Source organism: Rubrobacter tropicus, from assembly GCF_011492945.1.
GTDB classification, from domain to species: domain Bacteria; phylum Actinomycetota; class Rubrobacteria; order Rubrobacterales; family Rubrobacteraceae; genus Rubrobacter_D; species Rubrobacter_D tropicus.
Genome location: NZ_CP045120.1, coordinates 57,672 through 112,686, shown reverse-complemented (window position 1 = coordinate 112,686; position 55,015 = coordinate 57,672). Strand labels below are relative to the sequence as shown.

General features: G+C 71.2%; 61 protein-coding genes and 1 pseudogene (2 of these 62 only partly in view). 9 read left to right on the top strand and 53 right to left on the bottom strand.

All coding sequences use genetic code 11. The features are described 5' to 3' along the window. The 3 genes from GBA63_RS22585 to GBA63_RS22575 form a co-directional block, all read right to left on the bottom strand. Window positions 1-927 carry the start of an MMPL family transporter gene (locus GBA63_RS22585; protein ID WP_166180724.1) on the bottom strand. 1,464 nt of this gene lie to the left of the window's left edge, so the window shows 927 of its 2,391 coding nt (coding positions 1-927); its start codon is at window positions 925-927; the stop codon falls past the left edge of the window. 42 nt (window positions 928-969) lie between these two features. After that, the gene (locus GBA63_RS22580; RefSeq protein WP_166180722.1) at window positions 970-1,806 is read right to left on the bottom strand and encodes a helix-turn-helix domain-containing protein; all 837 of its coding nucleotides are present in this window, start codon (window positions 1,804-1,806) and stop codon (window positions 970-972) included. A gap of 71 nt (window positions 1,807-1,877) precedes the next feature. Beyond that, entirely contained in the window at window positions 1,878-3,425 is a 1,548-nt protein-coding gene (locus GBA63_RS22575; protein ID WP_166180720.1) for an ArnT family glycosyltransferase, read from the bottom strand. A gap of 164 nt (window positions 3,426-3,589) precedes the next feature. On the opposite strand from GBA63_RS22575, the gene GBA63_RS22570 reads away from it, so the two are divergent. Continuing rightward, window positions 3,590-3,871, top strand: coding sequence for a hypothetical protein (locus GBA63_RS22570; RefSeq protein ID WP_166180718.1), 282 nt, complete (start codon window positions 3,590-3,592; stop codon window positions 3,869-3,871). A gap of 114 nt (window positions 3,872-3,985) precedes the next feature. Here GBA63_RS22570 and GBA63_RS22565 read toward each other — a convergent pair whose 3' ends face one another. From GBA63_RS22565 to GBA63_RS22530, 8 genes are all read right to left on the bottom strand, one after another. Beyond that, a complete protein-coding gene (locus GBA63_RS22565; protein ID WP_166180716.1) occupies window positions 3,986-4,531 on the bottom strand; it encodes a hypothetical protein in 546 nt (181 codons plus the stop codon). Window positions 4,532-4,536: 5 nt separating this feature from the next. Next, window positions 4,537-5,295 (bottom strand): ZIP family metal transporter, encoded by a 759-nt coding sequence (locus tag GBA63_RS22560; protein WP_166180714.1) that lies wholly within the window; start codon window positions 5,293-5,295, stop codon window positions 4,537-4,539. Then, window positions 5,292-5,822, bottom strand: a complete 531-nt coding sequence (lspA, locus tag GBA63_RS22555) for a signal peptidase II (RefSeq protein ID WP_166180712.1) — start codon at window positions 5,820-5,822, stop codon at window positions 5,292-5,294. The genes GBA63_RS22560 and lspA overlap by 4 nt, the downstream gene beginning before the upstream one ends. Window positions 5,823-5,889: 67 nt before the next feature. After that, window positions 5,890-7,281, bottom strand: coding sequence for a phenylacetate--CoA ligase family protein (locus GBA63_RS22550; protein WP_166180710.1), 1,392 nt, complete (start codon window positions 7,279-7,281; stop codon window positions 5,890-5,892). Next, complete coding sequence (locus GBA63_RS22545) at window positions 7,278-7,889, bottom strand: protein-S-isoprenylcysteine O-methyltransferase (protein ID WP_166180709.1); 612 nt, start codon at window positions 7,887-7,889, stop codon at window positions 7,278-7,280. Before GBA63_RS22545 ends, GBA63_RS22550 begins: the two co-directional genes overlap by 4 nt. Window positions 7,890-8,247: 358 nt before the next feature. Continuing rightward, window positions 8,248-9,015 (bottom strand): class I SAM-dependent methyltransferase, encoded by a 768-nt coding sequence (locus GBA63_RS22540; RefSeq protein ID WP_166180707.1) that lies wholly within the window; start codon window positions 9,013-9,015, stop codon window positions 8,248-8,250. A gap of 46 nt (window positions 9,016-9,061) precedes the next feature. Beyond that, window positions 9,062-11,071 carry a heavy metal translocating P-type ATPase gene (locus tag GBA63_RS22535; protein ID WP_323127055.1) on the bottom strand — a complete coding sequence of 670 codons (2,010 nt, stop codon included), beginning with the start codon at window positions 11,069-11,071 and terminating at the stop codon, window positions 9,062-9,064. A 29-nt stretch (window positions 11,072-11,100) separates the two neighbouring features. Then, window positions 11,101-11,526: an ArsR/SmtB family transcription factor gene (locus GBA63_RS22530; protein ID WP_228282718.1), complete on the bottom strand. Its 426-nt coding sequence runs from the start codon at window positions 11,524-11,526 to the stop codon at window positions 11,101-11,103. Window positions 11,527-11,919: 393 nt separating this feature from the next. On the opposite strand from GBA63_RS22530, the gene GBA63_RS22525 reads away from it, so the two are divergent. From GBA63_RS22525 to GBA63_RS22510, 4 genes are all read left to right on the top strand, one after another. Next, on the top strand, window positions 11,920-12,279 hold the full coding sequence (locus GBA63_RS22525; RefSeq protein ID WP_166180705.1) for an ArsR/SmtB family transcription factor: 360 nt from the start codon (window positions 11,920-11,922) through the stop codon (window positions 12,277-12,279). A 138-nt stretch (window positions 12,280-12,417) separates the two neighbouring features. Beyond that, window positions 12,418-12,888, top strand: coding sequence for a fused DSP-PTPase phosphatase/NAD kinase-like protein (locus GBA63_RS22520; RefSeq protein ID WP_166180703.1), 471 nt, complete (start codon window positions 12,418-12,420; stop codon window positions 12,886-12,888). A gap of 31 nt (window positions 12,889-12,919) precedes the next feature. Then, window positions 12,920-13,711, top strand: coding sequence for a sulfite exporter TauE/SafE family protein (locus GBA63_RS22515; protein ID WP_166180701.1), 792 nt, complete (start codon window positions 12,920-12,922; stop codon window positions 13,709-13,711). Window positions 13,712-13,752: 41 nt separating this feature from the next. Continuing rightward, the gene (locus GBA63_RS22510; protein ID WP_166180699.1) at window positions 13,753-14,511 is read left to right on the top strand and encodes an MBL fold metallo-hydrolase; all 759 of its coding nucleotides are present in this window, start codon (window positions 13,753-13,755) and stop codon (window positions 14,509-14,511) included. A gap of 318 nt (window positions 14,512-14,829) precedes the next feature. Here the strand turns inward: GBA63_RS22510 and GBA63_RS22505 are convergent, their stop codons facing one another. The 13 genes from GBA63_RS22505 to GBA63_RS22445 all read right to left on the bottom strand — a co-directional run bounded on the left by GBA63_RS22505 (window position 14,830) and on the right by GBA63_RS22445 (window position 27,679). Continuing rightward, on the bottom strand, window positions 14,830-17,844 hold the full coding sequence (locus tag GBA63_RS22505) for a Tn3 family transposase (protein ID WP_166180697.1): 3,015 nt from the start codon (window positions 17,842-17,844) through the stop codon (window positions 14,830-14,832). A gap of 5 nt (window positions 17,845-17,849) precedes the next feature. Further along, entirely contained in the window at window positions 17,850-18,509 is a 660-nt protein-coding gene (locus tag GBA63_RS22500) for an MIP family channel protein (protein WP_228282716.1), read from the bottom strand. Between the two features lie 25 nt (window positions 18,510-18,534). Beyond that, window positions 18,535-19,107, bottom strand: coding sequence for an arsenate reductase ArsC (locus GBA63_RS22495; protein ID WP_166180695.1), 573 nt, complete (start codon window positions 19,105-19,107; stop codon window positions 18,535-18,537). 4 nt (window positions 19,108-19,111) lie between these two features. Beyond that, window positions 19,112-19,555, bottom strand: coding sequence for an arsenate reductase ArsC (locus GBA63_RS22490; protein ID WP_228282714.1), 444 nt, complete (start codon window positions 19,553-19,555; stop codon window positions 19,112-19,114). Beyond that, a complete protein-coding gene (locus GBA63_RS22485; RefSeq protein ID WP_166180693.1) occupies window positions 19,555-20,349 on the bottom strand; it encodes a metallophosphoesterase family protein in 795 nt (264 codons plus the stop codon). Before GBA63_RS22485 ends, GBA63_RS22490 begins: the two co-directional genes overlap by 1 nt. A gap of 78 nt (window positions 20,350-20,427) precedes the next feature. Continuing rightward, on the bottom strand, window positions 20,428-20,868 hold the full coding sequence (locus tag GBA63_RS22480; protein ID WP_166180691.1) for an ArsR/SmtB family transcription factor: 441 nt from the start codon (window positions 20,866-20,868) through the stop codon (window positions 20,428-20,430). A gap of 3 nt (window positions 20,869-20,871) precedes the next feature. Beyond that, entirely contained in the window at window positions 20,872-21,738 is an 867-nt protein-coding gene (gene arsM / locus GBA63_RS22475; RefSeq protein WP_207957274.1) for an arsenite methyltransferase, read from the bottom strand. Between the two features lie 120 nt (window positions 21,739-21,858). After that, a complete protein-coding gene (locus GBA63_RS22470) occupies window positions 21,859-22,980 on the bottom strand; it encodes a permease (protein ID WP_166180689.1) in 1,122 nt (373 codons plus the stop codon). Between the two features lie 54 nt (window positions 22,981-23,034). Beyond that, window positions 23,035-23,514: a hypothetical protein gene (locus GBA63_RS22465; protein WP_166180687.1), complete on the bottom strand. Its 480-nt coding sequence runs from the start codon at window positions 23,512-23,514 to the stop codon at window positions 23,035-23,037. A gap of 95 nt (window positions 23,515-23,609) precedes the next feature. Further along, window positions 23,610-23,921: an ArsR/SmtB family transcription factor gene (locus GBA63_RS22460; protein ID WP_166180685.1), complete on the bottom strand. Its 312-nt coding sequence runs from the start codon at window positions 23,919-23,921 to the stop codon at window positions 23,610-23,612. A 154-nt stretch (window positions 23,922-24,075) separates the two neighbouring features. After that, window positions 24,076-24,630, bottom strand: coding sequence for a hypothetical protein (locus GBA63_RS22455; RefSeq protein WP_207957273.1), 555 nt, complete (start codon window positions 24,628-24,630; stop codon window positions 24,076-24,078). Window positions 24,631-24,679: 49 nt separating this feature from the next. Then, entirely contained in the window at window positions 24,680-26,920 is a 2,241-nt protein-coding gene (locus tag GBA63_RS22450) for a PEP/pyruvate-binding domain-containing protein (protein WP_166180683.1), read from the bottom strand. Window positions 26,921-27,016: 96 nt separating this feature from the next. Next, a complete protein-coding gene (locus GBA63_RS22445) occupies window positions 27,017-27,679 on the bottom strand; it encodes a TetR/AcrR family transcriptional regulator (protein ID WP_166180681.1) in 663 nt (220 codons plus the stop codon). A gap of 217 nt (window positions 27,680-27,896) precedes the next feature. On the opposite strand from GBA63_RS22445, the gene GBA63_RS22440 reads away from it, so the two are divergent. The 3 genes from GBA63_RS22440 to GBA63_RS22430 are packed head-to-tail and all read left to right on the top strand — an operon-like array spanning window position 27,897 to window position 29,204. Continuing rightward, window positions 27,897-28,217 (top strand): nucleotidyltransferase family protein, encoded by a 321-nt coding sequence (locus GBA63_RS22440; protein ID WP_166180679.1) that lies wholly within the window; start codon window positions 27,897-27,899, stop codon window positions 28,215-28,217. Then, window positions 28,207-28,560, top strand: a complete 354-nt coding sequence (locus tag GBA63_RS22435) for a HepT-like ribonuclease domain-containing protein (RefSeq protein ID WP_166180677.1) — start codon at window positions 28,207-28,209, stop codon at window positions 28,558-28,560. Before GBA63_RS22440 ends, GBA63_RS22435 begins: the two co-directional genes overlap by 11 nt. Beyond that, window positions 28,557-29,204: a recombinase family protein gene (locus GBA63_RS22430; protein WP_166180675.1), complete on the top strand. Its 648-nt coding sequence runs from the start codon at window positions 28,557-28,559 to the stop codon at window positions 29,202-29,204. Before GBA63_RS22435 ends, GBA63_RS22430 begins: the two co-directional genes overlap by 4 nt. A 780-nt stretch (window positions 29,205-29,984) precedes the next feature. Here GBA63_RS22430 and GBA63_RS22425 read toward each other — a convergent pair. The 14 genes from GBA63_RS22425 to GBA63_RS22355 all read right to left on the bottom strand — a co-directional run bounded on the left by GBA63_RS22425 (window position 29,985) and on the right by GBA63_RS22355 (window position 44,940). Continuing rightward, window positions 29,985-30,683, bottom strand: a complete 699-nt coding sequence (locus tag GBA63_RS22425) for a DUF4396 domain-containing protein (protein ID WP_228282712.1) — start codon at window positions 30,681-30,683, stop codon at window positions 29,985-29,987. Window positions 30,684-31,144: 461 nt separating this feature from the next. Beyond that, window positions 31,145-31,624, bottom strand: a complete 480-nt coding sequence (locus tag GBA63_RS22420; RefSeq protein ID WP_166180673.1) for a rhodanese-like domain-containing protein — start codon at window positions 31,622-31,624, stop codon at window positions 31,145-31,147. Between the two features lie 102 nt (window positions 31,625-31,726). Beyond that, complete coding sequence (locus tag GBA63_RS22415; protein WP_166180921.1) at window positions 31,727-33,118, bottom strand: NADH-quinone oxidoreductase subunit N; 1,392 nt, start codon at window positions 33,116-33,118, stop codon at window positions 31,727-31,729. Between the two features lie 77 nt (window positions 33,119-33,195). Then, window positions 33,196-34,671: a complex I subunit 4 family protein gene (locus tag GBA63_RS22410; protein WP_166180671.1), complete on the bottom strand. Its 1,476-nt coding sequence runs from the start codon at window positions 34,669-34,671 to the stop codon at window positions 33,196-33,198. Between the two features lie 14 nt (window positions 34,672-34,685). Next, a complete protein-coding gene (locus GBA63_RS22405) occupies window positions 34,686-36,608 on the bottom strand; it encodes an NADH-quinone oxidoreductase subunit 5 family protein (protein ID WP_166180669.1) in 1,923 nt (640 codons plus the stop codon). Next, window positions 36,605-36,913 carry an NADH-quinone oxidoreductase subunit NuoK gene (gene nuoK / locus GBA63_RS22400; RefSeq protein WP_166180667.1) on the bottom strand — a complete coding sequence of 103 codons (309 nt, stop codon included), beginning with the start codon at window positions 36,911-36,913 and terminating at the stop codon, window positions 36,605-36,607. Before nuoK ends, GBA63_RS22405 begins: the two co-directional genes overlap by 4 nt. Continuing rightward, on the bottom strand, window positions 36,910-37,419 hold the full coding sequence (locus GBA63_RS22395; RefSeq protein ID WP_323127054.1) for an NADH-quinone oxidoreductase subunit J family protein: 510 nt from the start codon (window positions 37,417-37,419) through the stop codon (window positions 36,910-36,912). The genes nuoK and GBA63_RS22395 overlap by 4 nt, the downstream gene beginning before the upstream one ends. Continuing rightward, on the bottom strand, window positions 37,419-38,315 hold the full coding sequence (locus GBA63_RS22390; RefSeq protein ID WP_166180663.1) for a complex I subunit 1/NuoH family protein: 897 nt from the start codon (window positions 38,313-38,315) through the stop codon (window positions 37,419-37,421). Before GBA63_RS22390 ends, GBA63_RS22395 begins: the two co-directional genes overlap by 1 nt. After that, window positions 38,312-40,474 carry a heavy metal-binding domain-containing protein gene (locus tag GBA63_RS23855; protein ID WP_228282710.1) on the bottom strand — a complete coding sequence of 721 codons (2,163 nt, stop codon included), beginning with the start codon at window positions 40,472-40,474 and terminating at the stop codon, window positions 38,312-38,314. The genes GBA63_RS22390 and GBA63_RS23855 overlap by 4 nt, the downstream gene beginning before the upstream one ends. Then, window positions 40,471-40,833: an NADH-quinone oxidoreductase subunit A gene (locus GBA63_RS22375; protein WP_166180917.1), complete on the bottom strand. Its 363-nt coding sequence runs from the start codon at window positions 40,831-40,833 to the stop codon at window positions 40,471-40,473. Before GBA63_RS22375 ends, GBA63_RS23855 begins: the two co-directional genes overlap by 4 nt. 73 nt (window positions 40,834-40,906) lie before the next feature. Further along, window positions 40,907-41,116: a heavy-metal-associated domain-containing protein gene (locus GBA63_RS22370; RefSeq protein ID WP_166180661.1), complete on the bottom strand. Its 210-nt coding sequence runs from the start codon at window positions 41,114-41,116 to the stop codon at window positions 40,907-40,909. A 37-nt stretch (window positions 41,117-41,153) separates the two neighbouring features. Continuing rightward, window positions 41,154-41,453, bottom strand: coding sequence for a metal-sensitive transcriptional regulator (locus GBA63_RS22365; protein ID WP_228282708.1), 300 nt, complete (start codon window positions 41,451-41,453; stop codon window positions 41,154-41,156). Window positions 41,454-41,556: 103 nt separating this feature from the next. After that, window positions 41,557-44,115 (bottom strand): heavy metal translocating P-type ATPase, encoded by a 2,559-nt coding sequence (locus GBA63_RS22360; RefSeq protein WP_166180657.1) that lies wholly within the window; start codon window positions 44,113-44,115, stop codon window positions 41,557-41,559. Window positions 44,116-44,202: 87 nt separating this feature from the next. Beyond that, window positions 44,203-44,940, bottom strand: coding sequence for a DUF305 domain-containing protein (locus GBA63_RS22355; RefSeq protein ID WP_166180655.1), 738 nt, complete (start codon window positions 44,938-44,940; stop codon window positions 44,203-44,205). Window positions 44,941-45,202: 262 nt separating this feature from the next. On the opposite strand from GBA63_RS22355, the gene GBA63_RS22350 reads away from it, so the two are divergent. Then, window positions 45,203-45,556 carry a hypothetical protein gene (locus GBA63_RS22350; protein ID WP_166180653.1) on the top strand — a complete coding sequence of 118 codons (354 nt, stop codon included), beginning with the start codon at window positions 45,203-45,205 and terminating at the stop codon, window positions 45,554-45,556. On the opposite strand, the gene GBA63_RS22345 is transcribed toward GBA63_RS22350, so the two are convergent. The 15 genes and pseudogenes from GBA63_RS22345 to GBA63_RS22280 all read right to left on the bottom strand — a co-directional run. Continuing rightward, window positions 45,553-46,329: a TVP38/TMEM64 family protein gene (locus GBA63_RS22345; RefSeq protein ID WP_166180651.1), complete on the bottom strand. Its 777-nt coding sequence runs from the start codon at window positions 46,327-46,329 to the stop codon at window positions 45,553-45,555. The two genes, GBA63_RS22350 and GBA63_RS22345, sit on opposite strands and share 4 nt — an antisense overlap. A gap of 117 nt (window positions 46,330-46,446) precedes the next feature. Continuing rightward, entirely contained in the window at window positions 46,447-47,049 is a 603-nt protein-coding gene (locus GBA63_RS22340) for a class I SAM-dependent methyltransferase (RefSeq protein ID WP_228282707.1), read from the bottom strand. Window positions 47,050-47,054: 5 nt separating this feature from the next. After that, window positions 47,055-47,222 carry a hypothetical protein gene (locus GBA63_RS22335; protein ID WP_166180649.1) on the bottom strand — a complete coding sequence of 56 codons (168 nt, stop codon included), beginning with the start codon at window positions 47,220-47,222 and terminating at the stop codon, window positions 47,055-47,057. Window positions 47,223-47,520: 298 nt separating this feature from the next. Further along, window positions 47,521-47,898, bottom strand: coding sequence for a hypothetical protein (locus GBA63_RS22330; RefSeq protein ID WP_166180647.1), 378 nt, complete (start codon window positions 47,896-47,898; stop codon window positions 47,521-47,523). A gap of 100 nt (window positions 47,899-47,998) precedes the next feature. Then, window positions 47,999-48,418 carry a hypothetical protein gene (locus GBA63_RS22325; protein ID WP_166180645.1) on the bottom strand — a complete coding sequence of 140 codons (420 nt, stop codon included), beginning with the start codon at window positions 48,416-48,418 and terminating at the stop codon, window positions 47,999-48,001. A 9-nt stretch (window positions 48,419-48,427) separates the two neighbouring features. Beyond that, a complete protein-coding gene (locus GBA63_RS22320) occupies window positions 48,428-49,246 on the bottom strand; it encodes a class E sortase (RefSeq protein ID WP_166180643.1) in 819 nt (272 codons plus the stop codon). Window positions 49,247-49,269: 23 nt separating this feature from the next. Beyond that, complete coding sequence (locus tag GBA63_RS24570; protein ID WP_407690864.1) at window positions 49,270-50,325, bottom strand: VanW family protein; 1,056 nt, start codon at window positions 50,323-50,325, stop codon at window positions 49,270-49,272. A 120-nt stretch (window positions 50,326-50,445) separates the two neighbouring features. Next, window positions 50,446-50,607: pseudogene (locus tag GBA63_RS24565) on the bottom strand (peptidoglycan binding domain-containing protein); the annotation flags it as partial. Between the two features lie 10 nt (window positions 50,608-50,617). Next, entirely contained in the window at window positions 50,618-51,028 is a 411-nt protein-coding gene (locus tag GBA63_RS22310) for a hypothetical protein (RefSeq protein WP_166180639.1), read from the bottom strand. 31 nt (window positions 51,029-51,059) lie between these two features. Then, a complete protein-coding gene (locus GBA63_RS22305; protein ID WP_166180637.1) occupies window positions 51,060-51,689 on the bottom strand; it encodes a class E sortase in 630 nt (209 codons plus the stop codon). A gap of 93 nt (window positions 51,690-51,782) precedes the next feature. Next, window positions 51,783-52,787, bottom strand: coding sequence for a VanW family protein (locus GBA63_RS22300; RefSeq protein ID WP_228282705.1), 1,005 nt, complete (start codon window positions 52,785-52,787; stop codon window positions 51,783-51,785). An 85-nt stretch (window positions 52,788-52,872) separates the two neighbouring features. Then, entirely contained in the window at window positions 52,873-53,724 is an 852-nt protein-coding gene (gene lgt, locus GBA63_RS22295) for a prolipoprotein diacylglyceryl transferase (protein ID WP_166180635.1), read from the bottom strand. Further along, window positions 53,721-54,005, bottom strand: a complete 285-nt coding sequence (locus GBA63_RS22290; protein WP_166180633.1) for a glutaredoxin family protein — start codon at window positions 54,003-54,005, stop codon at window positions 53,721-53,723. The genes lgt and GBA63_RS22290 overlap by 4 nt, the downstream gene beginning before the upstream one ends. Next, window positions 54,005-54,712, bottom strand: a complete 708-nt coding sequence (locus tag GBA63_RS22285; protein WP_166180631.1) for a peroxiredoxin family protein — start codon at window positions 54,710-54,712, stop codon at window positions 54,005-54,007. Before GBA63_RS22285 ends, GBA63_RS22290 begins: the two co-directional genes overlap by 1 nt. Beyond that, window positions 54,693-55,015 carry the final stretch of a cytochrome c biogenesis CcdA family protein gene (locus tag GBA63_RS22280; RefSeq protein WP_166180629.1) on the bottom strand. 640 nt of this gene lie beyond the right edge of the window, so 323 of the gene's 963 nt are visible here — the last part of the coding sequence; its start codon lies beyond the right edge, outside the window; it ends in the stop codon at window positions 54,693-54,695. Before GBA63_RS22280 ends, GBA63_RS22285 begins: the two co-directional genes overlap by 20 nt.

The following is a 55,015-nucleotide window of genomic DNA, read 5'->3' as shown; positions in this document are numbered from 1 at the left end:
CGGCGGGACGAGCAGCGCCGCCATGGAGACGGCGACAGTGCCCCCGGAGAACGCGACCGTGCGCCCCGCGGTGGCGGCGGTTTTCTCGGCCGCCTCGCGTGATGGTAGGCCCCGGCCCAGCTCCTCCCGGAAGCGGTTGACCATCAGGAGCGCGTAGTCGATGCCGACCGCGAGCCCCAGGATGGTGACGACGCTCTGGGCGAAGATGCTCACGGTGAGGTGGTCGGTCGCGAGAAACAGGGCGCCAAGCGCGAGCACGATCGCGACCACCGCCACGACCAGGGGCAAGAACGCGGCCACGAGCGCCCCGAAGGCCACGACGAGCACGGTGAGGGTGATCGGCAGCGCCGTCGTCTCCGCCCTCGCCACGTCCCTGTCGGAGAGCTCGGTGGCGTCGAGGTAGACGGCGGCGTCGCCCGTGACGAGGAAGTCCATCGAGGGGGGTTTCTCGACGCCCTCGAGCGCCTCGCGGACCTCGCCGACGACCTCCTGCGCGCGGGCGGCGTCGGCGCCCTCGATCCCCACGAGGACCGCCTCCGCCCGGCCGTTGAGCCCCGCGAGCCTCTCCGCGCCGTCGCGGTGGGTGGTGACGCTCCCCACGCCGGGCACGTCGGCGACCGCCCCGACGGCGCGGTCCACGGCCCGCTCGTAGGCCGGCTCGCCCGCGCGCGGGCCCCCGTCCCCGGAGCGCACCGCGAGGACGAGCTGCTCGGGGTCCCTGCCCGGGAACTCGCCCTCGAGGATGCCGGAGACCGCCGCGGGCTCGGAGCCGGCCGGGACCTCGACCGCGGCGCTCAGGCGCCCGCCGACCCCCTCGGCCGCCGGCGCCGCCGCGAGCGCTGCGAGCGCCCAGAACGCGAGCACGAGCCAGGGGTGACCGGCCGAGATCCTGCCCAACGCCCCGAACAACCCTCTCTTGCCGAACATCCCTGCCCCTTTCGGAGACGAGCTTTCCCTTGCCCGCCTACCCTACCGGGCGGGGCACGGCACGACTTGAACGAGGCGGCTGTTTTTGAAGACCTCGGAGGGCGCGAGGCCAAAGGTGGCGCGAAACTCCCGGCTCAGGTGCGCCGAGTCCGCGAAACCCGCCCCGTGGGCCGCCTCCGAGAGTGGGGCGCCCTTCGCCGCCCCGTCGATGGCGGCGAGCAGCCGCTCCCAGAGCAGGTAGCGCCCTATCGACATGCCCGTCTGATCCCGGAAGAGGTGCCTGAAGCGGCCCTCGGAGAGGTAGACCCGGGCGGCGAGCCGCCCGATGGGGCGCTCCGCGCGCAGGAGGTCCCCTTCGTGCATGCGCGCGATGGCATCCCGGATGCGCCCGTCCGGAGGATCCGGCCTGCGCCCGGGGGCCCCGCCGGTAGCGAAGCTGGCGCGCACCACGGACCAGAAGAGGCCCTCCGCCCCCGCGCAGTCGAGCGGCCCCGCGCCGGCCGACCTCAGCCCGGGCAGCAACGCCCGGAGTTGCTCCTCGCCCACGGGCCGAAGCGGGGCGCCGCCCGCAGGAAAGGTGCCGGCGGCGAGGTGCTCGGGGTCAGCCCAGACAAAGACCCCCGGCGCCCCCCGGGCGTCGATCTGGTGGGCCGCGCCGGGCGCGGCGACGAAGCCGGCCCACGCCTCGTAGGGCTCGTCCTCGCCCGGGCGGACCCCGAACTGTGATCCGAGGCTGACGCCCGCCTGCGCCGCGTGGTGGCGGTGGGGCGCGGAAGCGACGGGGACGCCCCCGACGTAGAGGGCCCGCCCGTGCCAGACGAAGAGCGCGGCGCGTCCGTCAGCGGCCGAGGTCGGGCGGGCTTCCGGGACGGGGCGCATCGCGTACCTCCTCGCCTAGAGTGTCCCCGGGCCCACGCGGGGCGCGGCCGGCGCATCGGGTCCCCGCCGGCTCATAGCGGCCCGCGTGGGGCGAACACGATCACGCTCGCGTTCTCGTAGGCCGTCCGGTACAGGTCCTCCCTCCTCTCGAAGGCCCGCCACGGCATGCCGGGGTAGAGCTTGTGGAAGACGACGTAGCGGACGTCGTTCTCCCGGATGATGCGCCGGGTGCGCCCGCCGTCGGGGTGGTGGAGCGCCCACTGCGCGTCCAGCAGGGGGCCGGCCCCGAAGGGCGGCAGGTCCCTGGCGCGCTCGATGCGGCCGATGTCGTAGGACTGCATACCGGTGTAGCCGCCCATGGCGAGCATGCCGCGGCTCGGGACGTACCCAAGATACGGTGTAGCGAGGATGCTGCCGCCGGTGTTGTGGTCCTCGAGCCACCTCCCCGCGGCGGCGACCTCGGGCGGGGCGGGCCTGTCCTTGGGCCTTGCGCTCGGTCCTGCGGCCTCCTCGAGGCTCCGCGCCGCCTGGGTGCCCACGAGGGCCGCCGCGAGGACCGCCGCCGCCACGGAGACCGCGAGGACCGACCTCCCGCCCGCCCGCGAAGCCCACGTGGCCCGCAGGAGGGCGACGAGGGCCAGGGCGGCGAGCAGCGACAGCGGCACGCCCAGGTCGCGCTCGAAGCGGTCGGGGAAGCCGGAGTAGGGGGTGAGGCTGCCGACGAACAGGAGCGCGGTCCACGCGAGGAGGGTGAGGCGCGCCAGGGTGTCGGGCGTGCCCCGCCGGCGGTCGGACCTGAAGTCCGCGAGCAATATCGCCGCGCCGAGCAGCCCGAGCCAGAGGACGGGGTGGGAGAGCGTCGCCAGGAAATGGGCGGGGCCGTTCGCCGGTTTCGTGCCCATGGCCATGGCCACCGCCTCGCCCCCCCTGCCCGTCGTCTCCGACCCGCCGAGCATCCCGGCGACGAGGCCCGGCAGGTCGTAGGTGTCCCAGGCGTAGAAGACCGAGAGGAGAAAGAGGAGCGCCAGCGAGGCCAGTAGCGAGACGCCCCGCCGGCGGTCTCTGGCGAGCAGGTAGGGCACGAAGAACACGGAGACCAGCGCGAGTATGACGGCGAGGGCGTAGCTCGCTATCTGGTGGTAGAGGACCGCGGACGAGCCGACGAGCGCCAGCAGCAGCCCCGCCCGGGCCGAGGGCGTGGCGTAGACCCCGACGAGGGCGGCCAGCGCCAGGACGATCAGGAAGTACTCCCCCACGAAGTTCGGGTACCTCGCCTCCGCGAAGTGCATGTAGGTGCCGCCGAGGAGCAGCCCGGAGAAGAGGGCGGCGGCCACCCCGCACTCCCACCCCCACAGGCGCCTGGCCAACGCGTAGCACGCCAGCGCGGACAGGAGCGGCAGCGCGGGGGCGAGGAACGGGAAGAGCGCCAACGGCTCGAGCCCGCTCAGGCGCGAGATCGGGGCGGCGAGCAGGTGGAAGCCCGGCGGGTAGAGCATGAACGACTCGGTGCTCCCCCCGCTCATCATCATGCCCGCCATCACGTCGTGCTCGTAGCGGTCCACGCCCCTCGGGAAAGGCCAGCCGTTCACCACGGGCCCCAGGTAGCCGCGCGCGAGCACCAGCAGGAGCACCGCCCCGAGGAGCGCGCGGCGCGCCGCCGGCGAGGCCCCGGCGGGACCCCGGCCCCGGGTCCTCGGCCGCCCTCCCCGGCGGGCGGGATCTCCGGCGCACCGACAACCAGTGGAGGGCCCCGGCCGCGAGCACGAGGGCGGCCACCGGGACCATGACCCACAAGCCGGGGGCAGCGCCGAGCAGCATCGCGAGCGCGAGCGCCAGGCCCGCGGCGAGCGGCAGGAGCGCGGGGGGTTCCGGCAGGCTCGGGGGTGAGACCACGGGCGCGCCCGTCCCCTTGGCGGCCCCAAGCGCCAGGCGGGCGGCCAGTCCCCCCGCGAACACCGCGAGCGCCGAGGCGGCGGCCACGAGCGTCGTCACCCCCCCGCCCAGCAGGCCGATGAGCACGAGCGCCACGGTCGGCACGAGGGCCAGGGAGAGCGCGACGGCGTAGGCCAACTGCTCGGCGCGGTCGTCGGAGGCCACGAGGAGCCTGGCCCAGAACCAGCCAGGCAAGACCCCCACCAACGCCGCCGCGAAGGCGGCCCGTATCAGGTCCAGCGGCACGTCACGCCCCCCCTTCGGGCGTCCCCGCGTCGGTTGTCCCCGCGCCGGGCGTCGGGCCCGGGCCGGTGTCTCGGCCACCGCCCCCGGCGCCGCCCGCCCCCGCTTTGCCCGCGGGACGCCCGCCCTTGTTTCGACCCGCACGCCCCATCCCCATCCCAAGCCCCCTCGTGAGTTGTTCGGTCTCGTCCGCGACGCGGAGCAGGTCTTCGAGCCCGACCTCGTCGAGCTCCTGGCACCGGCCGCCGACGCGGACCCTCGCCGCCGGCTTCTCGTAGGGGCGGAACTCTACGAAGGCGGGCCGGCCGGCGAGTTCGCCGACCTCGGGCCGGGAGCAGATCACCAGCGCGGGGTCCGAGCACGTCACCTCCCGGCCCAGCGCCTCGGGCTCGACGGTGCGGATCCGCAGGCGCGGGCGTAGGCCTTGGACGGCCCGGGCGATGGCCCCCCCGTAGGCGCGCGGTTCTAGGGACACCAGGACGAGCGGTCGTGCCGCCTCCCTCGTCCCGACGCCGCCAGCGCCGAACTCCTCGCGTTCCGACCGTCCCACGGCGCCTACCCCAGCTCCAGGTAGGCCGACAGCAGCGTGAACAGCGCGAAGCCGCCGACGAAGGCCAGCGAGGAGAGCGGGTGCTCCGGGACCTCCTCGACGGCCTCCGGCACGAGCTCCTCGACCACGAGCGTGCTGAGGACCCCGGCGGTGAAGGTGAGCAGGAGGAGCTTGTGGAGCTCGGGGGCGTCACGCATCACCCAGTAGCCGAGCGTCGCGCCCAGGAAGATCGGCACGGCGAAGGCCGCCGAGAGCAAGAGCCGCCGGCGCCGCGGGACGCCCGCCCTCCTGAAGTTGGCGACGGTGGCGAAGCCCTCCGGGACGTCGGAGGGCACCTGGCCCAGGGCCAGGAGGAGGCCCAGGCCCACCGCGACCGTCGAGCCGGTGCCGACCATGATCCCGTCGCTGAAGAGGTCCACCGAGACGCCGAAGAAGATCACCCACGGCCCCGCCCCGCCGGCTTCGCCGGCCTCGCCTCCCGCGCCGCCGAAGCGGTCATGCAGGCGCTGTATGGCCCAGTCCACGGCCGCGTAGAAGGCGCCGCCCAGCACGAAGGCCCCGACGATGGCCCACGCCGGTTCGGCCTCCAGGGCCCTGGGGATCAGCTCGACGGCCACCACGGCGACCACCACCCCGGCCGCCGAGTAGAGGGCGAGGTTGAGCGCGAGCCGCGAGAGGGGCACGAACTCGGCGAGCAGGCCCCCCGCGAAGTTGCCGAGGGCCGGCAGCGCGGCGAAGGCCAGCACCACGAGGTACTCGCTCAAGCTCTGTCCTCCCCGACCCGCCGAGCGGCGGCCGTGCCCCGCCCGCCGCTCGGCTCCTTCTCCCCCTCCGGCCCGTCGTCGCGGAGGAACGCCCACGCGACGAGAACGGCCCCGACCGTTATGGCAACGTCGGGCAGGTTGAAGGTGGGCCAGCGCCAGCTCCCTAGGCCGACGTCGAGGTAGTCGGTGACGCCGCGGTCTCCGAGGCGGTCGAGCAGGTTGGCGAGGCCGCCGCCGAGGATCAAACCCAGCGCCGCCCCGCCCACGCGGCTGCCGCGCAGTGGGCGGGCGAGGCATAGCGCGAAGAGCACGAGCGCCAGGGCGGCAAGCCACGGCACCAGCGGAGAACCCCCGAGGAGTCCGAAGGCCACGCCGGCGTTCTCGCCCAGGGTCAGGCGGAAGAGGTCCCCGAACAGGTGGACCGGCTCGCCGTGATCCAGGGCCTGCTCCGCCCACACGCGTGCGACCCACGTGATGAGGAGGGTCGCGACGGTGACCGCCAGGGGCAGGCGGAGGTCTCCCGTCATGTCGCGGGCAAGGTCATCGGCGGGCCATGGAGCGACACGAGCGTCCCGTCCGTGCGGCCCGGGCGGATCATCGGCCCAGCGGGATGATCGTTCGGTACTTGCCGCCCGGGGACTGCTCCGGCGGCTCCGCGGCGCGTTCGACCGCGACGTGCCCGAGCCCGTGGGAGGCGAGCAGGCGGGTGATCTCGTCTTGCACCGCCCGCCACACGCTCTCTGGATCGGCTCCCGCCGCGGGACGTAGGCGCACGCGCAGGGTCGCGGGAGCGGTCTGCGCGACCTGGAACAGCTCGATCCCGGGGGTGCGGTCGACCAGGGTCCCGAACGCCAGCGGCGCAACGGCGACCCGCCCGGCATCCCGCCCGGTGTGGTCGGCGGGGAAGGTGAGCACGTCCGCGGCGCGTCCCTGTACCCGGATGGCGGGCAACGGAGCGCCGCAGGGGCAGGGGTCGGGCCGCCGTACGATGCTGTCCCCGAGGTCGTAGCGCAGGATCGGCTGGACGCGGTTGGCGAGGTTGCTCACGAGGACCGTGTGCGAGGGCTCGCCCGGGGGCACGGGCCGGTGGTCCGCGTCGACCGGCTCGAGCACGACCCAGTCGGCGTTGACGTGGTACCAGCCGTGCGCGCAGCCGTAGCTCAGGAAGGGGACCTCGGTGGCCGCGTAGGAATCGCCGACCCTGGCGTCGAACGCCTTCGCTATCCGGTCGCGCTCGCCCGCCGGCAGCCCCTCGGCCGCCAGCGCCAGAAGTACCGGGTCGATGCGCAGGCGGCCGGTCTCCTGCTCGGCGGCCAGGAGCGCGGCCGTGCTCGCGTAGGGGGCGACGACGGCCGGGCGGAACCGGTTGAGCCCGGCGACCAGCTCCGGCATGGGCGTCTGGACCGGGAAGGTCCGGATCAACCTCGCCCGCAGCGACGGCAAGCTGCCCTTGCGCAGGCGCGCCGCGGCGACGGCCGAGGCGAAGTGGCCGCCGGTCGCCATAACCATCGCCATACGCCCGCCGCGCGCCACGATCCGGAGGACGTCGCCGGGGCCCAACCAGGCGCCCACCATGCGCGTGGCGAGGGCGTTCGTCACGGCGAGGTTCCGGTCGTCGAGCAGAAAGATCCCGCGCGTCCCGGTCGTGCCCGAGGTGGTGGCGACCGTGTATTTACCCAGGAACCGTTCGCCGACCAGGTCGGGGTCGGCGACGAACGCGCGCGCCTCCTCTACGTTCACCCTACGGTCGGTGGACCAGTCGTCGAAGCGCGCCATCAGCGCCTTCTTGGAGGTGATGGGCAAGAGTGCGGGGTCCTCCACCCGCCCCGGCAGGCCCCGGTAGAGCTCGCGGTAGTAAGGCGAATTGGCCCGCGCGTGGGCCACCATCTCGGCGAGCCTGGTGCGCCGCCGTTCCTCGATGGCGGTCGGTCCCTGCTTCTTTGCCCTGCGCGCGTCGAGCAGCAGATGCAGCGGGTTCTCGCTCACGATGGTTCCGTGTCCTCATAACCGGACTTCACGCGCGGGATGATCCTCCCCGTTCGGTTCATGTAGGCCCGGTACTCCTCTCCGAACCGATCGAGCATCATCCGCTCCTCGCGCGGCACGCGCGAGAGGTAGAGCGGGGCGAACGACGCCAGGCCGGACAACCCCGCTATCCAGTTCTGCAATAACAGGGCCTGGGCGATGCCCCAGAGCCACCCGAACGCGTACATCGGGTGCCTCACGTACCCGTAGATGCCGCTCGTGATGAGCGGGTGTCCCTCCCTCAGTTGGAGGGAGTCCGACCAGTACGGTCCCAGGGCCGCGTGGGCACGCCAGAACAGCCAGAGCGCGAACGCGAAGATGCCCGCCCCCGTCCAACCCGCCCGGGAGCGCAGCCTGTAATCGGCGAAGTCCAGCAGCGGCGTGAAGACGTAGACGGCCGGCAGCACCCCCATGCCGGCCGCGAGCAGCGCGAGCAGGGATCTCTCACGGGCCGTCTTGCGATCGACGACGATCCGCACGGTCCTCGCCCTCCGCCAATACGGAAGGCGGGTAAGTGTCATGGAGAACACGCCTATACCGTAGACGATCTTGAACGTGCTCCGTTCCATTACGATCCTCCCTTCGCGATCGCCGTCAGCTGCTGGACTTCGCCGATCCCTCCGCGCGAAAGCGCCCGGTACGGATCGAGCCGCGGGGGCTGCGTGCCCGTCCGATGGCACCGGTCGTTGGGCAGGCGGTTTCGGGCCGGTCGAAGCGCGCCGATGGCCCCTTCTTGGAGGTGATGGGCAAGAGCGCGGGGTCCTCGACCCGCCCCGGCGGGCCCCGGTAGAGCTCGCGGCAGTACGGCGGGAGTTCGCGGGCGTTGGCCGCCGTCTCGGCGAGGCGCTCGCGCCGGCGCCGTTCGATCGCGGCCGGGCCTCGCCTCTTGGCCGCGCGCGTCGAGCAGCAGCCGCGGGACGCTCTCGCTCACGGTTTTCCTTCGTCCCCCGGGTCGTCCCCCGGGACCGAAAAGCGGGCGAGGTAGCCGAGCCCCCAGCCGCGCCGCCCCTCGAACGCGAGTCCGGCCGCCTCCGCCCTCTCCTTGAGCCTCCCGAACGGGACCACGTGCGGGTCCGGGAGCGCCTCCCCGACCACGAGCGACCCGCCAGGCTTGAGGACGCGCCGCAGCTCGCGCAAAGCGCCGTCCTGGTCCGGCACCTCGCCCAGGACGAAGTTCAGGTAGGCGGCGTCGAAGGAGCCGTCCGGGTAGGGGAGCGCCCCCGCGTCGCCGAGGGTCGGGACGACGTTCGAGAGTCCCTCCTCGCGCGCCCGGCGCGCCGTGTGGTCGAGCATCTCCTGCTGGACGTCCAGCACGTCGAGGGTCCCGCCCGGCCCGATCAGGCGGGCCACGGGCAGGGAGTAGTAGCCCGTTCCCGGCCCCACCTCGAGTACCCTGTCCCCGGGCTCGGGCGCGAGGACCTCGCGCAGGCCGCGCCGGGTGACGAAGGGGTGCAGCACGTCGAGCGAGTAGCGCTGCCCGTAGGGACAAGCCGAGGGGTTCTTGCGCAACCACAGGGCGTAGCCTAGGGCCGCCGCCGCGGCGGCGAGAGAAGCGCCGAGCAGCGCGCGGAAGGCGCGCCGCCTGATGGTCGTCTTTATCGTCCCCGTAACCCCTGCGGGCCGCCCCGAGCGCCTCCCGCCCCTGTTAGGCGGCCACGGCGGATGATGCTCGCGGGTTCCGCCCAACGCGGTCATTTGGCCCATGGCTTTTCGTGGCGCGCCGCGCATCCCGCCGCCCCCTTCAGGCGACCCTGCGGGCGGCGCGCAGGCCGTTGGCGACGGCCAAAAGCTCCGAGGCCTCGTGGGCGAAGACGGCGAAGGCGATACCGATGAGGCCGAGCACCGCGCCGGGGATCAGGACGGCCAGGATCAGGATCGAGAACACGATGTTCTGCACGCTGATCCCGCGGCTCCTCCTGGCGAGCTTGAGCGCGTAGGCGGCCTTGCCGGGCTCGTCGCCCATCAGGGCCACGTCCGCCGCCTCTATGGCCGCGTCGGTGCCGGCCGTCCCCATCGCCATCCCGACCGTCGCGGTGGCGAGGGCCGGGGAGTCGTTTATGCCGTCCCCGACCATCGCCGCGGGGCCGTACTCGCGCTCCAGCTCCTTGACGGCCTCGACCTTGTCCTCGGGCTTGAGGTCGGCCCTCACGTCCTCGATGCCGAGCTCACCCGCGATCGCCTTGGCGGTCCGCTCGTTGTCCCCGGTGAGCATCACCACCCCGTGTCCCATGCGGTGCAACTCGTCTACGGCCCGCCTGGCCTCCTCCCTCGGCTCGTCGCGCAGCGCCAGCAGGCCCTCGGCGCCCCCCTCGCCCCCGACCAGAACGACCGTCTTGCCCTCGGCCTGCAGGCGCCGGACCTCCTCGTCGCCCAGGGCGCCGTTCGGGGACGCGCCCAAGGAAACCCCAAGGTCCCGGAAGAGCGCGGGGCTGCCCACGTGCACGGTCCGCCCGTCGACCTCGGCCCTCGCCCCCGCCCCGGCGAGGGCCTCGAAGCCGCGCGCCTCGGCGGTCTCGACGCCTTCCTCCCGCGCCCTGTCCACGATGGCGCGGGCGAGCGGGTGCTCGCTGAGGCGCTCGACGCTCGCGGCGGCGCGCAGGACGGCCCCCCGGCCCCCGCCGTCGCGCGAAACGACGTCCGTCACCACGGGCCTGCCCCGCGTGAGGGTGCCGGTCTTATCGAAGGCGACGACCTCGACCTTCGCCAGGTTCTCCAGGTGGATGCCGCCCTTTATGAGAACGCCCTCGCGCCCGGCGCGGCCTATAGCCGCGGCGATCGCGACGGGGGTGCTCATGACTAGGGCGCACGGGGCGGCGGCCACGAGCAGGACCACGGCGCGGTAGGCCCAGGTGTCGAAGGGGCCGCCGAGGAGCGGCGGGACGACGAGGAGCGCCAGCGCCCCCACCAAGACCGAGGGGCTGTAGCGGTTGCCGAAGCGGTCGATCCAGCGCTGCGCCCTCGACTTGACGCCCTGGGCCTCCTCGACGAGGTGGATGATCTTCTGCAGCGAGTTCGACTCGAAGGGCGTCGTCGCCCGCACCTCGAGGGAGCCCGTGGCGTTTATCGTCCCGGCGAAGACCTTCCCCCCCTCGCCCTTCTCCACCGGCACGCTCTCCCCCGTCACCGCCGACTCGTCGAGGCTGCTCGCCCCCCGGACGATCTCGCCGTCCGTCGGTACGCGCTCGCCGGGCCTGACGAGGAAGAGGTCACCGACCTCGAGTTCCCGCGCGGGCACCGTCTCCTCCCGCCCGCCGCCGAGGAGGCGGGTGGCGGTCTCCGGGGCGAGGTCCAGGAGCGAGCGGATCGCGGTGCGCGTCCTCGCGTAGGTGTACTCCTCGGTCGCCTCGGCGGCGGCGAAGAGGAAGGCCAAAAAGGCGGCCTCGAACCACTCGCCGAGGATCGCGGCGCCCACGGTCGCGAACGCCATGAGCGCCTCGATGCCGACCTCGCGCTCCTCGACGAACTCCTCGAGGCCCTCCTTCGCCCAGTGGTACGCCCCGACCGCGATGGCGAGGACGAAGACGCCTATCGGTACGTAGCCGGGCGCGTCCGTGAAGCGCTCGACGAGCCACCCTACGAGCAACAGCGCGCCCGAGATCAGGGCGTTGCGCATCGGCGGGAAGCGGTACCAGGGTCCGTCGAAGCTTTCTACCTCGTCGTCGTCGTCATCGTCGTCGTCGAGCTTTTCGACGTCCTCCTCGGCCTCTTCGGGTTCCAGTCCGCGCGGCTCTTCTCTTTCTTCCTTCTTCACGGTCTACGCGTTCCTTCCGTCTCCTGCGGTCAACCGGCGACGGGGACGGCCTCGCGCCCCCCGCGGACCCTGCCCACGCCCTCTTCAACCAGACCGCGGACGTGCTCGTCGGCGAGGCGGTAGTAGGCGAGGCGTCCCTCCTTGCGGTAGCCCACGACGCCCCGGTCCCTGAGCCTCTTGAGCTGGTGGCTGGCCGCGCTTATCGAGAGCCCCGCGACCGCCGCCACGTCGCACACGCACAGCTCCTCGAGCGAGAGGGCGTAGACGATGCGCGCCCGGGTCGGGTCGGAGAGGACGCTGAAGACCGCGGCTACGCGCTGCATCGTCCCCGTATCGGGCAGCGCGTCCAACACGCGCCCCACCGCGTCCGGGTGGATCAGGTCCACCTCGCAGACGCCCGCGCCCGCGACCCGGCTCGGAACCTTCTCCACCTTCATGTCGCTGTCCTCGATCACGCGTTTTCTCCTACTTTTCTATTATTGAACGAACATAGAAATGTACTGTACGACGGATGCTACACCGTCGTCGGCGGCGCGTCAACGGCTACTCCGGCGGGGTCTGGGACCACTGTTGGACGGCCCTTTCGTGGCGAAGGAGGAATAGGGCCGAGAGGGCGTCAGCCCGACGGTTCTGGCGGTCCCATCCGGTCGGGCCACCTCGCCACGCCAGCCGCGACGCGCCGCCGACGGCGCCGAACCGGCGCTACGGGGGAGCGCGGTTCGGGGCCTCCGTCCGTCAGCGTAAGATCTTCCCGAGACCGGCCGGTGACACGATATCGCCCGCGTATGACTATTGTATTGCTATACTTTCATACGGTATTGAGACTCTGCGAGGAGTGTAACGGCGAGATGGGCAATCGAGACGAGATCAGGCAGTTACCAGAGGGGGCCCTCGGGTTGGTGGCCGAGATGTTCAAGGCCCTGTCGGAACCGATGAGGTTGCGGCTGGTGCAGGCCCTCATGGAAGGCGAGAAGACGGTCTCGGAACTTGTCGAGGAAACCGGGGGGTTGCAGGCCAACGTCTCGAAGCACCTCGGCGTGCTGCTGGACGCCGGGGTGGTCGGCCGGCGCAAGCAGGGCCTGCACTCCTACTACCGGATCACCGACGAGACCGTCTACGAGCTGTGCGACCTGGTGTGCGGCTCCGTCCGTGAACGCCTGTCCGCCGACCTAAAAGGCTTCTCCACCACCGGTACCCCGCGCGCCTGAGCCTCAAAGACCGGACGGCCGCGGGCCCGCCGGCCCGCGCCCGCCCCTCGACCGGCAATTTTCCCGCCCCCGACCTTGACAGGCTTCATCGTTACAATACTATATAGTGATGTAGTGTTGTTTAGCAGGGAGGCGAGTGTGGTTTCAGTTATGCGGGTGAACGACGATGTGGCCGTGGGCGGTGCCCCGGGCCGGGAGGACGTCGGGCGGCTGGCGGGCGAGGGTTACCGGACGGTTGTGGACCTGAGGACGCCGCGGGAAGGGACCCCGGAGGGCGTGTTGGGCGTCGAGGAGGAGGGGACGGCCGTCGAGGAGTCCGGCATGCTGCACGAGAACGTGCCTGTGGACATGGCCGCGGCCGACGGGGCGCTGATCGGGCGCGTCGGGGAGCGTATCCGCGCGGCGGAGAAGCCCGTGCTGGTGCATTGCGCCTCGGGCAGGCGCGCCGGGGCGATGGTCCTGGCGAACCTGGCCGTGGAGCGCGGCATGACCGCCGAGCAGTGCTTCGAGCGGGCGAACGAGATGGGCTTCGACTGCGATAGCGAGCCGGAGATCAAGAGGCTGGTGGCGGGCTACGTCGAGCGCAACAGCCCGGCGTACCGACGGTAGGAGCGGTCCGGCGGGGTTAGGGTCCGGAGGGATGACCGAGGTGGGTTTGCTCGACCTCGTCCTCGGTGCCCTCATGGGCCTGGCATTGGGGACCCTCGGGGGAGGAGGTTCGGTGCTGACGGTGCCGATCCTGGTCTACGTCGCGGGGTTCGGGGCCAGGGAGGCCGTCGCCTACAGTCTCGCCGTCGTGGGGGTAACGAGCCTTTTCGGCTCCGTGGGCCACTGGCGCGCGGGCAACGTCAACTGGCGCGTGGCGCTCGTGTTCGGCCCGTTCGCCGTGACCGGCACCTACGCCGGGGCGCGCCTGTCGGTTTTTTTCGGAGAGACCGCCCAGCTCGCCCTCTTCGCGGCGGTGATGCTCGTCGCCGCCCTCTTCATGCTGCGCGGGGGGAGGGCTGCGGAAGAGGCCGGCCTCGAGGGGGATGGTGGGGGGCCAAGGCTCGGCGCGAGGCCGACGGCCTGGATAGCCGCCGAGGGGGTCGCGGTCGGGGTCGTCACGGGGCTCGTCGGGGTGGGAGGAGGATTCCTGATAATCCCCGCCCTCGTGCTCCTGGCCGGGGTGCCGATGAAGCAGGCCGTGGGGACCTCGCTGCTCATCATAACCGCGAAGTCTGCGGCCGGGTTTGCGGGATACGCGGGACAGGTGGAGGTGCCGTGGGCCTACCTCTCCTCCTTCACCGCCGCGGCCCTGGCGGGCATCGTGGCGGGTACCCGGGTCGTGCGGTTCGTCCCCCAAGACAGGCTGAAGAGGTACTTCGCGGTTTTCCTGATCGCGATGGGCCTGTTCGTTCTCGGCGAGAACGTCTTGACCGCGTTGAAGTAGACCGACGCGCTGCGTCGCAAACGAGAGAGGAGAGCAATGCAATGACCGAAAAAACCGCACATGAGGAGAGAAGGACCGCCGATGAAGGCGCCGTTGCGGACGCCAGGAACGAGCACGCCGGCTACGTTTTCGAGCAGTTCCGCGTGCCCCGGGGCTGCCTGGGCTACCTGGTAGCCGACCCGGAGACGGGGCTCGCCGCGCTCGTGGACCCCGAGATCGAGATGGTCGAGCCCATGCTCGACGCGGTCTTCCGCCACGGCATGAAGCCCGCCTACGTCATTGACACCCACACCCACGCCGACCACCTCTCGGGCGCGGCGGAGCTTAAGAAGAGGACGGTGGCGAAGGTGGTGATGCACGAGAAGGCCCCGGCCGGCGGCGTGGACGTCCGTCTTGAGGACGGCGACCGGCTGCACCTGGGCGGGCTGCCCATAAAGTTTTTGCACACACCGGGGCACGCCAAGGATCTCGTGTCGGTGCTGCTGCCAGGCAGGATCCTCACGGCGGACGGGCTACTGATCGGTTCCTGCGGGCGCACGGACCTGCCGAACGGCAACTCCACCAGGCAGTACCACACCCTGTACCACACCTACAGGAGCCTCCCTGATGGGCTGGAGGTCTGGCCCGGCCACGACTACGAGGGCCGCGCCCACTCCACGTTGGGCGAGGAGAAGAAGGGCAATCCCAAGATGAACTTCGCCACCGAAGAGGAGTTCGTCCGCTTCATGGACCTTGAGAACCCCGGGAAGCTCGAGCCCGTCCACCAGCTCGCCGACGCCCTGAAGGCCAACATGAAGTGACCGCGGCCGGCGGCGGGAAGCGCGTGGCGGACGGGGCCGGCCATCGCAGCTGCCGTCCGCGGCTTCGCCCGGTCCCCGACCACGGAGGGGAGGCGCGCCGGCAACCCGGATGGCGGACGGGCGTGGCGGTCGTTAACGGACGATCCTCCTCAAATCATGCGCTTACCCCTTGGTGGCTGTACCCCCGGCACACCGCTACGGGTGTGAGACCCCGCCCGGCCTCACCGGTACAGGGATAGCAGCGGAACCGAAACGGCGGACCTTCTTTTTTCTTAACATGGAAACGGCGATCTCCCGCCCGGCGCCCGCGATCCCCGGTCAGAACGTCCCCGGCAGGCGGGGCTCGGCTTCTTCCGGTTCCCCGCCCGGGACCTCAGCGGGGTCTCCGCCGAGGTCGAAGCGGTATCTTCCGTAGGGGTTTATGCGCGCGTAGCGCCTCGGCGAGAGGTGGGCCAGATCCTCGTCGTTGACCGGGTACCCTTCCGCCCTGATCGCGTCCAGGGCTTCCTGGTAGTGGACGGTGTTCCAGAGTATGACGGCGTCCACGAGCAGGGAGAGGCACAGGGCCTGGTCGGTCTGCTCTTCGGGCTGGTGCTTGCGTATGTTGCCGTCGTTGGCGAAGAACAGGAAGTCCTTCAAGGCGCCCAGCTCCTCGCCCTTGTTGAGCTGGCGGCCTACGCGGCGCCTCAGGTCGAGGTCCTCGGCGTAGCGCAGGATGAACAGCGTCTTCTGGAGGCGGCCGTACTCCTGGATGGCCCTGGCCAGGCCGCTCTTGCGGGGTTTGGCCTGCAGGCGGCTTACGAGCAGTGAGGCAGGCGTCCACCCGAGCTTCAGGGACCCGACCACGCGCAGGATGTCGTCCCAGCGGCGGAGGATGAGCTTCTCGTTTATCTTGCCCCGCAGCAGGTCTTTGGCGAAGGCCTCCGTGCGCGGCCCGTCCCCGCTTCCCACGCCCTCCATCCGGTAGAGCATCTGGTCGGAGAGGTCGCGGATGCGCGGCGAGAAGCGCAAGCCCAAAGCCGCGAAGAGCGCGAAGACGATTTCGGTGAAGCCGTGGGTGTCCACCGTGTGCTCCGATATGGGCAGGTCGGTCTCGTTGCCGAGGATCCCGTCGAGGACGTGGGTGGCGTCCCGGACCGTGGAGGGGCCCACCTTCGTCCCGTACTGCGAATACTGCTCGCTGGTCCAGGAGTAGTGGGTGACGCCCCTCCCGCGGCCGAAGTAGCGCGGGATGGCCCTGGCGTTGCGGGCCTCGACGTCCACCGCGAGGCGCTGGCCGTCGGAGGAGGAGAGTGTCCCGTCGCCCCAGCTTCCGCTCAGGGGGAGGGCGTGGTGGAAGTTGACGATGGCCGCCACGGCGTCCTTGAGGGTGTCTTCCCTGAGGTACCAGGTCGAGGCCCAGGCGAGCTTGCGGTAGGAGAGGTCCGAGAGCTCGGCCATCCTCACGGGCCCTATGTTGGTCGCCTGCGCGAGGATCGAGGCGTAGAGGTGGACGCGCAGGTCCGCAGACCTGGGCTCGGAGCCGCCGGCGTGGGTGAAGAAGCGGGAAAAACCGCACCACCGGTCCACATCGACCAGGAGGTCGGTCAGCTCGACCTTCGGGAGCCTGCCCGCGATCTCGCGCCCGAGGTCCTCGACGCTCTCGGGGATGACCTCCGCGGGATCCCTATCGAAGAGGATCCTGCCCGCCTGCACCTTCACCGTCGCGCCGCGGGAGGCGGCCAGGCGGAGGCGGCCCACGACCGCACCCAGCTCCTCCCGGCAGACGTCGAGGTGCGCGGCGCCGTCGGGGGAGGTGCCCGTCTGGAGGCTCACCTCGCCGCGCAGGTCCGGCCAGCGATTCTTCGGCGCGAGGAAGCCCTGGGGGTCGGCGTGGCGCCTCGCGCCCTCGACCCACACGTCGCCCGAGCGGAGGGCGCCGCGGAGCTGCCAGAGCAGGCACAGCTCCCAGTGGCGGCGGTCTATCTTTCCATCCTCGCCCACGACGTGCGGGCCCCACCTGGCCGGAACGAAGCCCAAGGGTGCGCCGTCGGGCACCGACCTCCTGCCCCCGTCGTCGAGTTCGCGCAGTCGTTCGATGGCCGCCGAGAGCGGGTCGTCCGGGCGGCCCGAGCGGAACGAGAACGCGGAGAGGAACGCCGGGGCGAAGCGGCGGACGTAGGGGTAGCGGGCGGCGAAGAAGTCCAGGTGGTTGTCGTCGGGCGGACGCATCAGCCTCTCGGCCTCCTCGACCAGGTCCAGCAGGTCTTCGGGCGCCCCCACCTTCTCGTGCACGGCGGACCTGACCGCCGAGTCTTCTACCGTGGGGTCGAGCAGGACCAGGGCGAGTTCGCGGAAGAGCGCCACCTTCTCGTTGGTGGCGCGGGCGGAGCCCTTACGGAACTCGTCGAGCTCCCGTCTGGCCCTCGCGTCGGCGTGGCCCAGGCAGGCGTCGAAGAGGTCCACGGTCTCGTCCGTGATCCCCGCGTGGGCCTCCGAGAGGAACGCCGCCAGCATCGGGTGGCGGCGCTCGGGGGCCAGGCGCCCCAGGGCCTGGTTGGTGTGGCGGCGCCCCAGTCCCGCGAGGAACCGCAGGCGGTTCGGGTTCACACCGGAGACGTCGAAGCCGTCGGCCCCGAGGTCCCGCAGGAACGCGAGCTTCTCGAGCTGTCCGGCGATCGCCCTCGGGGTGTTGGAGGTGGCGCCCTCCTTGAGCCAGGCGTGCCTGGTTCGGGCCGGGGAGAGCGACGGGTCGACCTCCAGCAAGCCGTCTAGCCGGGTCCTGAGGCCTTCCGTCAGCACCGGGGAGAGGGCGCGGTGGATCAGCTCGTCGGTGCGCCCCCTGGCCGCCGCGACCATCATCTCCAGCCGGCTCACGCCGGGCCTCGCCACCTTTTCCGCCTTGAGCTTCTCGGCGGCCAGCCGCACCAGCAGGGCGGGATCGTCGTGCTCGAGCGCCCTCCGGACGAGCCACCCGAACAGCTCGCGCAGGTCCGCGGGGGTCGGACGGCGGTAGCCGAGGTGGGCGTGGATCCTCCTCAGGTGCCCCGCCCTCGTATGTCCCCCCTCGGGGTAGCCGGCGAGCGCCCCCGGCGCGAGGCCGAGCTGTTGGGAGACGTACCACGCGACGTCCTCGGGCCAAGAAGCAAGGTTCTCCGGGCAGAAGCCGAGGTACCTCACGGCGCACAAAGACAGGGCGAACCCGAGACGGATTGCCGGGGCGCTCCTCTCAGGGACGGCCGCCCGGTCGCGCCCGGTGAGGGTGAAGTGGGCGTGGGGGTCCTCGACCGGCACCTCCCGCGGGAAGGCGGCCAGCCTGTCCCTCTGGGCGTCCGTCAGGAGGCGGACGGGCATGGGGGTCAGCCCGCTTTCGGCGGCTCCGCGGCCCGCACGGAGCGGTAGAGCAGGGCGCCGAGGGCGGCGCCCGCGACCGGGCCCGCCCAGTAGGCCCAGTGGGCGGTCCACGTCCCGGAGAGGAGCGCGGGTCCGAAGGAGCGGGCCGGGTTCATCGAGGCTCCGGCGACCGGTCCGGCGAAGGTGGCCGCGAGGGCCACGTAGCCGCCTATGGCTATCGCGGCGGCCTGCCCCACGGCGCGCACGTCCGTGGCGACGGCCGACACGACGAACATCAGGAACAGCGTCAGGACGACCTCCAGGCCGAGGGCCTGCCAGGGCGAACCGGAGGGGACGGTGGCGCCGAGGTCCGCGACGTCGCCGAACAGGACCAGGTGCGTCGCGCTGGCCGCGCAGGCCCCCGCGAGCTGCGCGACGACGTATCCCGGCACCAGCGCCCAGGGGAAGTGGCGCGTCAGGGCGAAGGCCACGGTGACGGCCGGGTTTATGTGGGCGCCCGAGAGGTGGCCCACGGCGTAGATCGCGGCCATGACCGCCAGCCCGAAAGAAAGCCCGATGCCGAGCGAGCCCACGCCCCCGCCCGAGACCCCGTTCACGACGACCGCGCCGGGTCCGGCGAAGACGAGCAGGAAGGTGCCGAGGAACTCCGCGGCCAGGCGCCTCAATCCGTCGACCGCGGCGTCCGGGCCCTCAGGCGCGGCGGAAGGGATCGTGTTCGGGGCCGCCGGCGGGCGTCGTCTCCCGTCCGGTCTCGAGCGCCTCGGCCTCCAGGCGCTCCCGCCGTTCCCTCTCGCGTTCTTCGCGCAGTATCTCGAGCTCGCGCTCGGGCTGCTCCAGCCACCCCCTCATCCTGAGCTCTATCTGGTCCCTAACGGCGCGGAACCTCTCCAGCGTCGAGTCGTAGGGGAGGTCCTCGTCGCGGCGGGGGTCCTCGAAGATCCAGGAGAAGGTCGTGCCCACCCCGGGGAACGTCTTGGGGCACCGCTCCTCGGCGCGGGCGCACACGATGATGAGGTAGTTGAAGGCCTGCCTACCCATGTACTCCTTGAGGCCCTTGGGGGATTGACCGGAGATGTCGATGCCGACCTCCCTCATGGCCTCCATGGCGCAGGGGTGTATCTCGTCGGTTGGGTCGAGGCCGGCGCTGTACGCCTCGAATCGGTCCCCGGCGAGGTGCCTCAAGAACCCCTCGGCCATCTGGCTCCTCGCCGAGTTCTGCGTGCACAGGAACAGCACCTTCTGCTTCCTCACGGCTTCCGTCATCGGCTCATCCTCCTTCGCCGTTTGCCAGCTCCCCCTCTATGCGATCCCTCAGCCGGTCCCTCACCGACCGGAAGACCCCCAGGCGCTCTTCTTCGGTGCCCCCGACGGCCGATGGGTCCGGCAGCGACCAGTGCAGCCGCTCCTTCGCCCCCGGAAAGAACGGGCAAGCCTCGTTGGCCTCGTCGCAGACGGTCACCACGTAATCGAACGTCTCCTTCAGGTAGCGGTCGAGCGTCTTCGATTCCTGGCCCGAGATGTCGATGCCGAGCTCGGCCATGACCGACACCGCCTCCGGCCTGACGCGCGTCGCTTCGGTGCCGGCGCTCGCCGCCTCGAAGCGGGCCCCGGCGAGGCCCCGCAGCAAACCCTCGGCCATCTGGGACCTCGCGGAGTTGTGGGTGCAGAGGAACAGCACCCGCCCCCTGCCCGAGGTCTCGGCCTCGACCACTACGGGACCTCGACCGGCTTCGGCGTACCTGGCGGGGTTACCCCGCCGGCTTCTAGCTGGCCGGCGAACTCGTCGGGCAGGTCGCTCGCCAGGACGCCTTCCGCGGCCCGCTCCAGGTCGTACTCGACCCGCACGAACTCGGGCGGCCCGATCTCCTCGCCGACCTCGCCCCCGACGTCCACCAGCACGTAACCCGCCCTCCAGTCCCCGTCCTTCGGCTTGCCCACCGATCCGGTGTTGACGAAGCGGACGCCCCCCACCTCCCGGGTCCAGGGCTTGTGGGTGTGGCCGAAGGCGATCAGGTCGCCCTCCTTCAGGCCCGCCGCCTTCGCCATCTTCTCGCAGAAGGAGTCGGGGCGGTCCTCCGTCCAGTAGAGCGTATTTAGGGTCGGAGAGCCGTGGACGAGCGTGACCTGGGGCCTCGAGGTGTGCCCGCCCCGCGGCCTCATGTCCATCCTGAACGGAAGCTCCCCGAGGAAGCGCTTGGCCTCTGGCGAGACGTGCTCGCGGGTCCAGCCGTAGCTGATATGGGAGAGTTCCTCGGCGCGGGGGCTGTCGGCCTTGCAGCCGCAGTGCTTGTAGTCGTTGGCGACCGTCGAGTCGTAGTTGCCGGCGATCCCGCATATGCCGCGCTCCCGGATCAGGCCGACCACCTCGTTGGGCCAGGGCGCGTAGCCGACGAGGTCGCCGAGGTGGTAGGTCGCGTCCACGGCACCCCGCGCGTCTATGTCTTCCAGTACGGCCTCCAGGGCGGGCAGGTTCGAGTGGACGTCGGAGATCAGGGCGTATTTCACGGGCTCCTCCGGTGCGGCCGACGGTTACGCATCAACTTTATTTTATAGATAACCGGGAACCCCTGAGTTACAGGGCGGTTAAACTTCCGTCTCCGGGACTCCGGTACCGGCGCCCAGGTGCCCGGAGGCCTCGGCGAGCAGCGCGCCGGCGGCCTCCCGGTCGAGGGAGTAGAAGCTCCACCTGCCGCGCCTCTCCTCCAGGATCAGGCCGGCCTCCTTGAGCTTCCTGACGTGGTAGGAGACCTTGGACTGGCCCATCGAGAAGACGTCCTGGAACTCGCAGACGCAGATGCCCGAGGGCCCGTCGGTCTCCCACGTCGGGACGCCGAGGTCCGGCAGCCCGCAGCAGCCGCGCCCCGAGGAGGCGGCCTCGGCCATCATGCCGAGCATCTTCACCCGTATGGGGTCCGAGAGCGCCCGCCCCAGGGCCACGAGCCGCGCCACCCGGTCCTCGTCGGCGGCTACGCTTGGGCCGCGCCTACCGTTCTTCTCCACGACCCCAAAGGTCCGCCCCGCCATCGGCTAGATCCCCTCGAGCTTGGTGGCCCTCACGAAGGCGCTGGCTGCCGGGACCCTCCGCAGGGCCTCGCGCTTCTCCTCCGTGTCCAGGCCGTCTACGGCCTCCGGGTCGTAGGTGCTCGTGACCTCAACGGAGACGTCCCCGAAGCCCGCCTCCGAGAGCAACCCCTCGTACTCGTCCTTGGCAAGCGCCCCGGCAACGCAGCCCGTCCACAGCCCCACCGTCTCCAGCACGTCGGCGGGTAGCTCCGCCTTGTCGCCGAGGAAGACCACGTCGGAGACGGCGAAGCGTCCCCCGGGCTTTAAGACCCTGAAGGCTTCCCGGATCACGGCCGGCTTGTCGTCGGAGAGGTTTATGACGCAGTTGCTTATCACCACGTCCACGTGTCCGTCCGGCAGCGGCACGTCCTCTATGTGGCCCTTCAAGAACTCGGCGTTCTCGACCCCGGACTTCTCCCTGTTCTCGTTCGCCAGCTCGAGCATTTCGTCGGTCATGTCCAGCCCGTAGGCCCTGCCGCCCGGGGACACCCTCTTGGCCGACAGCAGCACGTCTATGCCGCCGCCGCTGCCGAGGTCGAGAACGACCTCCCCCGGAGAGAGCGTCGCAAGCGCCGTGGGATTGCCGCACCCCAGCGACGCCCCGACCGCCCCCTCGGGCAGCCCGCTCCTTTCATCCTCGGAGTAGCTCCCGCCCGACAGGTCGGAGACCCGTACCGCCGTATCCGCCTCCGAGGCTACTCCCGAGTCGCCGCCGCACCCGCACGAAGACCCGCAGCAGGACGCCTCCGCGTCCCCCTGCGAGGCCACGGCCAACTCGGCGTACTTCTCCTTGACCTTCTCCCTCATTCCGTGGGGTGTGCCCTCGGCCATGGTAGGCGCCTCCTTCGCATCAAGATTGTTTGATTTACGGTACACCGAGGGGCCGGGCGTGTCAACGGCGCGCCGGTTCGCCCCGCGCGGGACGCCCCAGACGCGACGGGAGTGCGACGCTCAGAGGAGGAGGTCCGTGATTAGGCCCATGAGCACCGCCCCGCCCAGTCCCACGCCGACGTAGAGGGCGAACACGCGCGGCCTGACGATGCCCCACACGGCGGCCATCGCCGGGATGGTGGTGACCGGGCCGGCCACGAGGAAGGCGATGGCCGCGCCCGGGCTCATGCCGCTGTCCAGGAGGCCGGCGACGATCGGCAGCGCCCCGAACTCGTTGAGGTAGAGGGGCAGGCCCACGAGGGCCGCGATCGGCACGGCGAAGGCGCTCTCGCCCCCAAGGACCCCGGCTATGGTCTGCTGGGGGACGTAGAAGAGGATGAGCGCCTCGATGGCGAAGGCCAGGAGCAGCCACCGGCCCAGGGGCCAGCTCTGCGCGAGCACCTCCTTCGCGAAGCGGGGGCGGTCGAGCCCGCGGAGGCTCCCGACGATCTGCCCCCACCATCCCGACGATTTCCCGACGTTCGGGTCGTCCCCGCAGCCGCGGGTCCCGCACGCCTCCTCACCCGGCTCCGCCCCCCACGCGCGGTGTTCGTCGGTTGCCGCTTCCGCGCCGCCGGCGGGCTTCCTAGCCACGCTCACGAGGACCGCCTCGCGGGGGGCGGGCGACTCGCAGCACCCCCCGCTGTCGGTCGCGTCGTCCTCCTCGTACTTCTCGGCCGCGCCCCGGCGCAGCACCTTGCCGCGCAAGATCCCGCCGCGGGCGAGCGCGAGGGTCAGGTAGCCCGCCCCGAGGCTGAGAAAGAGCGTGGCGAGGAGGCGCGCGACGGCCAGGGGCCACCCGATCATGCCGACCGAGAGCGCGAAGACCTCCGGGTCCATCGTGGGCGACGCGACCCAGAAGGCCATCACCGGCGCCAGCGGCACGCCCGCCACGAGCAGCCCGGCCACGAGCGGCACCACCGTGCACGAGCAGAACGGACTAAATGCCCCGACCGCGGTGGCGAGCACTATGGCGACGCCCACCCTGGCGTCGAAGGCCCTCCGGATCGCGCCGTCGAGCTTGAGCGCCCGGACCAGCACCCCGAGCGAGACGCTGAGCAGGAACACCGGCAGGATCTTGAGCGCGGAGGAGCCCACGAACCCGCCGATCCTCGCCGCCTCGTGTACCGAATCTGCGATCAAGCCTTCCATCTCTCCTCCCCGTACGATCCCTCGTTGGTCCGCGCCGCGAACCGGCTAGCAGCCGCAAGCCGCGGCGTGCGCCTTCGCGTACCTCTTCACCACCGCGTCCACCGCGGCGGCGCCGTGGACGCGGGCGACCGACACGCGGTGGTTGCCGTCCACGACGAAGTAGTCTCCCCCCAACTCGTAGAGCTCCACGGGCGGGAGGGTCCTCCCCTCGTGGAACGCCCGGTCCACGCTCACCCACCTCTTGGCCAGCGCCGAGGAGAGCGGCAGGAAGTCGCGGTCGAAGTCCCGGCACCGGCCGACGGTGCCCCTGATCCTCGCCACCTCGACGGTTTCGACACGCTCGCGTCCACGAGGCAGCGCTCCCGACCCCTCCCTCGCCGCCTCGAAGCACGCCGGCGACGCGCAGCACAACGCGACACCCCGCAACCGCGCCGCGAGCCGCCCGAGCAGCCGTCGGGTGGATGCTGTGCGCCTCGCGCGGGCGAAGTCCTTCATGCTCTTCTCCTGCAGTTCCGCCGAGTACATCTCCGAAGCCTTCCTCGTCCTTAGATTTAGACTATATAACTAGTTTATTAGTTATTAGCGGGCAAAAAATACTCCCGGGTCCTCCTCGGTCCCGATCAGGCGACGGCGTCGCTTCGGCCGCTTTCCTCGACGCAGCACTCGTCGGAGAGGAAGGCCACGAGGTCGTCCATGGCGCGGTAGTCGGCGCGGCAGACGAGGCTGGTGCCGACCTTCTCCGAGGAGACCAGCCCGGCGCCGATCAGGCGGTGCAGGTGGTGGGACAGCGTGGATCGGGGGATGCCGGTCCTCTGCTGGATGCGGCCTATGGTCATCCCGTCCGCGCCCGCCCGCACGAGCATCCGGTAGATCCCGAGCCTCACGGGCGCCCCAAGGGCGTCCATCGCGTTGGCGGCTTTGTCGGTGTCCATGGGACCAGTATACCCGCGTGCCCGGTTATTGCAACTATATTTCTAGTTATTTAGCTACAACGCTTGTTCGGCGCCGCGCGGCGGCGCTGCCCAGGCGCGCTTTCGCGATGAGCTTGTGGTCGGGCGAGGGCGTGCCTTGCCCCCGATGGCGGCTTCATTGGCGTCCGTCCCGCCGGGGAGGAGGGGCGGATCGGGCGGTCGGGCCGGCGGGCGAAGATCGCGCGCCGCGAGAACCCGAGGGGACGCGGCGCGCGCGTCCGCCGCGATGCCGGGTCAGCGCGCGCAAGATGAGCGGGACGCCGACGGCGCTCGGAAGTATCCAGAAGCTCTCGGGCGGCAGGAGCCGCCACAGCGGAAGGCGCGGGCCGTTGTCCACGTAGAACGCCGTGAGCAATGCCACGTAGGACCCTCCCATCGCCACGATGTGGACCGGGGTCGAGAGCCGACCGCGCCGGCGTCGCGCAGCGAGGCCCAAGGCGGCCAGCGCGAAACCCGTCGCGCCGACGAAGAAGAGGTGTGCGTCTCGCTCCCAATGGGCGAGCGACATGATGGTCGCGGTGGCGAAGACGACGGCGTAGGCGGCGAGGTAGACGCGCCCGGCGGCGCTGTGGAGGCCCCGGCGCTTCTGTGCAAGCGCGGAGGCGGACCCCGCGACCACGCACGCGAGGCCGGCGAGCACGTGGACGGCGACCAGCGCCTCGAAGGGCATGCCTACGACGCCCTCCACACCGGGCGGGCGGCCGGGAGTGGGACCTTCTTCACGGCGACACGACGGTCCCCGCCCCGCCGTCCACCATCACGAGCATCCCGTCGCGCAACCTTCGGGTGGCCTCTCCGGTGCCCACGACCGCCGGGATACCGTACTCGCGCGCGACGAGGGAGGCGTGGGCGGCGAGGGTGCCGCCGTCGGTGACCACGGCCGCTGCCCGCCCGAAGAGCGGGGTCCACGCCGGCGCGGTGATGCGGGCGACGAGCACCTCCCCTTCCTCGAAACGGTCGAAGTCGGCGGGGCCCTCCACCACCCGAACCCGCCCTGCGGCCCGTCCGGGGCTCGCGGGCTCGCCCGCGAGGATCGCGTCCGGAGGGACCGGTCCGGTGCGCGCGGCCTGGGCCAGGCCGTCCACCAGCGTCCTCATGGCCTTAGGCTGCTCGCCCAGGGCGAGAGGGGCCGCCAGGCGGCGCTGCCGTTCCCACCTGTGCCTGCGCACAGCGACCTCCTCGCGGAGGTCTTCCCGGCCGTCGAGCTCGGCTCGGACGAGGAAGAAGGCGTCCTCGGCGGAGTCGATGACGCCCCTCGAGACGAGGTCCTCGCCGATCCAAAGGGCACAGCGACGCAGGACGGGCCAGCCCAGGGTGAAGTCGCGCGCCTGTCGCTCGCGCAGGACCGCGTAGCGTTGGGCCACCTCCAGCAGCGCGGCGAACCTGCGCAGCAGCCTGGGGCGGCCAGCCAACGCCTCCCTGCAAGCCCGCTCCAGCGCCTCCCGCTCCCTCGCGATCCCCTCCCGCCGGCCGGTGCCGCCAGAATCGTCCCCACCGGCAAAGCCGAGCTCGCCGAGGGTCGGACGGTACCAGTCGGCGCTCTGGACGGCGTGGGGCGGCGTCCCCGCCTCCGTCCCCGGCAGCCCGCGCACCAGCGCCTGCGGGCTGCCCGCCACGCGGCCGGAAAGATACCGCCGGAAGAAGCGCGCCAGGCGCCCCTCCATCTTCCACGCAGACCCACCGGCTATCGCCAAGGACCATAGGTAGCCGCCGGCCGCGGCGCCGACCTCTTCCACGATCCCGGTGAGCTGCTCGGGGGTGGCGCTCCCCGCCCGGCCTCCGGCGTCCTCGACGAGGTGCCGGTAGCGCGGGAGAACCTCGGTGCGCCATTCCTCCGCGAGCCTGCCGAGGACCGCGCGGTCCGCGCCCACGGGGTCGAAGTTGACCCTGACGAGGGCGTTGAACATGACCGGCAGCACGAGTCCGCGGCTTTGGAGCACGGCTCGGGCCAGGAGGCGCGAAGACGGCTCGGGCAGGGCGGCGTAGTACCAGCCGTTTATCGCGGCGTGCGGGAATGGAAGGATAGCGCCCACCGTGGCGCGCATGCCGCCCAGGTAGCCGCCCTCTATCAGCCCGAGCAGCCAGTCGGCGAAGAGCGGGGTCATCGCCTCCGGGAGCCACTCCCCGAGCCTGAAGTTGCGCATCCAGTACCCCGGCACGGGCGGCTTCCAGCTCGCCGCCTCCGGAAGCGCCGTCATGGGGCGCGCCTGGAGGAGGTAGAGATCGTCTCCGGAGATCGCCCACTCTATGTCCTGCGGAGAACCGAAATGTTCCTCCACGCGCCGCGCGAGCCCCGCGACCCTGGTCGCTTGCTCGGCGGAGATGGCGTCCTCTGAGGACCGGCGGCGGACCGCTTCCCCGTCGCGGACCGCCCACTCGTCGCCCGCCGCCTCGCCAGAGACGAGCCCCTCGCCCAGGCCCCGCACGGCCGTGACCACGACCTCGGCGCGCTCGCCGGTCACGGGGTCCGCCGTGAAGGCCACGCCGGCGGAGTCGGCATCGACCATGACCTGAACGAGGACCGCCATGCGCGGGCGCCCGACCCCGGCCGAAGCCCCGCCGCGGACCTCCCTGTAGGCGGCCACCCTCGGGGCGTCGGCCGACCCGAAGACCTTCCTCACCGCCTCGGGGAGCTCATCCAGGGGGACGCTAAGGAGCGTCTCGTACTGGCCGGCGAAGGAGGCGCCTTCCAGGTCCTCGGCCGTGCCGGAGGAACGGACCGCGAAACGCCCCGCGCCCAGCCCGGCCGCGAGGTCGGTCAACCGCAAACGGGCTTCCTCCCAACGCTCCTCCGCGTCCGGCGTCACGACGAGCCCGGGCGGCACCGGAAAGCCCGCGGCGGAGAGCCGCGCCAGGTTGGCCGCCTTCGCCCCGATTTTCGAGGGGTCCGGGGTCGCCCCGGCCAGAGCGACCACCCGCGGCCCCCGGACGCCGCGCTTCCGATCGTCGTTCGCGTTCATGCAAGTCTCCTGAGTGAGTGGGCGCTCAACAAAACGGCCAAAAAGGGAACGGGCGTGGGGGCAGGTTCGCGGACGGGGTCCGTCTTTTGGGGGCGCTCATGCGCGCGCCCCGTCGAGCCAGACGGAGACCAGCTCCCGGGCGTGGGCCTCGCCCTGCTCGCGCCACTGGGGCTCGGGCAGGTGCCGGCGGGTGAGGAAGAAGACCATCAGCGACGAGACGAACATCGTCGCCGCGGTCTCGAGCGGCAGATCCTCCCTGAGCTCGCCGGCCTCCACGCGGGCGGCGAGGTAGCCGGTGAGCAGTTCCGTGCCCTCCCGGATGAGGCCCTGCCACGCCTCCCACACCTCGGGGTTCGTCTGGGCCGTCGTAAACAGGACGACCACTATCTCCTCGTCCCGCCGCAGCGTCGCGAGCCAACCCGAAGCTACCGCGCCCAGCACCTCTGCGGCGGGTCGATCCGAAGCCTCCTCCAGCAGGGGGCGCAGCACGCTTCTGAAGGCCCTTCCGCCCTCGAGCCTGGCCTCGAGGACGGCGGCGAGCAAGCCGGCCTTGGTCGGGAAGTAGTGGAAGACCAGGCCTTCGGCGATACCTACCTCCCTGGCTATCTGCTTGGTGGAGGTGGCGTCGAAGCCCTGCGCGGCGAACAGCCCGAGCGCCGTCTTCAAGATCTCCTCGCGCCGCGCCGCCGCCTGCCGCTGGCGCGACGTGAGCGGCCGGGTCACCCCGGGCACATCGGTCCCTCGCTCGGCTTCGCTCACCCGACGGCCACCCTTCCGATGAATTCGTTGAGTGCGTACTCGTTGAGTTATCGCTCAGTGTAATCCCGCCCCGGGGCACTGTCAACGGCCGGACCCTCGGGCGTCCCCGTCAAAAAAGGGGCGCCGAGAGGGGACCCCGAATCCCGCTCTTTAATGGGATTTCGTTTCCCGGCAGGATCGGTGTCAGAAAACGTCCGTTTTGTGCTAGGGTGGGAGCATGATCGCGGTCGTCGAAGACAAGAGGGCGGAGGTCGCCGACCTTTGCAGGCGCCACGGCGTACGGCGGCTGGACCTGTTCGGCTCCGCGGCGGAGGCCGAGGGCGGAGGGTTCGACCCGGAAGAAAGCGACCTGGACTTCGTGGTCTCCTTCGAGAGGCGCGACCCCCCGGACCTGTTCCGCAGGTACTTCGGCCTCGAGGAGGACCTGGAGGCGCTCTTCGGGCGCGGGGTGGACCTGGTGATGGAGGGAGCCCTCCGAAAGAGCCGCCGCTTCGCGGCCAACGTCGAGGGGAGCCGGGTGCCGCTGTATGGGCCCTGAGGAGCGGGTCCTGGGGGCCCTGGAAGACGTCCAGGACTGCGCCGCCTTCGTGATCTCGGCGGCCGAAGGCAGGACCCTCTCGGACTACCGGGGCGACCGGCTCTTTCGGCAGGCCATCGAGCGGAACCTGGAGATCATAGGGGAAGCGATCGGGCGCGTGGCCGGGCTCGACCCCGCCACCGCCTCCCGCATAAGCGAGCACCGCCAGATCGTCGCGTTCCGTAACCGCCTGATACACGGCTACGACCTTCTCGACGACGAGCTGGTGTGGGATACGGTCAACACGGAGGTGCCCGTCCTACTCCTGGAGGTCGAAGGGCTGCTCCGGGAGAAGGGGGCGTGAGCCCCAAGCCGGTCAGGGTGGCGATCTACCTGAGGGTCTCCAAGGACGACGGCTCCCAGGAGACCGACAACCAGCTCCTCCAACTCCGGGGGTTCTGCGAGGGCTGGGAGGGCCGCGAGCTGGTCGCCGAGTACGTCGATAGGGAGTCGGGCACGAGGGGCCGGCGCGAGCGCAAGGACTTCGACAGGATGTTCGCCGACGCCGCCCGTAACCGGTTCGACGTGCTGCTGTTCTGGGCGCTGGACCGCTTCAGCCGCGAGGGGATAAGGAAGACCATAGCCTACCTGGAGCGCCTGGACGCCTGCGGGGTGGCCTTCAAGTCCTACACGGAGCCCTTCCTCGACACCGACAACGAGCTGATCGCGCACATCGTCCTCGGTGTGACCAGCTACTACGCCCAGCAGGAGGCCATAAGGATCTCCGACAGGACGAAGGCGGGGCTGGAGCGCGCGAGAAAGAACGGGAAGGTGCTCGGGAGGCCGGACGGGTTCGAGCGGTGGGCGCCGGTCCTAGCGGGAATGAAAGAGCGGGAGTTCTCTCAGGGCCGGATGAGCAGGGAGACCGGGCTCTCCTACAACACGGTCAAGAAGTACCTCAGGCGGCTCGAAGCTCCGGAGCGAACCCCGCATCGCGTAGATTGCTAAGAAAAAAGAAGGTCCGCCGTTTCGGTTCGATTACTATCCGTACCCCAAAAAGGGCTGCCGGCGGCCCGCTCGACGGCCCAATGTTACAAGGGCGAATAAGTATTTGTGGCTTACGGGCCGGCGAATTCGCTGCTCCGTTCGACCCCAAGAACCCCGACCGCGTGATGGTCGGCGGGCACGAGGGCGCGGCCATAAGCGAAGACGGCGGGAAGACGTGGGAGCAGGTGCCCGACCTCGAGGGTGCGGACCCGATGGGTTGGGCCATCGACCCGACCGACCCGAAGAAGATGTACGCCGGCGGCCACCCCGGTTTCTACCGCTCCGAGGACGGCGGCGAGAGCTGGCGGCCGGCGGACGAAGGGCTGCCCGGGGGCGTCTCTACCGTGGCGGTGGCCCCCGATGGCAAGCGGGTCGTCTACGGGGCGTGCTCGACGGAGCGGAGGCGCTCGTGTACCGCAGCGATGACGGCGGCGAGAGCTGGGAGGCCCGAAACGGCTGAGGGCGGGCGGTCGGCGGCCGCTTCGGGCGCCCCGTCCGTCCCGCCCCGGCTGTCCCTCTCTCGGCGAAGAGGCGGGGGCTGCCAATGGGGTAGCGCTTGCCGTCCACTTCGCCCTCGTCCCCCTGCCCGCGACCGACCGGAAGCCCGAGATACCGGGGCGATCGGTAAGGCAGACCCGAGGCTCCACGATGCACCCGGTGGACGGCGGTTATCGCAAGGCTCGAAGGCGGCCTATGACGACGGCGGTGCCGGCTACTGCCGGGGGCCCCGGCTCCGCGCGCTCAGACGGTTGCCTTGACGCCCCGCCGGACGAGCCACAGCACCGCCGGGTAGCCGGTTAAGAACCCCAGAATCAGACCTATCTGCATGAGGAACAAAAAGGTCACGTCGGTTAAAGGGGGCATGAAGAGCAGGAAGTGCATGACGAGCATCCAGCCGCCCATGCCCACGTCGAAGGCCAGCACCGTCACAAGGGCTATCAGCAGGGCCACCCCGATTCCTTTGCTCGCGGTCAGCCCGCGCGCCGGCACGGTAGAGAAGAGGTACTCGAAGAAGAACAGGAGGACGGTGGCGATAACGGCGATCAGCAGGATCATCATCCAGAGGGGCTCGCCGGCGATGCTCAGGCCAGAGAAGACGACCAGCGGCACGCCTATGACGTGGCCTATGGCCGATGCGGCGCCGCCGGGGGTCCCGCCGGTGGCGGCCGCCGCGGGGAGGCTCTTCTCGGGGGCGGAGCCGTGCTCTTTTTGCCACCTCTCGCTGCGCGGGCGGCCCAAGCGGTAGTAGAGCAGGAGGCCGAGCGGCCCGAGGTAGAGGGCGGTTATAGGCCACACCACCTCCATGACGCGCACGCGCTGCCGGTAGCCGCGCCCGTAGACGTCGTAGAGGATTAGGGCCGCGCACAGGAGCGCCAGGCCCACGAAAAACCAGGAGACCGCCGTCAACCACCAGGGGATCATGGTCCCCATCTCGTCCATATTCACGCTACGAACACTCCCTCTCGAGGTTTGCTTCTGTATGAACCGCACCATTTCTCTGTACGGTCCAGCACGAGAGGATAGACCAGCGGTGTGAAGAAGCCGTGAAGAACGGGTGAACGATACGTGAACCGGTGGCGCGGCTCTTCCCTATCAGAACCGCCGGTGCTCGCCCACCGGTGCCCGCCGCGTTTTCCCGGCCGCGGGGCCCGTAGGCGACGGGCCTCCGCGGCCGGGAGGAAGCGATCCGGCCGTCGGGGGGGGTCGGGATGTTGTTGTCGACCCTCGCCAGCCGCAACCGCGCCTTGTTGCTTGGCCCCTGCCCGGCTTGCCGCACCCTGGTCGTCCGTGCCCCCGCGATGGAGGCCACGGGGCGGTCGTCGGAGCCTGGCCTCGGGCCGATTCCGTTACGCCCCTCTCGGCTTCGGGGAAGGGGGACGTGTCCCGGGAACGGCGCCTTCTCAACGCCCTTCGAGCCGGTAGCCGGCGTCCTGCCAGGCCTCCATGCCGCCCCCAAGATCCCAGACGTTGGTGTACCCGAGCCCCACCAGCGTCTCGGCGGCGGCGGCGCTCATCGGGCCGCCGAGGCAGTAGAGCGCGATCTTGGCGTCCTTATCCTCCGGAAGCTCGTCCAGGCTCTGCCCTACCTCGTCGTACGGGATCGACAGGTCGGTGCGGGGCAGCTTCCCCTGGAACGGCACGTGGGTGTTGACGACCGCGACGCCCTCTTCCCGGGTCAGGGGCTCGAACTCGGACGCCGTCACGCGGGTGTAGGAACCGCCCGAGACCGAGATCTGCCTCCCCGCGCTCTCGGGACCGGCGGGGAACTTCTTGGCGTCCTCCGGACCGCCGGGCCCCCGCGCCTCGCCTCCCCCGCAGCCCACGGGCGCGAACGCGAGGGCGCCGGCGAGCAGCACGAGCAGTAGCGGCAGCCTTCTCATCGTCTCCTGTCGTCGTCCAGGGTGCGGCCCCATCCGGCCCCGCACGAGGGCTCCCCGTTCATCCTTTTGTCCGTATTCTATAGGCTCCGCTGCCCTTGGCCCTCACGAGATTCGACCCAGAAGCAACTGCGCCGCAAGCCCCAGGCCGACGGTTGCCCCCAAGGCCACCGCCCAGACCGCCGCGACCGACCGCGCCGGTCCCCGCGAGGGTCTCCCCGCGGACCGCGCCCCCTTGGGCGGCCCGTACATGGGGACGACGATCCTGAGGTAGACCCCGAGGGAGAGGACGCTGTTGAGGATCGCCACCACGGCGAGCCACGCGAAGTCGGCGTTCATGGCGGCCCCGAAGAGCAAGAACTTGCCCACGAACCCACCGAGCGGGGGCACGCCGACGAGCGAGATGAGGAAGACCACCATCGCCGCACCGGCCGCCGGCGCGGCCCGGCCGAGGCCCGCGAAGTCCCTGAGGTCCCGCCCCGCGCGGGCGACGACGGCGAACGCCCCGAGGTTCATGGCGGCGTAGGCGGCGGCGAAGACGGCGAGCGAGGGTACCGCGAGCTCGCTTTCGCCCACCGCGACGATGCCGAGCAGGAAGTAGCCGGACTGCGCGATGGATGAGTAGGCGAGCAGCCTGACCACGTTCTCCTGCACGAGCGCCGCGAGGTTCCCGTAGGTCATCGAGACCACGGCCAGGGCGGCGATGACCAGGGGCCAGCCGAAAGCTCCGCCGGTGGGCAGGTCGCGCGCGACCTGCGCGAGCGCGAAGATCGCGCCGACCTTCGGCACGACGGAAAGGAACGCCGCCACCGAGACGGGCGCGCCGTCGTAGGCGTCGGGCGCCCAGAAGTGGAACGGCGCCACCGCGGCCTTGTAGCCGAGGCCGACGAGCAGGGCCACCAGGCCGGCCGCCGCCGGGAGGGCGTTGCCCTCGAGCCGGCCCAGCTCCGAGATCAAGGTCGAGCCCGTCGCCCCGTACCAGTAGGTGAGGCCGAAGATCATGACCGCGCCCGTGACCGACCCGAAGACCAGGTACTTCATCGCCGCCTCGGTGGCCCGGTCGTCCCTGGGGTAGGCGACGAGGGCGAAGGAGCCCAAACTGGAGAGCAGCACGCCGAGGACGAGGAACATCGCGTCCCCCGCCCCGGCGAGCGCGAGCGCGCCTATGGCCGTGAAGGAGAGCAGGGCGTAGACCGTGCCCTCGCGGTCGGTGCCCTTTATCTCCGGGTACGCGAGAACCGCGCAGAGAGCCGTGGCCGGCAGGAGGGTTAGCTTTGCCCAGATGCTCAAGGGGTCCACGCGGAAGGTGTCCATGAACGCCGTGGTCTCCGTGCCCAGCAGCGGGACGGTGAGGCCGGTGGCCACGAGGAGCCCGATCACGGTGAAGGGCAGTGGCACCTTCGGCAGGCGCAGCATCTCGAAGACGAGGGCGCCGACGGCGGTGAGGAGCACGGCGATCTCCGGCGCCAGGAGCGCGAGGTCGCGGCCCGTCCGCATCTCCTCCGCGCCACCGCCGCCCCCCATCCCCTGCATCCCGTCTCCCATGCCCTGCAGCAGGGCGAGACCTAGGGAGATCACGGCAGCAACGCCCTCGTGGTCGCGTGCACGACTTCGAGGACCACGAAGGGCGCGACCCCTATCAGCACGGTCAGGAAGAGGAGGGGGGCGGCCGCCAACCACTCCCTGGCCCCGAGGTCCTTCATCCCGCCCCAGGCCTCCGACGGCTCGCCGAGGAAGGAGAGTTGGATGGCCCGCAGGTACAGGCCCGCGGTGATCGCTATGCCGAGGATGACGACCACGGCCGCGGGGTAGACGTAGAAGGTGCCGAGGAAGATCTGGAACTCCGCCGGGAAGTGCGCGAGGCCCGGCAGCCCGAGCGAGGCGAAGGCCGCCAGGACGAACGCCCACCCCAGGCCCGGCACCACCCGCAGAAGCCCGCCGAACCGGCCCACCTCGCGGGTGTGCGCCCGCTCCTGGAGCATCCCGACCAGCAGGAACAGGGCGCCGGTCACGAACCCGTGGCTGACCATCTGCAGCACCGCCCCGTCCAGGGCCAGCGCCCGCACCCCCGGGTCCGTCGACGCCGCGGCGACGGCCACGCCGAGCGCGACGTAGCCCATGTGGTTCACGCTCGTGTAGGCCACGAGGCGCTTGAGGTCGGTCTGCGCCAGGGCGACGAACGCCCCGTAGAGCGCCGAGAAGACGGCGAGGGCCGCCACGTAGGGGGCGGCGGCGCGGAAGGCGTCCGGGGTCATCTGGAGGGCGAAGCGCACCAGGCCGTAGGTGCCGAGTTTTAGGAGGACTCCGGCCAGGATCACGCTGCCCGCCGTGGGCGCCTCGGTGTGCGCGAGCGGCAGCCAGGTGTGCACCGGGAAGACGGGCATCTTGACGGAGAAGGTGACGAGCATCGCGACGAGAGCGAGCATCGCCGCAAGACCCGACAGCGGCGGGGAGTCTATGTAGGCGCGCATGTCGAAGGTGCGCGGGTCCGACCCCAGGTAGAGCGCCAGGATCGCGAGCAGGAGCGGCAGGCTCCCCAGCAGCGTGTACAGGAAGAACGTGAGCGCCGCCCTCTGGCGCTCTTCGTAGCCCCAGCCGGCGATGACGAAGTACATCCCGACGAGTGTGACCTCGAAGAAGACGTAGAACAGGATCGCGTCGAGCGCCACGAAGGTGCCGATGGAGGCGGTCTCCAGCAAGAGAAAGAGCGCCACGTAGGAGCGCGCCCGCTCCGCGACGCGCACCGAGAAGACTAGGGAGACGAAGAAGAGGATCGCGGTCATCAGGACGAGCGGCAGGCTTATGCCGTCCACGCCGACGCGGTAGGCGGCGCCGATGGAGGGGATCCACCCGACCTCCTCGACCTGCGAGAAACCCCCGCCCCCCGAAGGGACCCCCCGCCCCCACATCCACGCCGCCCCGATCAGGGCGAGCCCCGACGCGGCTATCCCTACCGCGTGCGCGACCCTGGGGGTGGCGCCGCGCAGGGCGACGAGGAGCGCGGCGCCCCCGAGCGGGAGAAAGACGGTTAGCGAGACTACGGGAAACATGCGATCTTGCTCCTCTACAAACCGATTACCAGCACCACGAAGGCCAGGGCGCCGCCGGCGGCGGCGAGCAGCAGCTCCCTGTGGACGAGGCCGCTCTGCAGCCCGCGGGCGTGGGCGCCGAGGTTGCGGGTGCCCCGCACCAGCGCCCCTATGAGGCCGTCTATGCCCCGCTCGTCCGCGAGCTTCGTCCAATAGGCGACGGCCAGCCCGCCGCGTCCCACGGCGCGCACGGCCGCGTGGACGACGCCGTCGAGGCGGGAGCAGGCGCGAGCGAGCGCGAGCGCCGGCCGGGCCACGAGCCCGTCGAAGCCGCCGGCGACCCTGAAGCCGCTCCGCGCTGGCGCGAAGAGCGGACCGAGCATTCGCCCCGCCGGGAGGAGCCATCCGGCCAGGAGCCCGGCCACCGCCGCCGCGAGGCCGGCCAACGAGCCCAATCCGAGAAGCGCGGAGACGCCGAACCCCGGGAGGTCGGCCCCGAGCAGGCCGCCGAGCGGTCCGATGGCGACGCCCAAGGTGGCCGCGAGCGCCGCAAGGGCCGCCAGCCCCGCGCCCATCCACGCCGCCCCCGCGACCGGCCCGCCCTCCGGCCCGCCCTCTGGCGCCCCTCCCGTCTCGCCCCTCCACAGGAGCCGCAAGGCCCGCGCGACGTAGGCCCCGGTGAGCAGCGTGCCGGCCAGGGCGAGCGGGGCGAAGAGGGGGGCGTGGGGGGATTCGAACGAGGCCGCCACGATAGCTTCTTTCGAGAAGAACCCGGCGAGCGGCGGGATCCCCGCTAGCGCGAGCCCCGCGACCGCGAACCCGAGGAAGACCCGTCGGTGCTCGCGCCCGACGCCCTGGAGGCCGGAGAACCCCGTCGTTCCCCGCGCGTGCTGGAAGACGCCGGCGCCGAGGAAGAGCGAGCTCTTCATCGCCGCGTGGGTGACCAGGTGGGCGGCGGCCGCGGCCGGGGCGCCCGCCCCCACGGCCAGGAGCATCAGGCCGTACTGGCTCGAGGTGGAGGAGGCGAGCAGGCGCTTGAGGTCGCCCACGGGCTCCCCGTGGGGCTCACCTTCTGGCTCCCTCTGGGGCTCCCCGTGGGGCTCCCCGTGGGGCTCCCCCTGGGCGACGGCGATGACGCCGGTGACGACCGCCGTGACGCCGCCCAGGAGCCCCGCGACCAGGAGCGCCTCCTGGGGCAGCAACGGGTAGGCCCGGATCAGCAGGATCGCCCCCGCGGCGACGAGGGTGGCCGAGTGCAGCAGCGCCGAGACCGGCGTGGGTCCCGCCATCGCGTCCTGGAGCCAGCCCTGCAGAGGCGTCTGGGCGGACTTGCCGGCCGCGGCGACGAGCAGGAGGAGGCCCGCGAGGAGGGCCGCCGGCCCCCCTACGCGCAGGGTCTCGGAGATCTCGCTGGTGCCGGAGGCGGCGATGAGGACGAAGATCCCCGCGTAGAGCGCGAGGTCGGCCGAGCGGGTGTAAAGGAAGGCGCGCGTGGCCCCCGAGGCGGCGGCCGGCCGTTCGAGGTGGAACCCGATCAGGAGGTAGCTGCTGAGGCCGATGAGCTCCCACGCCGCCAGCAAGAGCACCCAGTCCCCCGCCAGGACGAGCGCCTGCATGGCAGCGACGAAGAAGGACATCCCGGCGAAGAACCGTATCTTGTCGGCCTCCCCTTCCGTGTAGCCGACCGCGTACACCACCACCAGGAGGCCCACCACCGCGACGACCCCCGAGAGTACCGCGGTCAGGGGCTCCGCCACCAGCCGCAGGGGAAGACCCGGCAGCCCCGGCAGCGTCGCCGAGAGCTGGGCCCCGCCCGCCGCGCGGACGAGCGCGACGGAGGCGCCGACGAGCCCCGCGGCGCAGCCGAGCAGGGCGAGGGTCGCAGCACCGCGCCGGACGGCGAGGATCGCCGTGGCGCCGAAGAGCGGGCCGAGGATCGCGAGGGCCACGAAGGTCATCCCTTGAGCTCCTGCGCCTCTTCCATCTCGACCGATCCCCTGGCGCGGAAGCGGCCGGTGGCGACGCCGAAGCCGACGGCCATCTCCAGCGCCATGACCGTCATCACGATCAGGACGAACATCTGCCCGGCGTAGACCTCGGGGTGGAGAAAGCGCCAGAAGGCGACGAGGTTGACCATCGCGGCACCCAGCATAAGCTCGACGCCCATCATGATCATCACCAGGTTCGTCTGCGAGAGGGCGCCGTAGAGCCCGATCCCGAAGAGGACGGCCCCGACGACGAGCGCGACGGCGAGCGTCGTCATTGGCCCCTCCCCTCCCGTCCGGCGACCGCGATGGCGGTGGCCGCGACCATGGCGGTGAGGATCGTGACGCCCGCGGTCTCGAAGATGAGCATGGAGCGCTCCATGATCTCGAGCCCCAGCAGGCGCGTCTGTTCGACCGGGGCCGCCGCCTCGTCCGCCCGCCCCCAGTCGGCCAGGAGCGCGACTCCGACCGCCGCCACGGTGCCCAGCACGCCCGCCACCAGCGAGGCGCCTCTCTGGTGGGTCATGTCCATCTCCCCAAGGCCCCCCGGGTCCATCATGTACATGACCATGAAGATCGCCATGATCGCCATCTCGGTGGCCATCATCATGATCTGCAATACCCCGAGGAACTCGGCCTCCATCGCCAGGAACATCCCCCCTATGGCCGCCATCGAGAACAGGAGCGCGAGCGCCGAGCGCACCATCGAGGAGGTGCGGAAGACCACCACGCCGAACCAGATCGCCGCGAGCCCGAAGAACCCGGTGAAGAGCGCCTGGGCCATCACCCGACCACCAGCAGGAGGACGCCGACGTAGAAGATGTTGAAGAGGGCGAGCGGGATGCCGATCTTCCAGCACCACGCCAGCAGGTGCTCTTCTCGCAACCGCGGGACGAACCGCCCGGCGAGGAGCATCGCCGCCGCCACCAACAAGGTCTTGATCGCGTTCCACGCCCACGGCGGCAGCACCGGCCCGAGCCAGCCGCCCAGGTAGAAGACCGTGACCGAGGCCGCGACGGTGAAGACCAGCGCGGCCCTCGCCAGCCGCATCACGGCCAGGCGCCACCCCGTGTACTCGGCCATCACCCCGCCGGCGAGCTCGCCGGGGGCCGTGGGCAGGTCGAAGGGCGGCAGGAAGCAGACGGCCATCGCCGCCACGAGGAACGCGGCCAGGCCGAAGGGTTGGTAGACGGCGTTCGGCAGGGCGGCCTGCGACTCGACGACCGCGGTGGTCACGAGCGACTCCGCGCGCATGGCGACCGCCGTTATGGGCATGACGATGAGCATCGAGTAGGCGACGAGCTGGCCCAGAAAGCGGAAGCCCCCCACCATCGCGTAGGCCCCGTCGGGTCCCCAGCCGGCCATGAGCAGCGCGACCATCACGAAGGCGAGCGCCGCGTTGACGAACAGCGCTCCCGTGGCGAGGTCGGCCGCGATCAGACCCGGGGAGAGAGGCAGAACGGCGAAGGCGAGCACCGCCGAGACCAGCAAGAGCGGCGGCGCGACCTCGAAAAAGATGCGGTCGGGTTTGCGCGGCAAGAGCGACTCGCGCCCGAGCAGCGCCACCGCCGAGAGGATCGGCCCCGCCGGACGGAGCCTGCCCGTGGAGACCCAGCCCTCGAGCACGGCGACGAGGTAGGCACCGGCGAGGAGCACAAGGACCATCAGCAGGGTCGTCATCGCACCGCCCCCGGGGGTACCCACGGGGGTGGCCCCCAGGGTGAGAGGTCGAGCGAGGCGACGCCGACGAGGGCGTCGGCCAGCTCCTCGCCCTCCGCGACCGGCTTGGCCAGCTCAATGTGCGCCGACGACGGGGTGTCAAGCTCGAAGCGGCTCACGGCCCCTTCTTCCAGCCACACCCTGAGCGTCGCCGCCCCGCGCGGGGTCTCGACCGTCGCCGAACCCGTACCGTCCGGATAGGCGCCGCCGGGTCGGAAGGGCAAAAGCGAGACCGCGTTCGCCCGCCGAACGAGGTCCAGGCTGCGCCTCGTCTCCTCGACGCGCAGCAGCAGCCGGGAGAGGGCGTCGTCCCCGTCCCGCAGGGCCGGCTCGAATCCCAGCAGGTCGGGGTAGACGGCCTCCTGCGCGCGCAGGTCGGTCGTCCGGCCGCCGGCCCGCGCGACCGGCCCGAAGGCCGTGGCGTCCGTGGCGCAAGCCGTGGGCAGCGGCCCGACGCCCCGCAGCTTGCGCCGGAGGAGCGGCGTCCTCTCGACGCCCCGCGCCAGCTTGCCCACCTCGTCGCGCAAGCGCGCGACCTCCGCGGCGTCCTGCGCGCGAAGGAGGGCGAGCTGCAGGCGGGCTGCGCGGGCCTCGAGGCGCGCGTGGCCGAGCAGGTGGGCGAAGCCCATGAGCCAGTTCAGGTGGCTAGCGGCGCGCTCGCGCTCCAGGGCGCCCGCCCGCCCGAGCGCCGTCTCTTCGTCGATGGGGATTCCGGCCGCCTCCTCGACCGCCCGCAGGGCGAGCACCCGGTACGCGACCGGGGAGAGCGGGTCGAGCCCCGAGAGGCGGTCGGCGAAGCCCCCCACCGGCTCGGCCGGCCCCTCGAAGGGCCGCCCTTCCACGCCGGCAGCCGAAGCCTCCGCCACCGCGTCGCCGTCGAGGGTGAGGGAGAGCCTCAAGCCCCCGGGCAGCCCCGGAAACAGCGGGCCGAACGGCACCTCTATCCGCTCCATGGGCAGGCCGTCGCTGCCGCGCGGCAGGTCCCTGGTCATCTCGACCATGGACATGAACCCCGTGCCGTCGCCATGGTCCATGTGCCCGTCCTGCTCGGCTTCTCCGTGGTGCTCGTGACCCCCGGAACCTTCGCCGTGGTCCGCGTCGCCGTGGGCTTCGTCCCCATCGCCGCCTCGTGAGCCGTGCCGCGCCTCCGCGAGGCCGTGGGCGAGGCCGTGGGCGGGGCCGTGGGCGGGGCCGTGCGCTGCCCCATCCGCCGCCGCGGCGTCCTCCCGCGGCACCAGGTCCATCCCGCAGACGCGGCACGAGCCGGGCCCGCCGCCCACCACCTCGGGGTGCATCGGGCACCCGTAGCCCGTCGCGTCCTCCTCGTCGGCCTCCAGTTCCTCCTCGCCGCGGCCCGGGTGACCCTCGGGGTCGTGGTCCGTGGCGTCGCGGCCGGCACCGTCGCGGCCGCCTTGCCCGGAGCGCTCCTGGCTCGCCTGGTCGTGTACCCCGTGGTCGTTGTCCATGCCCGCGTGCCCGGCGTGATCGTGCCCGGGGTTGTCTGTTTGACCGTGGCCCCGACCCTGGTCCTGACCCTGGTCCTGACCCTGGTCCCCACCGCGGTCCATCCCTCCGGCGGACTCCCGCGGCACGAGGTCCATGCCGCACCTGGGGCAGGAGCCGGGCTCCTCGCTCACCACTTCCGGGTGCATCGGGCAGACGTACTCGGTTTGCGTCCGCAGTGCTTCGACGTCGAATTCGGCCACCTCCGGGGCGAAGGCGCCCCCCGCGAACGACCGCCGCAACTCCGCCACTCCCCGCGTCAAGGACTCCTGCCCTGGCGGCACGGAGACGTCGGGTCCGGGCAGCGGCGATACGTCCCCAGGCCCCACGGCCAGCACGGCCCGCGGCCGCGGCATCTGGGCGTAGGCGACCGCCGCGGCGTCCTTGAGCGCCTCGGGCAGCCCTCCCACGAGCACCAGCACGCTCGCGTGGCGCGGCGTGTCCGCGAGACGCAGACCGGCCGCCTCGAGGTCGATCCCCCGGGCGCGGGCGACCTCGGCGCCAGGCACGACGAACGCGTGCAGCTCCCGCGCGAGCGCCCGCGCGACCAGGCGGCGAAAGAGGGAGGCCTCGCCTTCGCGCGCGCCGCGGAGCGGGGCGTTCGCCGGGGCGCTCACTGCCGCCTCAGCGCCCCCTGGCTCCAGCCGTAGAGGAGCCCCAAAAAAAGGATCGCCAGGAAGACCCCCATGTCCAGGAGGGCGACGAGACCCAGCTCCTTGTAGACGACAGCCCACGGGTACATGTAGGCCATCTCCATGTCGAAGGCCAAGAACAGCAGGGCGTACCCGTAGTAGCGGACGTGGTAGCGGACCCACACCGGCTCGGAGGAGAGCTCGCCGGCCGTCGCCGGCACGTCCTTGGCCTCCTCCTCGCGGGTGCGGCCGATCGCCCTCGCTATGGCGCCCAGGCTCAGGGCCAGGCCGACCGTCCCGACCGCCAGGCCCAGGAGCAACGCGTACTGCGCGAGGGCGCTCACCGGGGCGGCGCCCCCCACCTGCGACCGTCCGCCCCGCGCGGGTTCGGCGTGAGGCCCGGCGTCAGGCCTCGCGTCACGCCGCCACCGCGTAGCCGGCCTCTTCGACGGCGCCCTTCAGGTCGTCGTCCGTCACCTTCCCTTCGTCGAAGCGCACCTCCACCGTACCCGCCCCGGGGTCGGCGTTCGAGTACTCGACGCCGGGAAGCTTCCCGAGCTCCTCCTCCACGGCCGCCTTGCAGTGGGCGCAGCTCATGCCCTCTAGGTTCAGCGTCTTCTCGGTCATGGTCTTTCTCCTCTCCGTGATCTTCGCGGTTGTTTTCCTAAACCCTCAAGAACCGCTCGACGGCGGCGGTCAGCTCCTCGACCTTCTCGTCGGCCTTCTGCCTGTTCCCGCTCTCTATCGACTCGCGGACGCAGTGCTCGACGTGGTCCCTCAAGACGAGCGTGCCCACCTTCTCCAAGGCGCTGACGACGCTCGCCACCTGGGTGAGGACGTCCACGCAGTACGCCTCCTCGTCCACCATCCGCTGCAGCCCGCGCACCTGACCCTCGATGCGCCGCAGGCGGTGCCTCAGTTTCTCCTTGTCCTTGGCCTCTATGTAGCCGTGCGAGGCCCCCACCGGGCCACCTACCGGGCCACCTACCGGGCCACCTACCGGGCTACCGGCCGTCCCGGTGGCCGGCTCGTTTGTCCCTGCCGGATCCATGTCCTGTGTCCTTTCCCTAGACAACCTTTGTTCTTCTGAGCCTGAGCGCGTTCGTAAGCACCGTCACGCTGGAGAGCGCCATCGCCGCCGCCGCGAGGATGGGGTTTAGGAACCCGTATTCGCCGAGGAAGGGGCGCAGGGCCCCGGGCACGCCGCCCGCTTCGCCGGCGAAGAGCGGGTACAGGACGCCCGCGGCCACCGGGATGAGCGCGACGTTGTAGGCGAACGCCCAGAACAGGTTCTGCCTTATGTTCCTCACCGTCGCTTTTGAGAGCTTTATCGCCCTCGCCACCCCGCGCACGTCGCCGCCGATCAGGGTGAGGTCGGCGGCCTCCATCGCCACGTCGGCGCCGGTGCCGATGGCGACGCCGACGTCGGCCTGGGCGAGCGCCGGCGCATCGTTTATGCCGTCGCCGACCATGCCGACCCGTCTGCCCTCGGCCTGGAGGCGCTTGACCTCTTCGGCCTTGTCCCCGGGCCTCACCTCGGCCAGGGCCCGGTCTATGCCGAGCTGGCGGGCGATGGCCTCGGCGGTGCGGCGGTTGTCGCCGGTGAGCATGGCCACTTCGAGACCCAGGGAGCGCAGCCTGTCCACGGCCTCCCTGGACTCCTCGCGCACGGTATCGGCGACGGCGACGAGGCCGGCGGGCTGTCCGTCTATGGCGACGAACATCGGGGTCTTACCGCCGCGCGCCAGCTCCTCGCCCATCGGGACGAGCCCGTCCTCGCCGACGGCGGACTCTGCTAGGGACTGCGCTAGGGACGCCTCCAGGAAGCGGCGGTTGCCGACGAGGACCTCCCGGCCCTCGACCCGGGCCCGCACGCCTGCGCCGGTCACGGCCTCGAACCCCTCGGCGTCGGACAGCGAGAGGCCACGGCCCCTGGCGCCCTTCACGATGGCCTCGCCCAGAGGGTGCTCCGAGCCGCGCTCGGCGGAGGCGACGAGCCTCAGGAGATCCTCGTCGGGGACGCCGTTCGTGACCGCGACGTCGGTGAGAACCGGCTCGCCGCGGGTGAGGGTGCCGGTCTTGTCGAGGACTATGGTGTCGAGCTTGTGGGCGCCTTCGAGGGCCTCGCCGCCCTTGATGAGGATGCCGGACTCGGCGCCCTTGCCGGTGCCGACCATGATCGAGGTCGGGGTCGCGAGGCCCATCGCGCACGGGCAGGCGATGATGAGCACGGCAACCGTGTTCAGCAGCGCGAACGTGAACGCCGGCTCGGGGCCGAAGGCGAGCCAGACGCCGAACGTCGCGAGGGCGGCGACTATCACCGCCGGCACGAAGACCGCGCTGACCCGGTCGGCCAGGCGCTGGATGGGGGCCTTCGACCCTTGGGCCTCCTCGACCATCCTTATGATCTGCGAGAGCGCCGTGTCCTTGCCGACCTTCGTCGCCTCCATGCGGAACGAGCCGGTCGCGTTGATCGTCGCGCCGATCACCCCGTCGCCGATCCTCTTGGTCACGGGGATGTACTCGCCCGTGATCATGGCCTCGTCCACGGCGGAGGTGCCCCAGACGACGCGCCCGTCGACCGGGACCTTCTCCCCCGGTCGCACGACAACGACGTCGCCGACCTCGACCTCCTCGACGGGGACGTCGGCCTCCTCTCCCCCACGAATCACGCGGGCGGTCTTCGCCCGGAGTCCAGCGAGCTTCTTTATGGCCTCGTTGGTGCGTCCCCTGGCCCGCGCCTCCAAGAGCCTCCCCAGGAGGATGAGCGTGATGATGAGCGCCGAGGTGTCGAAGTACACCTCGGCCCTGTCGCCCGCCCCGGCGAAGAGGCCGGGCGCCACGGTGGCCGCCGCGCTGTAGAGGTAGGCGGCGCTCGTGCCCAGGGCCACCAGCGTGCTCATGTTCGCCTGCCCGTGCTTCAAGGCACCCCAGGCGCCCCTGTAGAACCTGCGCCCGGCCCAGAACTGCACCGGCGTGGCGAGCGCGAGGAGCGTCCAGTTCAGGACCGGCATCGGGAGCGGGATGGAGAGGCCGAGCATGTGCGGCAGGCTGCCGATCAGGATCGGGACCGTGAGCGCCGTCGCGACCACGAAGTCCCGCTTGAGCTCCCGGTAGCCCCTCTCGTGGGCGTCTTCGGGGGCAGCCTCGCCGCCCTCCTCCTCGCCGGGCGAAGCCACGCCGTAGCCCGCGCCCTCGACGGCCTCCTTGAGGTCTCGTTGCTCCGCCTCGCCCCGGAGGTCGCGGACCGATGCCTTCTCGCTCGCCAGGTTCACGCTCGCGTCGAGGACGCCGGGGACCTTCCACAGGGCCCGCTCGACCCGCCCGACGCAGGAGGCGCAGGTCATCCCCGTAACGCCGAAGCTCGCCTCCCGCACGTCCGCGCCGTACCCCGCGCCCTCTATCGTCCCGACCAGGTCCTCGGGGCCCGTGGCCTTCGGGTCGTACTCGACCGTGGCCTTCTCGGCCGCGAAGTTGACGCTGGCGCTCTCCACCCCCTCCTTGCTCGAGAGGGCCTTCTCGACCCGGCGCACGCAGGAGGCGCACGTCATCCCGGTGACCGGGATGGTGACCACGCTACCGATCTGCTCGCCCACCGGCACAACTCCTCTCACCTTTTTTACCATACCCCCCTATCCTATATTGAGCGATACCAGGGGTCAAGGCGACCGGAGGGGAGGGGCCGCAAGCCCCTCCCCCGAATCGTCCGGCGTCTAGCCCTTGGGGTACCATTGCTCACGCCATCCCTCCATCTGCTCTATCTCGCGCTCCTGGGCGCTCACGATGTCTTCGGCGATCCCGCGTATTTCGGGGACTTTGGTTTCCTCGCGGGCGACCTCGGCCATGGCGATGGCGGATTGGTGGTGCGGGATCATCTCGTCGATGAACGCCTTGTCGAAGGGCCTGGCTTTCGCCAGCTCCCGCGGGTCGGACATGCCCATCGCCCGCGTGTTTTCCTCGTTCATCTCCGTCGTGGACTCGGCGGAGCCGTACTCGCGCTCCCGGATCTCGCCGAACATCCTGATCTCGGAGCGCTGCGAGGAGACGATGTCCTCCGCAACGTCCCTTATCTCGGGGTGGTCGGCCTCCTCGAGGGCGACCTCTGCCATCTCCACGGCCCCCTCGTGGTGCGGGACCATCGCGTCGATGAACGCCTTGTCGGAGTACTCGCCGTTCGGCATGACCATCTCCCGGGACATCGCCGTCATGTCCTTCGAAGGCATACCCCCGTGGTCCATGCCGGCCATCCCGCCGCCCTGCGTCTCGTCTTGTGTAGGCGCCACGCCGGGGTCGGTCTCCCGAGCCGCCTGCTGCGACCGCTCGCCGCCCGATCCGCCAGGGTCGTTGCCTTGCAGGTCGTCGCGGCCCTGCCCACCGCCCGCGCTGCTCGCGCATGAGGTCAGCGTCAGGCCGATCGCCGCCAACAGCGCGGCCATAGCGTGCTTTCTCATCTCCGTCTGCCTCTCTGTGGTTTCGGTGTTCGTGTGCTGCTGGATCGCGCTATCGGGGCGCGGATCAGAGCCGGAACACCTGCAAGAGGGGGGCCGTGGGTCCCCGAGGTGGAGGGAGAAGACGCGGCGTCGGGATACGCCCCATGCCCACGAACCAGGACATCGCTACCCGAAGCGGGACACCGCGAAGCAGGAGCGTCGCGATCGTCCCCCCAACGAGGAACGCGAGCAACGCGGCCGCGTAGTCCGAAGGGACTACCGGGTGCTCGGCACGGTGATCGGGCGAATGCTCCTGAAGGTGCCCCTGGGAGTGCCCTTGAAGGGCCGCCGCGCCGCCGGTGACGGAGGCTTGGTGCGCCTGCTCGGACGCGGCGAGCCCGCACACCTGGTGCAGGCCGCCCAAGACGCCATGGCAGAGGAACAGCGCGACCACCAGAAGGGCGGGCACAAGCCCCCTCCGGAGCGGGCCGGGCGCGTCTTCCCCCACGAGGCCGGTATTGGTCATGGGAACATCGTACCACGAATTACCCCCGTGGGGTATATGGACACTTACCGGCGCGTCGCCCGCGGCGTCCCGTGCTCCGGCTCGGGCCCCGGGCGGATCGTGAAGCGCTAGGGCACGGGCTTGCCCGCCCTCCGGCGCCGGACGACGGCGGCCACCACCGCCCCGGCGATCACGACGCCGAAGGCGAAAAGCAAGGCCTGTACGTACTGCGGCGCCCTTTCTCCCAGGTAGGCGTAGGCGAAGGTCGCGGGGGCCGCCCCGATCACCGTGACGGCGAAGAAACCCCAGAAGGGCATGCGGGTGAGCCCGGCCGCGAAGGAGATCACGTCGAAGGACAGGATCGGCACGAGCCGCGCGGCGAGGACGGCGTAGGTCCCCCAGCGCTCGAACCAGCGGTCGGCCGACTCGAGGCCTGTCCTCCCCACCAGGGCCTCCACCGGTCCGCGCCCGAGGGCCCGCGCGAGCCAGAAGCTTGTGGCGGCGGCCAGGGACGCGCTCGCGAGGCTCAGCACCCCGCCCCAGAAGGCGCCGAAGGCCAGCCCGTTCGCGAAGGTTATGAGGAAGGCCGGCAGGGGTGCGGCGAGGGCCTGGAGGATCATGAGCAGGGCCGAGACGACCGGCGCCCAGGCCCCGTACGAGAGGATGTAGTCCCTCAAGCCCGAGACGTCCCCCCTCCACAGTATTGCGGCGGCCCGGTTCGCCTCCGCGCGAAACTCCGCCGAGAGGAGGTAGGCTAGCCCGAGCATAGCCCCGGCGGCCAGGACCACCGCGAGCCGCGCCCGCCCGACGGTTCGAGACCCGATGGTCTTCGCGCCGCTTGGCGGGCGGGCGCCGGGCGGATCCTCGCGCGTTTCGCCGGCTCGGGCGCGCCACCCCGAAGCCATCCCTCGCCAGCGTCTTCGCAGGCGTCTTTTCATCGCTCTTTCCCGTTCGCCCGTGGTCCCCGTGGTCCCCGGGATCGCGCGTGCCGCGTCTGGGCCGTCGTCTGCACCGTCTCGGTCCTATCCTGGGTTCCGGGCGAATACGGTGAGCACGAGCCCGTCGAGGTGGCGCTCCACCCGCTCGACCTCGAACCCCGCCTCACGGACCGCCGCCAGGGTGTCCCGGTCGAGGCGGCACCCCCCGGCGAGACGCTTCCAGATCGGCGTGGCCTTCTCCTGCGCCCACGCGACGTGCTTTCTGTCCATCTTCACGTGCTCCAAGAGGCGGAGCCCGGCCCCTTCTTTGAGCACCCGCCGCGCTTCTGAGAGGGCCTTTTGCGGTTCCTGTACGGTGCAGAAGGCGAGGGTCGCCACCGCCGCGTCGAAGCTCGCGTCCTCGAAGGGCAACTCCTCGGCAACGGCGGGTATGAGGTCGACCGCGAAGGGGGCGCCTCGGGCCCGCCCCCGCGCCCGACCGAGCATGGCCCCGTCGGGGTCGACGCCGACCAGGTGGGTTACCGCTTCCGGGTAGAGCGGCAGGTTCCTGCCGGTCCCGATGCCCAGCTCCAGCACGCGTCCGCGCAGGCCGTCGAGGGCCTTTTCGCGCAGGCGCCGCAGACCCAGGTTCTCCGGGAGCTCCATGACGGGGTCGTACAGGCGGCCGAAGAGGCCGGAATCGATCACGCCCCCTAGCGCTGGGCCTGCTGGACGAACCAGACGATAAGCCAGACGAGCAAGGCCACGACGAGGAACCAGAAGAGCAGCATGCCGAGTATGCCGCCCATCATGCCGCCGCCCATCATCTGACCCATGCCCCCCATCCTGCCGCCCGCGAGGACCGCGATGATCACCAGCACGAGCAGCGCCCAGTATCCCGAGAACCACCCTGAGGTTGTCGCCCACGGACCGTGCCTCTCCTTCGTGAACCCGACGGCCCGACTTCGCCTACGACGTGAGAACCCGCGTTGCGCGGGGCCGCGGGCGTTCGGGTGTCGCTCCTGGCGACACTTATCGGGCGACGCTTGTGCGACTTGTCTTACGGAAAGAGGTTACACGGTCCATATGAAGGAGCCGTGAAGATGCCGTGAAGTCCTCGTGCGGGTCCGAGCGAGCAAGAGAGTCGGTTGCTCGCCTCGTGCTTGCGGGCCCTTTCGGCTAACCGCCCCGGCTGTCCTGGACGGCCTCGAGCACTATGGAGTCGCCGGAGACCTTCACTACCAAGGACCGCACCCCGGCCCAGTGGTCCCGCCAGATCGGGTCCTCGGAGACCGACGGGTCGAGCCGAAGCCCCCACCCCTCGCGCTCGCCGTGGTCGAGGGCGCCCTCGAAGACGGTCTCGGGACCCCTCCTCTCGCCGCGCCCGCGGGGAGGGGGGAGGCGGTGGATCCCGTTGCGGGAGCGGAAGGCCTGCACGCTGGAGGCGCTCGTTCCGAGCGCGTCGGCGATCCAACCGTCCGCCATGCCCGCTTCGGTCCACTCCCTTACCCGCCCCGAGTGGGGCTTGAGCGCCACGCGCTTTTTGGGTCCCGTCATGCCGACGCTGGCTCCTCCTACTCGCGTCCGAATCCGTCTTCGGGCCCGTCTTCGGAATTGTCTTCGGGACCGCCCGCGGCGCCGACCGCCGACCCCCGTTCTACCACGACGGTCGCCTCCCACCGACCGCCAGGAAGCTCGCGAGGAAGTCCTCGCGGTCGGCGCTCACGAGCCCCAGGAACGCCTTTCCGCCGAGCCTGCCGGGCAACGGATCCAGGGCCACCCTCCCGGCGTCCGAGAGCGGGCCCAGGAGCAACGAGGCGAGCTCCCCGGGCGCGGTCTCCCTCACCAGCCACCGATCCCCCGTCTCGGCGCCCTCCGCCGCCCCGAGGCCGCCGAGCGCCAGGAACAGCTCGGCCTCTTCCCCGAAGCTGAACACCGGCACCGCCCTCTCGCCATCGGCGAGCTCCAGGGCGAGCACCTCCAGAAACCCGCGCTCGTGGCTCACGATCAGCCAATACGGCCTCCCCCGGCGCCGCGCCCCAAAGCGTGCCTCGGCGGGGACCACGCGGGGCGTCACGCGCCCTTCCTAACCCACACGGTCGGCCCGCACCACCAATCGCCCCGACTCGGGCCCCCCCGAGTAAAGGTCGGGGCCCAGGGTCCACCAGTCGTCGACGCTCTCGGTGCAGGTCTGGAGCGAGACCACGTCCCGGCCCGGGATCGGCCTGGTGACCCGGGTCTCCCAGGGGTGCACCGCGAAGATCTCGGTGACCCGGTAGGTGTAGACGGCGCCGTTGGTGTCCTCGAGGACTACCTCGTCGCCCTCTTGCATGGCGGGCAGGTTGTAGAACTGGTAGTGGCTCTCGGTGCCCGGCCAGCCGACGCGGTGGCCCGCTATGTACGTGTTGGTGGAGGGCTTCTCCCACGGGAAGCCGGTCTCCGGCACCTTTATGGCGCCCAAGTCCAGCGCGCGCTGCGAGTCGTCGTTCCTCACCGTGTGACCGTAGACGCCGAGCCTCGGGACCGTGAGGTACATCGTCGGATCTTCGGGGGCCGGCGGTGCGGCGGCCTCTTTTTCGGCGGCCTCCTCCTTGGCCGCCTGCTCCTCGGCGGCCTTCTCTGCCCTCGCGCGCTCGGCCTCTTCCCTGGCCTCGAGGTCCACGACCGGCTCGGGGGCGCCCGCCACGGCGGGGGCGTCGACCCTCTGAACGGGGCCGTCGTTCGAGCCCGAGGGGGGGGCACCGGAGACCGCGGCAGCCCCGATCCCGCTCAGGAGCAGCAGCGCCAGGGCGAGGGAGGCGAAGAGGCCCCTCCTGGGACGTCTCCTGAAAACACCCTTCTTCCCCGGATCCCGCCCGAAGGCGCGCCCGGCCACGTACCGCGATCTCTTCTTCGTGAAAGCCATAGGCTGTCGTCGGTCTCCTCTCGTTAGGGGTTGGTGGGCGCCACGGGCACGGTGTCGGCCGGGATGGGCCGGCCCTTCTCGTCCTTGAGGGCTCCGTAGGTGTCCCTGTGGAGCACCCCGTCGTAGAGGACCTCGCCGTCCTTCTTCACCGTCTGGTAGGTGACCCACTCGGCCGAGTCGGCGTTCCTGTAGACGGGTTCGGACCACGTCCGTACTTTCGTGCCGTTGGGCTGGCCCCAGATCTCGGCGTAGACGTAGCCGCTCTCCGCCACGTACTGCCTGACCAGCACGTAGGCGTCGGTGGTGTTCTCGAACTCCATGTCCAGCTCGCCCTCCCCGTTCGGGCCGCCGAACCAAACGGTGGCGTCGAGCCCCGGCCTTATGTAGGGAAGCTGCGCGTAGTGGGGGGAGCGCTCCGTGACGTCGAGGCCGGCCTCGTTGACCGCGTTGTAGAGGGTCGAGGTGACCTGGCACAGGCCCCCGCCGTCGGCCGTGGTCTCCCGGCCGTCCACGATGACCTTCGACGCGTTGTAGTCGAGGCCCGAAACTTTCTCGTTCATGGAGAAGACTTCCCCCGGGGCCAGCACCGTCCCGTCGACCGCGCCGGAGGACATACTCAGGTTCTCCATCCGCTCGTCGCTCTTGTCGGAACTCAAGGTGTAGTCGGTGCGGTAGGAGCCCAGCAGCTCGGTCGGCTTCATCCGCCCGGCCTCGGCGGTCGTCAGGCCCGGCTCGACCGTCGCCACGGGCACCCGGTACTCCCGCCTGCCCTCGAAGAGGCCGCCCCGCATGGCGCCCAAGAGCTCCTCCTCTTCGATCCTCCGGCCCTCCCTTCCCGGCGTGACCGTGACGCCGACCCCGGCCGCGGACCCCTCCACGGACCCCTCCACGGACCCGCCCACGTCGAACCCGGCCTCCACCGGCTCCACAGTCAGCGCGGAGAAGACGTCGCCGAGCGCGGCCCTCAGCCTCTCCTCGTCCAGGCCCGCCCGGATCTCGCCCCCGCCGGGCGCGAAGGTCAGGGCCCCGCCGACCTCCGCCGGGGTGAGCGTCCACTCCCGCCCTTCGGCGGCCAGCACGACCGGCCCGGACACGGCGGCCCGGGCCTCATCGGCCGCCCGCTCGGCCGCCCGCGTGGTGATCCGGGGCCCGAGCTCCTCCCCGACAACCGCCGCCTCCCCGCCGAGGTTTTCGAGGGCCTCCTCGACGTTTTCTACGGTGCGTGGAACGTCGGTCCGGAAGCCTTCCCGGGCCTCTTGGACCCCCACCTCTCCCCCGGCCACGGCGACGGAGGCGTCCCGGGGTTGCCCGTTTGCCCTCTTTGCGGCCTCCTCCGCCGCCGTCCGGACGGCCTCGGGGCGTACTCGACCTCTAGCGGTATCCGGACGGCGCCGAAGGCGGCCCCCAGCCGCTCGTCGAGGCGCCGGGGTATGCTGCCCCGCGGCCCACGCCGTAGGCTTCCCCCACGCTCGCCGCGACGGCGGGGCGGAAACCCATCTCCTCCTTGTCGAGGACGAGGCCGCCCCCGGGGCCGGTGAGCCGGACCTCCCCCGGCGCCCCGGAGGCGCGCTCCTCGAGCGCCCGGCGGGCCTCTTGGGGGGTCTTGCCGCCGAGCGGCACGCCGCCGACCTCGACGCCCCGGTAGACGGCGCCGGCGTTCGACCAGTAGTCCAGCGCCACCAGCGCGGCGACGAGGGCGCAGAGGACGATCACCGCCCCGCCGACGCTGCGACCGCCCCGCCCGCGCCCCTTGCCGCGGCTGGGGAGCCCTTTTCCCTGCATAGCCCTCCCGGCAGACGGTCTTCGCCAGGACCTAAGCAACCTGGGCCTCCTCTACGAGCTCGGCCCGGGTGATCAGGCGCTTCTCGTAGTCGGGGAGGGTGCAGGTCTGGAGCGTTAGAACGTCCTTGCCGGGTACGGGCTTCGTCACGGAGAGATCGGTGGGCCCCGTCACGAACTCCTCGTAGACCCTGTAGGTGTACTCCGTGCCCTCCGAGTCGGTGACGAAGATCTCGTCGCCCTTCTCGAGCGCGTTCTGGTCCCAGAAGGCCAGGAAGCTGTCCGTGCCCGGGTAGCCGAGCCTGTGGCCCGCCAGGTAGACGTTCGCCCCGTCCTCCCAGGGGAACCCCGTCCCCTCGAGGTGGATGGCGGCGTGCTCCTTGAGCGCGGCCTCGTCGTCGCCGGCCGCGTCGGGCACGGCGTCGTCCTCGATCCGGTCCATTTTCGGGATCGTGAGGGTCAGGGTCTCGTCCCCGGGGCCTTCGGTTGTCCCCTTTTCGGGTTCTTGCCGGGCCCCGACCTTGGGGACGCCGAAGCCCCCGGGGTCCTCACCGTTTTTGGCTCCGGTATCGCTTAGGCCCACAAAGAAGAACGCAACGAGCGCCAGGCCCGTCCCCACGAGGAGCACGCTCCCGAGCCTCTGGATGATGCTCTTTGTCCGCAATCTAGGTTACCTCCTGACCCCTTCCCGGGGTCGGTCCGTGGGCGCGCCGTGGGCCAGACCCAACCGGCAGAACGCTCCCGTTGCTCCCCGGTCCTATTCGGTTTCCGCCCAACCGGTGGTGTTGGTGGGGTCGGGCCAGCCGCCGACCCGCGGCTTGTTGGTTTCGTAGTGCGGCATCCCTTCGGGGACCGGCGGGTTGTAGCCGTAGACGTCCGTGTGCAGCAGGCCGTCGAAGAGCACCTCGCCGTCTTTGGTCACCTTCTTGTAGGTGGCCCACTTGATGCCCCGCGCGGGATCCTCGAAGACCTTCTCCGAGCGCATCTCGACCTCTTTGCCGGTGGGCTCCTCGCCGAGTATCCGGGCGTTGAGGAAGCCCTTCTCGTCCACCCACTCCCGGACCAGGACGTCCCCGCCGGTGGTGTTCTCGAACCTCATGTCGAGCTCGGGGATTCCGTCTCCCCCGAACCACACGGTGGCGTCGAAGCCGGGCCTTATGTACGGCAGCACGGCGTAGTGGGGGTTGCGCTCGACGATCTCGAGCCCGGCGTACTGGGCCGCCATGTGGAGCGTCGAGGAGACCTGGCACAGCCCCCCGCCGTTGGCGTAGCCTACCCCCCCGTCGGAGAAGGTCTTGGCGGCCTCGTAGTCGAGGCCCCGGGTCAGGTCGTTGAAGGAGAAGACCTCCCCCGGCTCCAGCACGGTCCCGTCGACGGCGCCCGCGGCCAGGTTCATGTTGCCCTTGCGGCTCGGGTTGGAATCCCACAGGAAGTCCGTCTGGTACTCCCCGAGGACCTCCATCTCCTCTTGCCCGCCGGCCTCCTCGCCGGGGTCCGCCCCCTTCGGACCCTCCCCGGCGCCGGCGCGCTCTGCGGGGCCGACCGCGGCCTTCTCCCCGCCACCTCCGCCGGCCGGCGGCCGCTCGGGGCCCGCCGGGGCCGTCCCCAGGGTCGTCCCCAAGGCGCCGCCGCCCGCCAGGTAGACCGCCGCGGCCGCCGCGACGAGCAGGGCGGAGGCGGCCGCCGCCAGGCCCAGCGATTTGTTCTGGCGCCCGCGGACGGCGCGGGCCCTGCTTCTCTTCTTTGTGCGTGCCTCTCTCAAGGTGGTTACCCCCCCGCTTGGTGTGGATTCGGTGATCTTGCCGGGGCCGTCGCCGGTTTCTGGTCGTGGCGCATCCGCGGCGCGTTCATCCCGCGGACCCTCCCTTGGGGGCCGCGTTCTTTAGATCGCGGCCGCCGCCCCGCCCGGAAGCGGCCGTCCCCCTGGCCCGCAACCGCCAGGCGAGAAGCGGGACGAGGATCACCAGCACCGCGAGGGAGACCGCCTGGGCCTCCTGCAGGCCGAAGAACCAGACCTGCTCCGTCCGGAAGAACGTGAGCAGGAAGCGCCCGGCGGCGTAGACCCCGGCGTAGGTGACGAAGAGCAGCCCGTCGGTCTTGTAGACGCCGCGCAAGGACCACAACAGCCCCAGGAGCGCGAGGTCGAAGAGCAGCTCGTAAACGGGGTAGGGGTGGAGGGGCTCGCCGAGCAGCTCCGGGGGGACCATGGACGCCGGGTTGGTGTAGACGAAGGCCCACGGGACGTCCGCGGGGGCGCCCGTGGCGTCGCCGTTCGGGATGCAGGCCAGGCGCCCGAGGCCCTGGCCCAGGATCAGGCCCGGGGCCGCCGCGTCCGCCGTCTTCCAGAACGGGAGGCCGGCCAGCCGCGCGTAGACGAGGCCGGCGAGGACGCCCCCGATCAGGCCGCCGTAGACGGCCAGCCCGCCCTCCCACACGTACAGGGCCCGCGCGGGCTCGCCCGCGTAGAGGTCCCAGCGGTCCACCACGTGGAAGAGCCGCGCGCCGATCACGCCGCCGAGCAGGCCCCAGAGGATCATCGACCGCATCTTCTCGGTGTCGAGGCCCCGCCTGCGGGCCTCGCGCACCCCGAGCCACCAGCCGGCGGCGACCGCCAGCGCGACGAGCAGCCCGTACCAGGTCGGCATGAAGGGCCCGAAGTGGCCGATCATGGGGTTTACGCCGATCTCGATGCCGTTCAACGCTTATCCTCCCCCCGGGCCTCCCTTTGGGCCAGCCGCCGTTCGAGCTCGCTCCGGAGCTTCTTTTCCGAGGGCCGGCCGTAGGAGAAGGGCACGCCGGCGACGAAGATCCCCGGCGGGAACATAACCCCGCCGTGCCAGGCGAGCTCCTGGCCCTCGGGCGTGGCCAAGTCGAGCTCCCTCACCGAGATCGGGTACTCGCCCGAGAGGCGCCCGAGCACCTCCTTGGCCTGCTCGCAGAACGCGCAGTGCTCCTGGGTAAGGAGCGTCACCTCCACCACTACGACGACCCCTTCTCGAGCCCCGCGCGCATGTCCGCGAGGAGGTCCGGGGCCGGCACGTACATCGTGTAGTCCGGGGCGCCGCCGTAGTCCGCCCGCCACCTTATCTCGCCGTCGGGCCCGACGACGATGAACGTGTGGCCGTTGGTGGACCCCCCCATCATCCCGTAGCTGTTGGTGTCGTAGGTCTTCGAGGCGGCGAGGTTCGGGTCGGTCAGAACGGGCGTGGAGATGCCCTCGTCCTCGACCTTCTGCTCCAGGGCGTCGGGGGGGTTGTTCGTGATGCTTGCGACCTCGTCTATGCCGAGCTCCTCGAACCCGCCCATGTTGGCCTCTATGTCCCTGATCTGGTCCCAGCACGGCTGGCAGCCGAGCCCCTCCTGGAAGTACAGGAGCACGGTCTCGCCGCGCTTTTGGGAGAGGTCGAAGGTGTCGCCCTGGGCCGACTCGAGCTTCATGGGCGGGGCCTCCTCGCCCGGGCCGGGGTCGCCGACCTGAATGGGGTACCTGCCCGCCTGGCCGCCCGCCGAGGCCGGCTGCTCGGGGGCGCTGAGGACGAAGATGGCCCCGAGGCCGGCGACCGCCGGCAGCAGTATCGCGGCGAAGACGAGCACGAGGCCTAAGCCTGGGCCCCTCCGGACGGTCTTGGGCTTCTTGGGCGTGGTCTTCTTGGCCTTGTCGCTGGTCTTAGGCGTCCCTGTACTCAATGGTCTCCTCCTTCTCTTCTTGTTCTTTGGATTCTTCGTGTTCTTCGCGTTGCTCTGACGGCGCCGTCTCGTCGGGGCTCACCTGCCGGAGCGCGCGCCACGCGAGGAGCGCCGCGGCGGCCAACAGGAGGGCGCCGCCGGCCCATCCCGGCACCCACGAGAGGGCCTCCGTGACCACGCGGCCGTAGTGCTCGAGGTCGGCGGAGAGGTTCGCCTGCCAGCCGCTGGAGGCCGGCATCGAGTCGTATGCGAGCCCCACGTACAGCGTGGCAACCGCCATGAGGACGAGCAGGAGGCCGCTGG

What these genes read in the sequence shown, in the direction of transcription:
- GBA63_RS22580 (WP_166180722.1), bottom strand. Translation starts at nt 1,806, where the DNA reads ATGCGCCCCGTCCCGGAAGCCCGCCCGACCTCGGCCGCTGACGGACGC.
- GBA63_RS22570 (WP_166180718.1), top strand. Translation starts at nt 3,590, where the DNA reads ATGACCCACAAGCCGGGGGCAGCGCCGAGCAGCATCGCGAGCGCGAGC.
- lspA (WP_166180712.1), bottom strand. Translation starts at nt 5,822, where the DNA reads ATGACGGGAGACCTCCGCCTGCCCCTGGCGGTCACCGTCGCGACCCTC.
- GBA63_RS22545 (WP_166180709.1), bottom strand. Translation starts at nt 7,889, where the DNA reads ATGGAACGGAGCACGTTCAAGATCGTCTACGGTATAGGCGTGTTCTCC.
- GBA63_RS22540 (WP_166180707.1), bottom strand. Translation starts at nt 9,015, where the DNA reads ATGACCGCGTTGGGCGGAACCCGCGAGCATCATCCGCCGTGGCCGCCT.
- GBA63_RS22525 (WP_166180705.1), top strand. Translation starts at nt 11,920, where the DNA reads ATGGGCAATCGAGACGAGATCAGGCAGTTACCAGAGGGGGCCCTCGGG.
- GBA63_RS22515 (WP_166180701.1), top strand. Translation starts at nt 12,920, where the DNA reads ATGACCGAGGTGGGTTTGCTCGACCTCGTCCTCGGTGCCCTCATGGGC.
- GBA63_RS22510 (WP_166180699.1), top strand. Translation starts at nt 13,753, where the DNA reads ATGACCGAAAAAACCGCACATGAGGAGAGAAGGACCGCCGATGAAGGC.
- GBA63_RS22505 (WP_166180697.1), bottom strand. Translation starts at nt 17,844, where the DNA reads ATGCCCGTCCGCCTCCTGACGGACGCCCAGAGGGACAGGCTGGCCGCC.
- GBA63_RS22495 (WP_166180695.1), bottom strand. Translation starts at nt 19,107, where the DNA reads ATGACGGAAGCCGTGAGGAAGCAGAAGGTGCTGTTCCTGTGCACGCAG.
- GBA63_RS22480 (WP_166180691.1), bottom strand. Translation starts at nt 20,868, where the DNA reads ATGGCGGGGCGGACCTTTGGGGTCGTGGAGAAGAACGGTAGGCGCGGC.
- arsM (WP_207957274.1), bottom strand. Translation starts at nt 21,738, where the DNA reads ATGGCCGAGGGCACACCCCACGGAATGAGGGAGAAGGTCAAGGAGAAG.
- GBA63_RS22465 (WP_166180687.1), bottom strand. Translation starts at nt 23,514, where the DNA reads ATGTACTCGGCGGAACTGCAGGAGAAGAGCATGAAGGACTTCGCCCGC.
- GBA63_RS22460 (WP_166180685.1), bottom strand. Translation starts at nt 23,921, where the DNA reads ATGGACACCGACAAAGCCGCCAACGCGATGGACGCCCTTGGGGCGCCC.
- GBA63_RS22455 (WP_207957273.1), bottom strand. Translation starts at nt 24,630, where the DNA reads ATGCCCTTCGAGGCGCTGGTCGCCGTCCACGTGCTCGCCGGCCTCGCG.
- GBA63_RS22450 (WP_166180683.1), bottom strand. Translation starts at nt 26,920, where the DNA reads ATGAACGCGAACGACGATCGGAAGCGCGGCGTCCGGGGGCCGCGGGTG.
- GBA63_RS22440 (WP_166180679.1), top strand. Translation starts at nt 27,897, where the DNA reads ATGATCGCGGTCGTCGAAGACAAGAGGGCGGAGGTCGCCGACCTTTGC.
- GBA63_RS22435 (WP_166180677.1), top strand. Translation starts at nt 28,207, where the DNA reads ATGGGCCCTGAGGAGCGGGTCCTGGGGGCCCTGGAAGACGTCCAGGAC.
- GBA63_RS22425 (WP_228282712.1), bottom strand. Translation starts at nt 30,683, where the DNA reads ATGGACGAGATGGGGACCATGATCCCCTGGTGGTTGACGGCGGTCTCC.
- GBA63_RS22420 (WP_166180673.1), bottom strand. Translation starts at nt 31,624, where the DNA reads ATGAGAAGGCTGCCGCTACTGCTCGTGCTGCTCGCCGGCGCCCTCGCG.
- GBA63_RS22415 (WP_166180921.1), bottom strand. Translation starts at nt 33,118, where the DNA reads ATGCGGACGGGCCGCGACCTCGCGCTCCTGGCGCCGGAGATCGCCGTG.
- GBA63_RS22410 (WP_166180671.1), bottom strand. Translation starts at nt 34,671, where the DNA reads ATGTTTCCCGTAGTCTCGCTAACCGTCTTTCTCCCGCTCGGGGGCGCC.
- GBA63_RS22405 (WP_166180669.1), bottom strand. Translation starts at nt 36,608, where the DNA reads ATGACCTTCGTGGCCCTCGCGATCCTCGGCCCGCTCTTCGGCGCCACG.
- nuoK (WP_166180667.1), bottom strand. Translation starts at nt 36,913, where the DNA reads ATGACGACGCTCGCCGTCGCGCTCGTCGTCGGGGCCGTCCTCTTCGGG.
- GBA63_RS22395 (WP_323127054.1), bottom strand. Translation starts at nt 37,419, where the DNA reads ATGGCCCAGGCGCTCTTCACCGGGTTCTTCGGGCTCGCGGCGATCTGG.
- GBA63_RS22390 (WP_166180663.1), bottom strand. Translation starts at nt 38,315, where the DNA reads ATGACGACCCTGCTGATGGTCCTTGTGCTCCTCGCCGGTGCCTACCTC.
- GBA63_RS22370 (WP_166180661.1), bottom strand. Translation starts at nt 41,116, where the DNA reads ATGACCGAGAAGACGCTGAACCTAGAGGGCATGAGCTGCGCCCACTGC.
- GBA63_RS22360 (WP_166180657.1), bottom strand. Translation starts at nt 44,115, where the DNA reads ATGGTAAAAAAGGTGAGAGGAGTTGTGCCGGTGGGCGAGCAGATCGGT.
- GBA63_RS22355 (WP_166180655.1), bottom strand. Translation starts at nt 44,940, where the DNA reads ATGAGAAAGCACGCTATGGCCGCGCTGTTGGCGGCGATCGGCCTGACG.
- GBA63_RS22345 (WP_166180651.1), bottom strand. Translation starts at nt 46,329, where the DNA reads ATGGCTTCGGGGTGGCGCGCCCGAGCCGGCGAAACGCGCGAGGATCCG.
- GBA63_RS22330 (WP_166180647.1), bottom strand. Translation starts at nt 47,898, where the DNA reads ATGACGGGACCCAAAAAGCGCGTGGCGCTCAAGCCCCACTCGGGGCGG.
- GBA63_RS22320 (WP_166180643.1), bottom strand. Translation starts at nt 49,246, where the DNA reads ATGGCTTTCACGAAGAAGAGATCGCGGTACGTGGCCGGGCGCGCCTTC.
- GBA63_RS22310 (WP_166180639.1), bottom strand. Translation starts at nt 51,028, where the DNA reads ATGCAGGGAAAAGGGCTCCCCAGCCGCGGCAAGGGGCGCGGGCGGGGC.